General features: G+C 63.9%; 53 protein-coding genes and 1 tRNA gene (1 of these 54 only partly in view). 27 read left to right on the top strand and 27 right to left on the bottom strand.

Annotated elements, in window-relative coordinates:
- Window positions 1-137, bottom strand: partial view of an ABC transporter ATP-binding protein gene (locus tag FJT57_RS01475; protein ID WP_144901033.1) — the 5' portion only. The gene continues 613 nt to the left of window position 1, outside the view; 137 of the gene's 750 nt are visible here — the first part of the coding sequence; its start codon is at window positions 135-137; the stop codon falls past the left edge of the window.
- A 175-nt stretch (window positions 138-312) separates the two neighbouring features.
- On the opposite strand from FJT57_RS01475, the gene FJT57_RS01470 reads away from it, so the two are divergent.
- The 8 genes from FJT57_RS01470 to FJT57_RS01440 all read left to right on the top strand — a co-directional run bounded on the left by FJT57_RS01470 (window position 313) and on the right by FJT57_RS01440 (window position 7817).
- A complete protein-coding gene (locus FJT57_RS01470) occupies window positions 313-1725 on the top strand; it encodes a CoA-binding protein (protein ID WP_144901032.1) in 1413 nt (470 codons plus the stop codon).
- On the top strand, window positions 1718-2422 hold the full coding sequence (locus FJT57_RS01465; protein WP_144901031.1) for an acetate--CoA ligase family protein: 705 nt from the start codon (window positions 1718-1720) through the stop codon (window positions 2420-2422). The genes FJT57_RS01470 and FJT57_RS01465 overlap by 8 nt, the downstream gene beginning before the upstream one ends.
- Entirely contained in the window at window positions 2422-2823 is a 402-nt protein-coding gene (locus FJT57_RS01460) for an acyl-CoA thioesterase (RefSeq protein WP_144901030.1), read from the top strand. Before FJT57_RS01465 ends, FJT57_RS01460 begins: the two co-directional genes overlap by 1 nt.
- A 149-nt stretch (window positions 2824-2972) precedes the next feature.
- On the top strand, window positions 2973-3149 hold the full coding sequence (locus FJT57_RS16540) for a hypothetical protein (RefSeq protein WP_203229067.1): 177 nt from the start codon (window positions 2973-2975) through the stop codon (window positions 3147-3149).
- Between the two features lie 182 nt (window positions 3150-3331).
- Complete coding sequence (locus tag FJT57_RS01455; protein ID WP_238993876.1) at window positions 3332-4408, top strand: cupin domain-containing protein; 1077 nt, start codon at window positions 3332-3334, stop codon at window positions 4406-4408.
- A 133-nt stretch (window positions 4409-4541) separates the two neighbouring features.
- Window positions 4542-5879: an amino acid ABC transporter substrate-binding protein gene (locus tag FJT57_RS01450; RefSeq protein WP_144901029.1), complete on the top strand. Its 1338-nt coding sequence runs from the start codon at window positions 4542-4544 to the stop codon at window positions 5877-5879.
- A gap of 34 nt (window positions 5880-5913) precedes the next feature.
- Window positions 5914-6795, top strand: coding sequence for a branched-chain amino acid ABC transporter permease (locus tag FJT57_RS01445; protein ID WP_144901028.1), 882 nt, complete (start codon window positions 5914-5916; stop codon window positions 6793-6795).
- Window positions 6795-7817, top strand: a complete 1023-nt coding sequence (locus FJT57_RS01440; RefSeq protein WP_144901027.1) for a branched-chain amino acid ABC transporter permease — start codon at window positions 6795-6797, stop codon at window positions 7815-7817. The genes FJT57_RS01445 and FJT57_RS01440 overlap by 1 nt, the downstream gene beginning before the upstream one ends.
- Window positions 7818-8037: 220 nt before the next feature.
- On the opposite strand, the gene FJT57_RS01435 is transcribed toward FJT57_RS01440, so the two are convergent.
- From FJT57_RS01435 to FJT57_RS01420, 4 genes are all read right to left on the bottom strand, one after another.
- Entirely contained in the window at window positions 8038-8742 is a 705-nt protein-coding gene (locus FJT57_RS01435; RefSeq protein WP_203229066.1) for an ABC transporter ATP-binding protein, read from the bottom strand.
- A gap of 141 nt (window positions 8743-8883) precedes the next feature.
- Window positions 8884-9762 (bottom strand): fumarylacetoacetate hydrolase family protein, encoded by an 879-nt coding sequence (locus tag FJT57_RS01430; protein WP_144901026.1) that lies wholly within the window; start codon window positions 9760-9762, stop codon window positions 8884-8886.
- Window positions 9763-9921: 159 nt separating this feature from the next.
- Window positions 9922-10833 (bottom strand): SDR family oxidoreductase, encoded by a 912-nt coding sequence (locus FJT57_RS01425; RefSeq protein WP_144901025.1) that lies wholly within the window; start codon window positions 10831-10833, stop codon window positions 9922-9924.
- A gap of 4 nt (window positions 10834-10837) precedes the next feature.
- Window positions 10838-12337, bottom strand: coding sequence for an aldehyde dehydrogenase family protein (locus FJT57_RS01420; RefSeq protein ID WP_144901024.1), 1500 nt, complete (start codon window positions 12335-12337; stop codon window positions 10838-10840).
- A gap of 215 nt (window positions 12338-12552) precedes the next feature.
- Here FJT57_RS01420 and FJT57_RS01415 point away from each other — a divergent pair, with 215 nt between their 5' ends.
- Entirely contained in the window at window positions 12553-13746 is a 1194-nt protein-coding gene (locus FJT57_RS01415; RefSeq protein WP_144901023.1) for an MFS transporter, read from the top strand.
- A gap of 235 nt (window positions 13747-13981) precedes the next feature.
- Here the strand turns inward: FJT57_RS01415 and FJT57_RS01410 are convergent, their stop codons facing one another.
- Window positions 13982-17089 (bottom strand): FAD-binding and (Fe-S)-binding domain-containing protein, encoded by a 3108-nt coding sequence (locus tag FJT57_RS01410; protein ID WP_144901022.1) that lies wholly within the window; start codon window positions 17087-17089, stop codon window positions 13982-13984.
- 121 nt (window positions 17090-17210) lie between these two features.
- Between FJT57_RS01410 and FJT57_RS01405 the strand changes: the two genes are divergently transcribed.
- The gene (locus FJT57_RS01405; RefSeq protein WP_144901021.1) at window positions 17211-18716 is read left to right on the top strand and encodes a DUF3179 domain-containing (seleno)protein; all 1506 of its coding nucleotides are present in this window, start codon (window positions 17211-17213) and stop codon (window positions 18714-18716) included.
- 251 nt (window positions 18717-18967) lie between these two features.
- On the opposite strand, the gene FJT57_RS01400 is transcribed toward FJT57_RS01405, so the two are convergent.
- Window positions 18968-20146 carry a thiolase family protein gene (locus FJT57_RS01400; RefSeq protein WP_144901020.1) on the bottom strand — a complete coding sequence of 393 codons (1179 nt, stop codon included), beginning with the start codon at window positions 20144-20146 and terminating at the stop codon, window positions 18968-18970.
- A gap of 248 nt (window positions 20147-20394) precedes the next feature.
- Here FJT57_RS01400 and FJT57_RS01395 point away from each other — a divergent pair, with 248 nt between their 5' ends.
- A complete protein-coding gene (locus FJT57_RS01395; protein WP_144901019.1) occupies window positions 20395-20802 on the top strand; it encodes a DoxX family membrane protein in 408 nt (135 codons plus the stop codon).
- A gap of 73 nt (window positions 20803-20875) precedes the next feature.
- Here the strand turns inward: FJT57_RS01395 and FJT57_RS01390 are convergent, their stop codons facing one another.
- The 3 genes from FJT57_RS01390 to FJT57_RS01380 form a co-directional block, all read right to left on the bottom strand.
- The gene (locus FJT57_RS01390; protein ID WP_238993875.1) at window positions 20876-22183 is read right to left on the bottom strand and encodes a thiolase family protein; all 1308 of its coding nucleotides are present in this window, start codon (window positions 22181-22183) and stop codon (window positions 20876-20878) included.
- A 249-nt stretch (window positions 22184-22432) separates the two neighbouring features.
- Entirely contained in the window at window positions 22433-22705 is a 273-nt protein-coding gene (locus FJT57_RS01385) for a PhlB family protein (protein WP_144901018.1), read from the bottom strand.
- 135 nt (window positions 22706-22840) lie between these two features.
- Window positions 22841-23884 (bottom strand): WD40/YVTN/BNR-like repeat-containing protein, encoded by a 1044-nt coding sequence (locus tag FJT57_RS01380; protein WP_144901017.1) that lies wholly within the window; start codon window positions 23882-23884, stop codon window positions 22841-22843.
- A 156-nt stretch (window positions 23885-24040) separates the two neighbouring features.
- On the opposite strand from FJT57_RS01380, the gene FJT57_RS01375 reads away from it, so the two are divergent.
- Entirely contained in the window at window positions 24041-25042 is a 1002-nt protein-coding gene (locus FJT57_RS01375; RefSeq protein WP_144901016.1) for a TatD family hydrolase, read from the top strand.
- 87 nt (window positions 25043-25129) lie between these two features.
- On the opposite strand, the gene FJT57_RS01370 is transcribed toward FJT57_RS01375, so the two are convergent.
- The 3 genes from FJT57_RS01370 to FJT57_RS01360 all read right to left on the bottom strand — a co-directional run bounded on the left by FJT57_RS01370 (window position 25130) and on the right by FJT57_RS01360 (window position 28857).
- On the bottom strand, window positions 25130-26467 hold the full coding sequence (locus tag FJT57_RS01370; RefSeq protein WP_144901015.1) for an aminomethyltransferase family protein: 1338 nt from the start codon (window positions 26465-26467) through the stop codon (window positions 25130-25132).
- Window positions 26468-26551: 84 nt separating this feature from the next.
- Window positions 26552-27439: a fumarylacetoacetate hydrolase family protein gene (locus FJT57_RS01365; protein ID WP_144901014.1), complete on the bottom strand. Its 888-nt coding sequence runs from the start codon at window positions 27437-27439 to the stop codon at window positions 26552-26554.
- A 152-nt stretch (window positions 27440-27591) separates the two neighbouring features.
- On the bottom strand, window positions 27592-28857 hold the full coding sequence (locus FJT57_RS01360; protein ID WP_144901013.1) for a CaiB/BaiF CoA transferase family protein: 1266 nt from the start codon (window positions 28855-28857) through the stop codon (window positions 27592-27594).
- Window positions 28858-29126: 269 nt separating this feature from the next.
- On the opposite strand from FJT57_RS01360, the gene FJT57_RS01355 reads away from it, so the two are divergent.
- Window positions 29127-30482 (top strand): amidohydrolase family protein, encoded by a 1356-nt coding sequence (locus FJT57_RS01355; RefSeq protein WP_144901012.1) that lies wholly within the window; start codon window positions 29127-29129, stop codon window positions 30480-30482.
- Window positions 30483-31271: 789 nt separating this feature from the next.
- Window positions 31272-32039, top strand: coding sequence for an IclR family transcriptional regulator (locus FJT57_RS01350; RefSeq protein WP_144901011.1), 768 nt, complete (start codon window positions 31272-31274; stop codon window positions 32037-32039).
- Between the two features lie 150 nt (window positions 32040-32189).
- On the opposite strand, the gene FJT57_RS01345 is transcribed toward FJT57_RS01350, so the two are convergent.
- The gene (locus FJT57_RS01345) at window positions 32190-32963 is read right to left on the bottom strand and encodes an SDR family NAD(P)-dependent oxidoreductase (RefSeq protein ID WP_144901010.1); all 774 of its coding nucleotides are present in this window, start codon (window positions 32961-32963) and stop codon (window positions 32190-32192) included.
- Window positions 32964-33141: 178 nt separating this feature from the next.
- Here FJT57_RS01345 and FJT57_RS01340 point away from each other — a divergent pair, with 178 nt between their 5' ends.
- From FJT57_RS01340 to FJT57_RS01320, 5 genes are all read left to right on the top strand, one after another.
- Entirely contained in the window at window positions 33142-34065 is a 924-nt protein-coding gene (locus FJT57_RS01340; protein ID WP_144901009.1) for a sugar phosphate isomerase/epimerase family protein, read from the top strand.
- A gap of 231 nt (window positions 34066-34296) precedes the next feature.
- The gene (locus FJT57_RS01335) at window positions 34297-35622 is read left to right on the top strand and encodes an ABC transporter substrate-binding protein (RefSeq protein WP_144901008.1); all 1326 of its coding nucleotides are present in this window, start codon (window positions 34297-34299) and stop codon (window positions 35620-35622) included.
- 56 nt (window positions 35623-35678) lie between these two features.
- Entirely contained in the window at window positions 35679-37601 is a 1923-nt protein-coding gene (locus tag FJT57_RS01330) for an ABC transporter permease (protein ID WP_162524293.1), read from the top strand.
- Window positions 37602-37603: 2 nt separating this feature from the next.
- Window positions 37604-38350: an ABC transporter ATP-binding protein gene (locus tag FJT57_RS01325; protein ID WP_144901006.1), complete on the top strand. Its 747-nt coding sequence runs from the start codon at window positions 37604-37606 to the stop codon at window positions 38348-38350.
- Window position 38351: 1 nt separating this feature from the next.
- Window positions 38352-39092, top strand: coding sequence for an ABC transporter ATP-binding protein (locus tag FJT57_RS01320; RefSeq protein WP_144901005.1), 741 nt, complete (start codon window positions 38352-38354; stop codon window positions 39090-39092).
- Window positions 39093-39232: 140 nt separating this feature from the next.
- On the opposite strand, the gene FJT57_RS01315 is transcribed toward FJT57_RS01320, so the two are convergent.
- Complete coding sequence (locus FJT57_RS01315) at window positions 39233-40141, bottom strand: class 1 fructose-bisphosphatase (RefSeq protein WP_144901004.1); 909 nt, start codon at window positions 40139-40141, stop codon at window positions 39233-39235.
- A gap of 177 nt (window positions 40142-40318) precedes the next feature.
- A complete protein-coding gene (locus FJT57_RS01310; RefSeq protein WP_238993874.1) occupies window positions 40319-41278 on the bottom strand; it encodes a DUF7409 domain-containing protein in 960 nt (319 codons plus the stop codon).
- Between the two features lie 212 nt (window positions 41279-41490).
- Between FJT57_RS01310 and FJT57_RS01305 the strand changes: the two genes are divergently transcribed.
- The 4 genes from FJT57_RS01305 (at window position 41491) to FJT57_RS01290 (ending at window position 45818) form a co-directional block, all read left to right on the top strand.
- Window positions 41491-42468, top strand: a complete 978-nt coding sequence (locus FJT57_RS01305; protein ID WP_144901003.1) for an ABC transporter ATP-binding protein — start codon at window positions 41491-41493, stop codon at window positions 42466-42468.
- Window positions 42465-44276 (top strand): ABC transporter permease, encoded by a 1812-nt coding sequence (locus FJT57_RS01300; RefSeq protein WP_144901002.1) that lies wholly within the window; start codon window positions 42465-42467, stop codon window positions 44274-44276. Before FJT57_RS01305 ends, FJT57_RS01300 begins: the two co-directional genes overlap by 4 nt.
- Window positions 44269-45369: an ABC transporter permease gene (locus tag FJT57_RS01295; RefSeq protein ID WP_144901001.1), complete on the top strand. Its 1101-nt coding sequence runs from the start codon at window positions 44269-44271 to the stop codon at window positions 45367-45369. The genes FJT57_RS01300 and FJT57_RS01295 overlap by 8 nt, the downstream gene beginning before the upstream one ends.
- Window positions 45370-45497: 128 nt before the next feature.
- On the top strand, window positions 45498-45818 hold the full coding sequence (locus FJT57_RS01290; protein ID WP_144901000.1) for a DUF5798 family protein: 321 nt from the start codon (window positions 45498-45500) through the stop codon (window positions 45816-45818).
- Window positions 45819-45888: 70 nt separating this feature from the next.
- Here FJT57_RS01290 and FJT57_RS01285 read toward each other — a convergent pair whose 3' ends face one another.
- The 4 genes from FJT57_RS01285 to FJT57_RS01270 all read right to left on the bottom strand — a co-directional run bounded on the left by FJT57_RS01285 (window position 45889) and on the right by FJT57_RS01270 (window position 48517).
- Window positions 45889-46317: a CoA-binding protein gene (locus tag FJT57_RS01285; RefSeq protein WP_144900999.1), complete on the bottom strand. Its 429-nt coding sequence runs from the start codon at window positions 46315-46317 to the stop codon at window positions 45889-45891.
- Window positions 46318-46423: 106 nt separating this feature from the next.
- Complete coding sequence (locus FJT57_RS01280; RefSeq protein WP_144900998.1) at window positions 46424-46639, bottom strand: PLDc N-terminal domain-containing protein; 216 nt, start codon at window positions 46637-46639, stop codon at window positions 46424-46426.
- A 171-nt stretch (window positions 46640-46810) separates the two neighbouring features.
- Entirely contained in the window at window positions 46811-47422 is a 612-nt protein-coding gene (locus FJT57_RS01275; RefSeq protein WP_144900997.1) for an RAD55 family ATPase, read from the bottom strand.
- 207 nt (window positions 47423-47629) lie between these two features.
- Window positions 47630-48517, bottom strand: coding sequence for a geranylgeranylglycerol-phosphate geranylgeranyltransferase (locus FJT57_RS01270; RefSeq protein WP_144900996.1), 888 nt, complete (start codon window positions 48515-48517; stop codon window positions 47630-47632).
- 161 nt (window positions 48518-48678) lie between these two features.
- Between FJT57_RS01270 and FJT57_RS01265 the strand changes: the two genes are divergently transcribed.
- Window positions 48679-49164 carry a YccF domain-containing protein gene (locus FJT57_RS01265; protein WP_238993873.1) on the top strand — a complete coding sequence of 162 codons (486 nt, stop codon included), beginning with the start codon at window positions 48679-48681 and terminating at the stop codon, window positions 49162-49164.
- A 181-nt stretch (window positions 49165-49345) separates the two neighbouring features.
- Here FJT57_RS01265 and FJT57_RS01260 read toward each other — a convergent pair whose 3' ends face one another.
- Complete coding sequence (locus tag FJT57_RS01260; RefSeq protein ID WP_144900995.1) at window positions 49346-49759, bottom strand: winged helix-turn-helix domain-containing protein; 414 nt, start codon at window positions 49757-49759, stop codon at window positions 49346-49348.
- 97 nt (window positions 49760-49856) lie between these two features.
- Between FJT57_RS01260 and FJT57_RS01255 the strand changes: the two genes are divergently transcribed.
- Entirely contained in the window at window positions 49857-50477 is a 621-nt protein-coding gene (locus FJT57_RS01255) for a DUF7509 family protein (protein WP_144900994.1), read from the top strand.
- A 147-nt stretch (window positions 50478-50624) separates the two neighbouring features.
- Entirely contained in the window at window positions 50625-52040 is a 1416-nt protein-coding gene (locus FJT57_RS01250) for a PAS domain-containing sensor histidine kinase (protein ID WP_144900993.1), read from the top strand.
- 197 nt (window positions 52041-52237) lie between these two features.
- On the opposite strand, the gene FJT57_RS01245 is transcribed toward FJT57_RS01250, so the two are convergent.
- The 5 genes from FJT57_RS01245 to FJT57_RS01225 all read right to left on the bottom strand — a co-directional run bounded on the left by FJT57_RS01245 (window position 52238) and on the right by FJT57_RS01225 (window position 55447).
- Window positions 52238-52310 (bottom strand) — tRNA-Thr (locus FJT57_RS01245).
- 52 nt (window positions 52311-52362) lie between these two features.
- A complete protein-coding gene (locus FJT57_RS01240; RefSeq protein WP_144900992.1) occupies window positions 52363-53355 on the bottom strand; it encodes a class I SAM-dependent methyltransferase in 993 nt (330 codons plus the stop codon).
- 81 nt (window positions 53356-53436) lie between these two features.
- Window positions 53437-54291: a universal stress protein gene (locus FJT57_RS01235; RefSeq protein ID WP_144900991.1), complete on the bottom strand. Its 855-nt coding sequence runs from the start codon at window positions 54289-54291 to the stop codon at window positions 53437-53439.
- Window positions 54292-54364: 73 nt separating this feature from the next.
- A complete protein-coding gene (locus tag FJT57_RS17345) occupies window positions 54365-54589 on the bottom strand; it encodes a heavy metal translocating P-type ATPase metal-binding domain-containing protein (protein WP_144900990.1) in 225 nt (74 codons plus the stop codon).
- Between the two features lie 54 nt (window positions 54590-54643).
- Window positions 54644-55447, bottom strand: coding sequence for a sulfite exporter TauE/SafE family protein (locus tag FJT57_RS01225; protein ID WP_144902475.1), 804 nt, complete (start codon window positions 55445-55447; stop codon window positions 54644-54646).
- Between the two features lie 430 nt (window positions 55448-55877).
- Here FJT57_RS01225 and FJT57_RS01220 point away from each other — a divergent pair, with 430 nt between their 5' ends.
- The gene (locus FJT57_RS01220) at window positions 55878-56405 is read left to right on the top strand and encodes a halocyanin domain-containing protein (RefSeq protein WP_144900989.1); all 528 of its coding nucleotides are present in this window, start codon (window positions 55878-55880) and stop codon (window positions 56403-56405) included.
- A 195-nt stretch (window positions 56406-56600) separates the two neighbouring features.
- Here FJT57_RS01220 and FJT57_RS16825 read toward each other — a convergent pair.
- Window positions 56601-57056: transcription initiation factor IIB (locus FJT57_RS16825; protein ID WP_238993871.1), on the bottom strand; the 456-nt coding region annotated here is incomplete at its 5' end.

Raw genomic sequence — 57056 nt, 5'->3', positions numbered from 1 at the left:
AACAGCGTGCTCTTTCCGGCCCCGTTCGGACCGATGAGCCCGACGGCCTCGCCGCGATCGACGGTGAACGAGACGTCCTCGATGGCGACGACCCCACCGAACTTCTTCGTCAGCCCTCGACCTTCCAGTAACGTCATTATCGTTCGATATCCAAGCAACGATGATAAACTTACGGAATAGCCCGATGAGTGGGCGGCCGTTCGGCGCTGTGAACGGCGAGAGTCGGCGTCGATCCCCCGGGCGCTTGCAGGGGAACGGTCCGCGCGATCACAGGGGGAAAACGCTTTGAGGACGTTCGGCAAATGTCCGTGTGTGACTCTCAGACAGTTGTTCGACCCCTCGGCGATCGCCGTCATCGGCGCGTCGGCGACCGAGGGCAAGATCGGATACGAAGCGATGGCGAACGCCGCGATCTTCGACGGACCGGTGTATCCGGTGAACCCGTCGACGACGGGTGAGCTGTTCGGCGCGGAGTTCGTCTCGTCGGTGACCGAAATCGACGACGATGTCGATCTCGCGCTCTGCTGTGTGCCCGGCCCCGCGATGCCGGACGTGCTCGAAGAGTGCGGAGAGGCCGGAATCGGTGCGGCGGTCATCTACGCCAGCGGCTTCGCCGAAGCGGGCGGGAAAGGCGAAGAACTCCAGGACGCGCTCGTCGAGATCGCCGACGAGCACGGCATTTCGCTGCTCGGCCCGAACACCAGCGGCTTCCTCGTTCCCGGGATCGACCTCCGCTGTTCGTTCGCCAGCGGGGTCGAGGAGGTGCCGGAAGGCAACGTCGCGGTCGTCGCACAGAGCGGGGGCGTCGGGCTCGTCTTAGCGTTCCAATCCAGGCGGCAGGGTAGAGGCGTCTCCGCGCAGGTCGGCCTCGGCAACCGCGCGAACGTCGGTTTCGCCGAGGCGATCGAGTACTTCGACAGCGACGAGCGGACGGACGCGATCGTCCTGCACGTCGAGGGAACAGACGACGGCCGTCGGATGCTGGAAGCCTGCCGCGAGAGCGACACGCCGGTTATCGCCTACAAGGTGGGCCAGTCGGACGTCGGCGAATTCGCCGAATCACACACGGGGGCGCTCACGGGCGATCACGAACTGTACACCGCCGGATTCGCGCAGTACGGCGTCCCGACCGTCGACGCGACCGACGACCTCATGGACGCCGCCGCGGCGCTCGGGAACTCGCCGACGCCGGACGGACCGAACGTCGGCGTCGTCACCGCCCAGGCCGGGCCGGGGATCATCATCACCGACAGAATTCAGCGAGCGGGCGGTCGGCTCCCGGAACTCACGGCGGACACCCAAGAGCGCGTCGACGAGATCCTCCCCGGGATCACGTACGCCGACAACCCGGTCGACACCGGGCGACCGATGCCCGAGTTCGGCGAGATCGTGACCGCCGTCGCCGAGGACGAGCGAGTCGATATCGTGCTCGTCTACGAACTGTTCGAGGAGGCGATCGGATTCCCGGTCGCCGAGCTCGACGGCCTCGCGGCGCGCGTCGACAAGCCGGTGTTGTTCGCGACCGAGGGCATCGAAGAGGATCTCGCCGACCAGCGCGACCAACTCGCGGACGCAGGCGTCCCATTCTTCGAGACCCCCGAGCGCGCCGCGGACGCCGCTGGCGCACTCGCTCGGTACGCGCGCCTACACGCGGACAACGGCGTCGCTGACGGCGGCACAACACGTGTTGACGTCGCGGATTCGGAGGTGACCGCCGATGAGTGACGCCGTTCCCGAACCGATCGCGTCAGCGCGTGCGGACGGACGAGATACCCTCACTGAGGCGGAGGGGAAAGCCCTGCTCGCGTCGGTCGGTATCGACACGCCGTCGTTCGAGGTGTGCGAGAGCGTCGACGACGCCGTCGACGCGGCCGAAACCGTCGGCTACCCGGTCGTGGTGAAGGTATCCTCGCCCGCGGTCACCCACAAGAGCGACTGGGCCGACGGGATCGGCGTCGCGGTCGGCCTCGATTCGGAACCCGAGGTCCGCGAGGCCGCCGAGCGGATTTTCGAGGCGGCCGACGAGCGGGACATCGACGCCGACGTCCTCGTCGAGCAGGCGATGGATCTCGATCGCGGCACCGAAGTTATCGTCGGCGGAATCCGCGATCCGTCGTTCGGCCCCGTGGTACTCACCGGACTCGGGGGCGTGTTCACCGAGATCTTCGAGGACACCAGCCATCGGATCGCGCCGATCGACCGAGCGGAGGCCCGGTCGGCGATCGAGGAACTCCAGTCTGCACCCCTGCTTTCCGGCTACCGCGGGAGCGAGCCCGCGGATATCGACGCGCTCGCGGAGGTGATTTCGGCCGTCGGAGACCTGGTGACCGAACATCCGATCGCGGAACTCGACGTCAACCCCGTCCTCGCATCGATCGATGGAGTGATTGCACTCGACGCACTCGTCGTACTCGAACGCTAATGTTCGAACGCATCTGGACCGTCCGATTTTCGGACACGGACCCACACGGTATCGCCCACTACCCGCGCATCGTCGACGCGCTCCACGAGACGTCCGATATGTTTATGCAGGAGATCGGGTTCCCGTTCTGGGACATCGCGCAGAACCGCAACTTCGGCTTTCCGCTCGTGGACATGCAGTTCGAGTTCAAGGCACCGCTGCACGCGGGCGACGACGTCCGGATGACGCTGACGCCGGACCCGAGCACGCGCGCCGTCCGGTTCGAGTACGAGGCCTATAACGGCGACACGCTCGCCTTTTCGGGCTACGAACAGCGCGTCTGTGCGCAGACCGGCGGCGGCGGGGCGATCGAGATTCCCGACGAAATCCGCGAGAAGTTCGTCGAGTACGCCGAAGAGTAACTGGGCCAGACACCATTCGTTTCTACGGAGTCAGTATGCGAGCGGAGACGGCTGTTCGTTCGGTCGCTGAGCACGGTCCGGTTTCCCACCGAAACCGCACTAAGCCGACGGGCGATACGCTTTTAGCGGCGACGCGAGTACCCCGGAGTATGGCGGAGTTCGAGAACCCATACGCGACGGAGGATCCGTTCGTCGAGGCGCACTTCGACTGTCTCAACTGCGGCGGAAAGCTCTGGGAGTACGGGATCCAGCGCCGGATGGTGTGTGAGGACTGCCGGGCGCTGTTCCGAACCGAAGACGTGTTCGAGGCGCAGGCCTCCGCGTGACTGTCGGATTGACACGCCAGCCGAACGGCCGTTGAACCTCGACGCGGAACCTCGGCGGCGACAGTAGTCGGTCGAATCGGAAGCGAGTAATCGGCCGTTTTCGTCAGCGAGCGGCGCATATCCGGAATGGGGAGTGCGCACGTCCAACACACTTATTATCGCGTTACACTAAACGGTTGCGTATGGCAGAGCAAGAGCCAGAGGAACTCCTAGAGATGAGTTCCGAAACTCGGAATATTCTCGAGGAGCATCGCCTCCAGCCGCTCTGGGAAGTCGAAGACGAACTGGGCCACGCTCTCGACGACCCCGTGGCGGATATCTGGAAGTGGGAGGATATCAAAGAGTCCATCGACGCCATCGAGCAGGACGTCCCGATCGCCGACCTCCCGCCTGGATTCCAGCGCCGCGTCGCGGTCCCGATCAACGCCGCACACGCGATCTCGAACACGATCTACGTCGGGATTCAGACGGTTTCACCGGGCGAAACCGCGCCGTCGCACCGACACGGCGCAAACGCGCTGCGCTTTACGATCGACGGCCACGAAGATATGAAGACCGTCGTCGCGGGCGAGGAGTTCCCGATGAAGGACAACGACCTCGTCACCACCCCGCAGTGGGAGTGGCACGACCATGTCAACGAGAGCGACGAGACGGCCGCGTGGCTGGACGTGCTCGACCTCCCGCTCGTTCTCGATTCCCTGAACGCCAAGAACACGTTCGAGTACCACGAACTCGACCGTCAGCCGGTGACGAAGAGTCAGGGCTACTGGGCGTCTCAGTACGGTCGCGGGCGGCCGCAGGAGGAGGTAAAACAGAGCGGTATCCCCGGACCGTTCGAGGGCATCCACGACGCGACGCCGCCGTACCGGTTCGAGTGGGAGGAGATGGTCGAGTCGCTCCGGCAGCGCGCCGACAACGACGACCCCGACCCGAACGACGGCTACAGTCTCTCGTACGTCAACCCGGCCACCGGGAAGCCGCCGCTGTTCCCGACGATGTCGTTCCGCGCGCAGTTGCTCTTAGAGGAGACCGACCCGCACTTCCACAACGCCACGGAGGTGTTCTTCGTCATCGAGGGCGAGGGAGCGACCCACGTCGGCGACGAGGCGCTCGAGTGGAGCCAGTGGGACATCTTCGTGGTCCCGCCGGACGAGATCCACCACCACGAGCCCGACGGCGAGGCGAAACTGCTCGGCATCACCGACCGACCGGTGTTCGAGGCGTTCAACCTCTACGCCGAGGCCGAACCGTCCTCGTAGGCACGCTGCCGATCGCCGGGGGCGGTTCGTCGCTGATCGCTACCAACGGGGGCCACTACGCCCCGCAGGTCCCGATATCCGTTACTTGGAACCATATCCTTTTTATTGCATTATAATTATTGTGCCATACGGTATGGCCCGTGATGACACCTCAATTCGACGGCGAACGTATCTGAAAGGAGCCGGAGCGACCGGCACCATCGCAATCACCGGGCTCGCCGGGTGTACGCTCGGCGGGGGCGGCGACGACGGTGGCGACAGTGGGGGCGACAGCGGCGGCGATAGCGGCGACGGCGGATCCGACAGCAGCGGAGACAGCGGCGGCGACAGCGGTGGGGACGCGACGCCGCTCACCATCGCGGGAACGGTTCCGGACACGGGGTCTTTCTCCTCGCTCGGCGAAGACCTCCGTCGGGGCTACGAACTCGGCGTCGCTCGGATGAACGAGGAACTCGACCGCGAGGTCGAACTCATCCTCCGCGACGACGAGAGCGACGCGCAGACGCTACGCGAGCAGCTTCAGGCGATCGTGAGCAACAACGACGTCAACATGATCTGGGGGAGTTTCTCCAGCCTGCTCGTCACGGCCGGGAGCGCCTTCGCGGAGAATCAGGGACTCCCGTTCCTCGGCATCGCGTTCGCGTACGAGGCGCCGCACCGAAACGACAACTACGAGTGGACGTTCTCGCCGTTCCCGAAATCCCGGGACGTCGCCCGCTCGACGCTCGGCACGCTCGAACTCATCCCCGAGGAGGAGCGCCCGACCAACATCGGCATCTGGGAGCCGAACTCGGGATGGGGAGAGGAGCAGGCCCAATACTGGGAGGACGTCCTCGGCGAGGCTGGCTACGATATCGTGATGCGAGAGGTGTACGAGCTGGGCTCCTCGGACTTCTCGACGCTCATCAATCAGGCCGAGAGCAACGAGGTCGAAGTGCTGCTGTCGAACCCGACGCCGCCGGGCGGCATCACCGCCGTCAATCAGATGCGCGACAACAACTGGGCCCCGAAGATGCTGAAGTTCGTCCGCGGTGCCGACCCGTCCGCTTGGTGGTCCGCACTCGGCGAAGATGGCGCCTACGCGCTGATGTGTCCCGGGTGGGTTCCGGGTCTCACCGGCAACGGCAACGCGGAACTCCGAGAGTCGTTCTTCAACGAGTACGACACCGACGCCGAGTTCATGCCCGCGAACGTCGGCGGCTCGTACAACCTGACGCAGGTCGCCCAGCAGGCTGTCGAAGCCGCTGGATCGGTCGATCCGACCGCGGTCCGCGACGCGCTCCGCAGCGAGGAGTTCCAGACCGTAATCGGCACGTTCAGCTTCGAGGAGAACGGCCTGCCCGCGGAGGGCGAACTGACCGCCCCGACCGGCCAGTGGTGGGAGGGCGCACAGCGGCTCGCGTTCCCGGACACCGACTCCGAGCAGGCGATCGACTTCCAATACCCGATCCCGCCGTGGAGCGAGCGATGAGTAGCCAACGGACTGACAGCGCACACGCCTGAAAATGGTCCTTAGCGATCTCGCCACGCAAACGATCGTGAACGGGCTGTTGCTCGGGGGCATCTACGCCCTCGCAGCCCTGGGTCTCTCGCTCGTGTTCGGAATTATGGATATCGTGAACCTCGCGCACGGCCATATGCTGATGGTCGGCGCGTACATCGCGATCCTCCTGTTCGCCGCGACCGGTATCACGCCGCTCATCGGGATGCTGCTCGCGATGGTGCTGATGTTCGGACTCGGCGTCCTGCTGCAGAAGGTGCTCCTGAAGCACGTCGTCGACGAAGGGCTCGAACAGCCGATCATCGTCCTGTTCGGGCTGGCGTTGATCCTGCAGAACCTGGGCCGCGTTATCCTCGGCGGCGACGCCCGCACCGCGGACATCGGCATCCCGGGAAGCGGCATCGAGCTCGGGTTCGCGTATCTGTCCTTCCCGCGCACGGTGACGTTCGTCGTTGCCGTGCTGCTCATCGCCGCAACGTGGGCGTTCCTGCAGTACACGAAGACCGGACAGGCGATCCGCGCGACGGCGCAGAACCGCACAGCGGCGAAGTATATGGGGATCAACACCGATCGAATCTACGTCATCACGCTCGGAATCGGGACAGCGCTCGCCGGTGCGGCTGGCGCGCTGCTCTCGATGCTGTTCCCCATCGATCCGTACGTCGGGTGGTCCTACCTGCTGAAGACGTTCGCCGTGGTCGTTCTCGGCGGCGTCGGCAGCGTGCTGGGGACGCTCGTCGGCGGCCTCGTCCTCGGCGTCTCCGAGAACCTCGGAGCGCTGTATCTCGGCGGCGGTTACCGCAACGTGGTGAGCCTGCTCATCTTCCTCGGCGTGTTGCTGGTCAAGCCCGAGGGGCTGTTCGGCGGCTCCGGAGGTGGTGAGTAGTGGCCTTCCTCGAGAAAGCGCCCGGCGAGTCGCTCGCGACAGACCGGCGCGTGCTCGGTATCGCCGCGCTCGTCGTGCTGTGGCTCATCACCGTTCCGTTCACCACGACCGACTCGTTGACGGGTCTCATCCTCACGGGGCTCGTCTTCATAATGCTCGGTGTCTCCTGGAACCTGTTGGCCGGATACGCGGGACAGATCTCGCTCGGTCACGCCGCGTTCTTCGGAATGGGCGCGTTCGTCGCCGCGTGGTTGACGACGCCGACGGCCGGGGGCTTTCCCGAATCGATTCAGTTGCCCCTCGTTCCCGCGCTGTTGATCGGCGGGCTCGCATCGGCGCTCATCGCGCTCGTCATCGGACCGGTCATCTTCCGGCTCACCGGGCACTACTTCGCCATCGGGACGCTCGCACTCGCGGCCGTTATCGAGCTCATAATGCTTGACCGCCGCGATCTGACCGGCGGTGCAACCGGCTACTACATCCAGGCCGATCTCTCGCTCGGTGAGGTCGTCTCCCACGGCGATATGATGTTCTACCTGACCCTCGTCGCGACGATCGCGACTGTTGTCATCACCTATCTCATCGTCCGCGGCCCGACAGGGCTCGGGATGAAGGCGATCCACGACGACGAGGACGCCGCGAGTAGTCTCGGCGTCAACCCCTTGAAGTACAAGATGTACGCGTTCGTGGTTTCGTCGTTCTTCGCCGGGTTAGCTGGCGCGCTCTACGGTCACTACACGCTGTACATCAACCCGCAGTCGACGCTCGCCGTCACGTGGACGATCGACGCGCTCGTCATCGTCATCCTCGGCGGGATGGGGACGTTCGCGGGGCCGATCCTCGGCTCCGGGCTGTACCTGCTGTTGGACAACGGACTGTCTGCGATCGTCAGCGGCTACTCCGAAGCGGTCGAGGGGATCCTCATCATTATCTTCATTATCTACCTGCCAACGGGGCTCTACGGCCTCATCAAGCAGTACGTCGTCGAGGAGACGAGCGACACCGACGTCGCTCACGAGTGAGACACGCTGTCGCAGCTTTTTCACTCGTTCACTCAAACGAGTCGAAAAACGAGTGAGGCGGACCGCCGCCGTTTCAGATTTCGCGGCGAAAGTTCGAGAACGACTCTGACGCCGTGAGGTGCCGAACTTCAGTTCGTCTCTCAGGGCGTATTATTGTCGGACGGTAACGGCGTTGGAGAGTATCAGTATCAGCGTCGATCAGTACCTGCGACAGATCGTATCAAGCGCCGAGGTACGACTCTTCGACGCGCTTGTCCTGCGCGAGTTCTTCGGCCGTCCCCGACAGCGAGATTTCGCCGGTCTTGATGACGTACCCGCGGTCGGCGACGCGGAGCGCGTTGTAGATATCTTGCTCGACGAGGAGGACCGTCGTTCCCTCGTCGTTGATCCGCTGGATCGCCTCGAAGACGTCGTCGACGAGGACGGGTGCGAGCCCTAAGCTGGCCTCGTCGAGGAGTAGTAAGTCGGGCTCACTCATCAGACCGCGACCGATGGCGAGCATCTGTTGTTCGCCGCCGGAGAGCGTTCCGGCCTGCTGTTTGGCGCGCTCTTCGAGACGCGGGAAGATGTCGTAGACGCGTTCGAGGCGCTCGCTCATTCCGCTCCGGTCGAGGTACGCGCCGAGTTCGAGGTTCTCCTTGACCGTGCTCTCTGTGAACACCTCTCGACCCTCGGGGACGTGTGCGACGCCCTTCGCGACGACCTCCTCGTGTGGAAGGTCGCCGATCGATTCGCCCTTGTAGCGAACCTCGCCGTCCATCGGCGTGAGATCCCCACAAATCGTCTTCAGGGTCGTCGTCTTGCCCGCGCCGTTCGCGCCGAGTAACGCCACTGTCTCGCCTTTTTCGACTTCGAGGCTCACGTCCCAGAGGACCTGCACGTTGCCGTACGCGACGTCTATCGAATCTACTTCGAGCAGTGACATCGATTACCACGTGCTATGACGTCGCCTTTCTTAAGCCTACCTTTCGGCTGTGAGCGGCGTTCGGTGGCGACGCGGTTCGCGGGGTTACAGAACGATCAAAACGTGGAGTCACCGCTGGCGACGCGCCGAGCGCTGCCGTGGTTAGTCCTGTCCGCCCTTCTGCACGTCGGCGTCGGCGTAGGAGACGTCGCGGCCGGTGACGTCGACGGTCATCGAGCCGACGTCTTCGATCTCGGCGTCGATCGTGTCTCCGTCGTGGAGTTCGCTCACGCCCTCGGGCGTGCCGGTCGTGATGACGTCGCCGACTTCCAGCGTCGCGCCGAGCGACGCGTACTGGACGATGTCCGCGCACGTGTACACCATATCGCCGGTGTTCTCGTACTGGCGGCGGTCGCCGTTCAGTTGCAGTTCCATCTGGAGGTCCTGGGGATCGTCGATCTCGTCGGCGGTGACGACGCAGGGCCCGATGACGGTGAACGTGTCGTAGGACTTGCGGTTCGAGCGGTCCTGATCGCCGCGCAGCGAGATGTCTAAGAGGATCGTGTACCCGAAGATGTGATCCCACGCCTCGTCGGCGGAGACGTCCTTCGCCTCCTCGCCCATCACGAACGCGAGTTCGACCTCGTGATCGGTGCGGCGGTCGTTGAACGGGAGTTCGATCCCGTGGTCGGGGCCGACGACGCTGGAGGGGGCCTTCAGGAAGTAGCCCTTGTCCTTGATCGAGAACCACTCCTCTGTGGTGATGTCCTTGTCCGCGATGGCCTCCTCGATGTGGTTCTCGTAGTTCAGCGGCGCGGCGATTACTTTGCCCGGTCGGCCGACGGGCGAGCCGATCTCGACCTCGTCGACGTCGTAGTCGGGGTCTTCGTCCTCGTACCCGGTGGCGTCGTAGTCGCCCTCGATGTACTCGACGAGCGGTTCCTCGCCCTCGAGACCGAGGCGGTCCGTGAGGTCGATGACGCCGCTGCCGTCTTCCGTGAGCAGTCCGAGCTGGTTGTCGTCGTAGCGGACGAATCGCATACGCGTGACATCGTCGGAATCCCTGATAAAAGATGCCTTTCGGGCCCGCGGATAGGCGCTCGTATCGACGCGGACGGTCGGGGCACCCGCAGTGCCGTGGTTCGGAAACGCAGTGATGTGGTTCGGAATCTCACCGACGTGGACGGTCGGCCGCGACGCCTACAGGTAGCTCTCCGTCCGCGAGAGGTCGACGTCGCTCGCGACGTCATCGCGGAAGTGCCGCGAGAGCGACTCCAACGTCCAGCCGTCGGGGTTGACGCCGATCGCGTCCATCGCCGGATCGGAGAAGACGCCGACGCGGTCGCCACCCGCATAGAGCGTACAGCCGGTGACGCCTTCGGCCTCCTCGCTCGCGAGGTAGGCGACGAGCGGAGCCACCTTCTCGGGCGGCATCTCCTCGGCGGTGTACGGGCGGTGCTCCGCCGGGACGGTCTCGGTCATCCGCGTGTAGCCGTTCGGGACCAGCGCGTTGACCCGGACGTTCGAACGGACCAGTTCGTTCGAGACCGTTCGGACCATCCCGAGGATTCCCGCTTTCGCGGCGGCGTAGTTCGCCTGCCCGAGGCTCCCGCGCGCCGCTCCGGCGCTCACCGCCAGATAGGAGCGCTGGCGGTCGAAGCCTTCTTCGTCGCGTTCACCGTCGCCGCGCTCCTCGCTCGCCTCGCGCCAGTGCTTCGCAGCGGCTCGCAACGGCGCGAACTGGCCTGTGAGGTTGGTCTCGATGACCTCCCGCCAGTCTTCCTCCGTGAGCTTGTAGCTGATTCCGTCGCGGAGGATCCCCGCGAAGTTGCAGACGAAGTCCACGCGCCCGTACTCGTCGACGGTATCCGCGATGAGCGATTCGGCGTACGCGAAGTCGCTGACGTCGCCGTGGTGGACGATCGCCTCCCCGCCTCGCTCGCGGATCTCGCTGGCGACGTTCTCGGGGACGGACGCGTCGCTGCCGGTGCCGTCGACCTCGCAACCGAGGTCGTTCACCACGACGCGCGCGCCGTGGTCCGCGAGTTCGAGAGCCGCGGCCCGTCCGAGGCCGTTACCCCCGCCAGCGACGACGCAGACGGTCTCTTCCACGGTCTCAGAACGGGAACTCTCGCGGCTCGTGCTGCAGCGAGATCCACTTCTTCTCGGTCACTTCGTCGAGGAAGTCCGTGGAGTTGTAGCCGCCGAGGCCCGAAGCCTTCGTGCCGCTGAACGGAACGTGGGCCTCGTCGTTGATCCCCTGATCGTTGACGTGGACGTTACCGGTGTCCATCCGCTTGGCGATCTGGAGTCCGGTGCCGATGTCGCCAGCGTGGACCGAGCCGGTGAGCCCGTACTCTGTGTCGTTCGCCATCTCGATGGCCTCGTCGACGTCCGAGAACGGAATGACGGGGGCGATGGGGCCGAAGTGCTCGTTGCACGCCGCGGGCATATCGTTCGTCGCGCCCGAGATGACTGTGGGCCTGACGACAAGCGAGTCCTCGACGCCGTCGAGTTCGACGGTTTCGCCGCCCGTTTCGAGCGTCGCACCGTCCTCGATCGAGCGCTCGACGTAGTCGAGCATCTCGTCGCGCTGGGATTCGTTGATGATGGGGCCGAGGACGACCTCGTCGTGCGCGCTTCCGGCGGGAAGCGACTCGGCGCGCTCGGTCAATCGCTCGACGTACTCGTCGTAGATCGACTCGTGGACGAGGTGGCGGTTGATCGAGATGCAGACCTGTCCCTGATGGATGAACGAGCCGAACACCGCGGCGTTGATCGCCTCCTCGATGTCCGCCTCGGCGGTGACGATGTGGGCGTTGTTGCCGCCGAGTTCCATCGCGGGTACCGCCAGGTTCTCCGCCGCGAGACCGGCAACGTGCTGTCCGACCTCGGTCGATCCCGTGAACGCGACGACGTCGCTGTCGGGGTGGCTCGCGATGTGATCGCCGATTTCGGAGCCCTTCCCGGTGACGACGTTGACCACGCCGTCGGGGATTCCCGCCTCTTCGGCCAGACGGGCCCAGACGAGACCGCCGACGATCGGCGCGTCCGTCGCGGGCTTGAGCACGACCGAGTTACCGGCGGCGATAGCTGGCGCGAGCGCGCGGGCCGTGAGGTTCAGTGGGAAGTTCCACGGCGAGATGACCGTGACGACGCCCTTCGGTTCGCGGTAGACGATGTTCTCCTTCCCTGGGATGTTGGAGGCGGCCGTCTCGCCCTTCATCCGCCGGGGGAGGGTCGCCGCTTCGGCGAGGTGATCCTGCGTGATCTGGATCGACGTCTCGCCGACGCCGTGGATCCCGCCGATCTCGGTCGTGATCAGTTCGACGATCTCCTCTTGATGCTCGTCGATAGCTTGAATGAGACCCTGGACGGCCTCCTGCCGCGCGGCGGGCGGGTGTTCTCGCCACTCCGCTTGGGCTTCGACAGCCGCCTCGTAGGCGGCGTCGACGTCACCCTCGGTCCCGCGGGGGACCTCCGTGACGACTTCGCGCGTCGACGGGTCCTCGACGGGTGTCAGCTTCCCGCTCTCGGACTCCACCCACTCGCCGCCGATATAGAGCTTGCTCCAATCCGCGTCGATGCTGTATTTGGACTGACCTTCGAGTGCCATACTATAACGTTAACGTGAATCACTAATGAAAGTTTGGTCAGATCGCCAAATTTTTCGCCCGTAACCAAGTTACACCGGTGATATCACCACTCGGCGGGAACGCATTTCACCATCCGCAGTGAGAAAACTCTAAACGGAGGAAGAGACACGATACGGACGAACAGACCAGTCGGCGGAATCCCGTCTCTGCCGACGATTTCGTCGAGGTTCCCGCTATGATAGAAGACAAAGACGCCGCGCTCGACTCGCGAACCAGTTGGCTCATCTCCGTGCTCGGGTTGGTCCTGCTGACGCTCATCTGGGGAATGATCTTCACGTTCACCGTCTACTCGCAGGCCATCGAATCCGCCTTCGGGCTGTCGAGACTCCGCGTATCCACGATCTTCTCGATCACGACGGCAGCGTTTATGATCGCCGGGGGGCTGATCGGCATTCTCATCGCTCGGGCGCCGCTGCGTCCCGTCGTCGCCATCAGCGGCGTCGCGTTCGCGCTCGCGGTCGGCCTGGTTCAGTTTGCGGCCTCCTATCCGGTCCTGATGTTCGCTTTCGGCCTCTTGGGAACCGCGGGGGGAACGGTGTTCGTCATCGTCATCTCGCTGGTCCCGCAGTGGTTCGACGAGTACGAGGGCCGCGCGATGGGCATCACGTTCATCGGCAACGGGCTCGGTGTGTTAGTCCTGCCACCGGTCTGGGTCTTCCTGCTCGAACGGATGTCGATCTCGAGGGCACTCCTCGTCATCGGGTGGACGACCGCCGCGGTGATTCTGCTTTCGAGTACCGTCTATCGGCGCCCGCCGGGTGTCCGCGGGACGGCCGCGGCGTCTGTCGACGTCGCGTGGATCCGAGATCGGTTGGCGGACCGCGCGTTCGTCGTCTCGCTCGCCGGGTTCTCGCTGCTGTGGAGCTGGTACTTCGTACTCTCGGTGGATCTCGTCGCTATTCTGACCGCGGGCGGCATCGGCCGCACGGTGGCGGCGACGGCGTTCGGCATCGTCGGCGGGGTCAGCGTGATCACGCGAATCGCCGGCGGCGCGGTCGCCGACCGGGTCGGCATCCGTGTGACGCTCACGAGCGGCGTCGTGCTGGCTGCGATCGGAATGGGCGGGTTGCCGCTCGTCTCGACACCGCTCTCGATGTACGTCGTGCTCGTCCTCTTCGGCATCGGACTGGGGGTGGTCGCGCCGCTGTTCTCGCCAATTCTCCTGAATCGCTTCGGGGCGGCGAACGCGACGGCGCTCATCGGCATCTTCAACATCGGCGAGGCGGTGACGGCGATTTCGGTACCGATCCTCCTGAACGTCCTGACCGGTTTCTCCGGCGGGTACACGCTGCCGCTCGTACTCGTGTTTGTGATGACGCTCCTCGGAGGGTGGCTGTTCCACCGGGGCACAGCCCCGAAAACGGCGTGAATTGATTGGCGTCTCAGTGCATAGATTGGCGTCTCAGTGGGGGCTGACAGTCGGCACCGTTCGCGCTACCGACTGAGACGGCGAGCGCGACACGTCGATTGTTCCCACGCCGACGTGCCGAACACCCGCGAAGCGGCGTGGGACCGCGTTCAGCTCATAGGGGCGTTGGCCGCGGCTTCGCATATAAACGCTCGCGGGAAATGAGCCGGAAAAGCGATGGCCGATAGCGATGCGATCAGTTCTCTGCCAAGCCCGCTGCGAGCGCCTCGATCGGCGTCGGTGGGCCCTCGCGGTCCGGATCGGCCTCGGGGAGCAGCGACTGATCGATCCTCGCGCCGAGGTCGTTGAGCTGCGTGCGGCAGGACGCGCCGGGTGCGACGACGGACTCGGCCTCGCTGGCGTCGACCTGCCCTTTGAGCGTGTCGCCGATCGCCTGGCTCATCGCGCGGTGTTCGGCCTCGTATCCGAAGCTCCCGGCCATCCCGCAGCAGCCCGAATCGAGCGGGTCGACCGCGTAGCCCGCCCGGCGGAGGACGCCGACCGCGTGGTGGTCCTTCTTCGTCGCCTTCTGGTGGCAGTGGCCGTGGTAGGCCACCGAGCGCTCCGGCGCTTCGAAGTCGATTTCGTCGTCGAGCCGGAAGACGTCGAGGTACTCACAGACCCCGTAGCTGTTTGCTTGGACGGCCTCGACGTCGGATCCGGAGAGGAGGTCGCCGTAGTCGGACTGAAGCATCACCGCGTCGGAGGGTTCCGCGACGACGACGTCCCAGCCGTCTTCGATCCGTGGGGCGAGCGCTTCAACCGTGCTCTCGGCGGTGTCGCGCGCGACGTCGAGGAAGCCCTTCGAGAACGCCGGGCGGCCGCTGTCGGTCACGCTCGCGACGTCCACGTGGACCCCCGCGGCTTCGAGCACTTCCACGGCCGCCTTGCCGACGGCGGGGTGGCTGTAGTTCGTGTAGGTGTCGGGCAGCAGGATGGCTTGGCGCTCGGCCTCGCCGGGTGCGACGCGGGAGCCGCCGCGCGCGGAGAACCAGTCCTGCAACGTCTCGCGCTCGAACGTCGGGAGCGTACGGTCGGTGGCGATGCCGATCGTCTTTTCCAGCACGGTTCGCGCGCCAGGCACCTCCGCGGCCCAGTTCGAGACCGGCGCGAACGCGCTGCCGACCTTCGCCAGCGTGTCGACGTTCGCGAACAGTTTCGAGCGGATCGAAGAGCCGTGCTCCTCGTGGTAGGCGTGGGTCACCTCCGCCTTCAACTTCGCGAGGTCGACCTCGCTCGGGCAGTCGTTCGCGCAGCCCTTACAGCCGATACAGAGGTCCATCACCTCGGTGACGAACTCCTCGTCGGTGGGGTCGTCCGGGAGGTCGCCGCTCATCGCCTGTCGGAGCATGTTCGCCCGGCCGCGCGTGGCGGTGATCTCCTCGTCGGCCGCGCGGTAGGTGGGGCACATCACGCCGCCCTCGGTCTGTTGGGTGCGACAGCCGCCGCAGCCGTGACAGAGTTCGACCATCCCCTGCATCCCGTTCTCGTTGTCCCACACCAGGGCCGGGTCGAACCCGGCGTCGAACTGGTATTCGGGATCGAATCGGAGGTTCTCCGTGAGCGCGACGTCGCCGCAGACTTGTCCGGGGTTCAGCAGCCAGTCGGGATCGAAGGCGGTCTTGAGATCCTGGAACGCGAACCAGAGGTCGTCGCCGTAGAGCTTCCGGTTCCACTGCGTCCGGGCGCGTCCATCGCCGTGCTCGCCGGAGACGGAGCCGCCGAGTTCGACGACGAGGTCGGTCACGGCCTCCCCGATCGCTTCCATCGCATCGAGATCCGTCTGTGACTTCGTGTTCACCAGCGGGCGGACGTGCAGTACGCCCGGTCCGGCGTGCGCGTAGAAGGCCGCGAACGTGTCGTGTTCTTCTAAGACTGACTGGAACTCGGTGACGAACCGCGGAAGGTGTTCCGGCGGGACGGCGCAGTCTTCGAGGAAGCTGATATGCTTCGCGTCGCTCGTCCGTCCGAGCAGGATCGGGAGCCCGGATTTGCGGAGCTTCCAGAGCTCCTTTCTGTCCGCCTTGTCGTATGCCTCTAACGCGTCGAACGCGTAGCGCTCGGAACCCGTGTCTATGGACGCGTTGCCAGCGCTGTTTTTGCCTTCATCGTTCGCGCGACCCGGAACGCGGTCTTCGAGGAGCGTTCGCACCTTCTCGCGGCCGTCTTCCTCGCTTTCGGCGTAGAACTCCACGAGCAGGGCGGCCTCGGTCCGCTCGGGCAACTTCGCGGCGACGTCGGCGAACTCCGTCGTGTTAGACGCCAGTTCGATCAGCACGTCGTCGATCAGTTCGACCGCGGCCGGGTCGTGCTCGAGGACGTGGACGACGTCGCTGACGGTCTCGACGACGCTGTCGTACGTCAACAGCGCGACCGACTTCGTCTCGGGAAGCGGCTCTAAGGAGACGGTCGCCTCGGTGACGACCGCGAGCGTTCCCTCCGACCCCGCGAGCAGACGGCCGAGGTTGACGACGCCCGCCTCGCCGTACTCGCCCTCGGCCTCGGCGACGAGCCGATCGAGGTTGTAGCCGGAGACGTTCCGCTTCATCTCCGGGAAGCGCTCGTGGATCTCGTCGGTGTGCTCGTCGAGGACGGCGACGACGCCCGCGGCGACGCGCTCCTCGGCGTCCCCGTCCGGGTTGGCGCGTTCGCGCAGGTCGTCGACGGCGACCTCGCCGAACGTCGTCACGGTCCCGTCCGCGAGGACGACCTCGGCCTCCTCGACGTAGTGGTCGGTCTTCTCGTAGACGAGCGAGTGCGCGCCGGTGGAGTTGTTGCCGATCGCACCGCCGATGGCGCTGCGGTTGCCCGCCGCGGGGTCGGGCCCGAACGTCAGGCCGTACTCCGCCGCGCGGTCGTTCAGCGTCGCCAGCACTGTCCCGGCCTGTACGCGCGCCTCGCGTGCGTCGGGGTCGACGTCGTACACCTCGTCCATGTGGCGCGCGAAGTCGAGGACGACCGCTTCGTTGACCGTCTGTCCGGCGAGGCTCGTCCCGCCGCCGCGCGGGAGCACCGGAATCCCCTCCTCGGCGCAGTAGGTGACCACGCTCGCGACGTCCTCGGTCGACGTCGGGAAGACGACGCCGATCGGCGTCACCTCGTAGGCGCTGGCGTCGGTCGCGTACATCTGTCGGGTGTAGGTGTCGAACCGGACTTCGCCGTCGACGCGCGAATCGAGCGCGTCGACGAGGTCCGGCCGCTCGACCGACTCGGAGACGTACGAGTAATCCGACCGAGCGTCTCTCGCCGGTGTGGCGCGAGCCACGCCGCCGTCGGGAACGGCATCGCTGTCGCGGTTTGGCATATGCCTATGACTGTGTGAAACAAGCACTTATAGCCGCCGTTGTCGGCCATCGGAGTCAGGCCCGCCCCAGGCGCGGGGATGAGGAACGGTTTTTACGCTCGCTTGGGACAGAGATGGTACTGTGACACAACCCGATCAGACTCCCACGGAACGCCTTCAGTGGCTGACAGACCAGCTGCTCGTCCGCGACGCCGACGTGCACGCGACGGCGATCGACGCGCTCGCCGAGGAGGGCGACGACCGCGTCGTACCACACCTCGTCGAACTGCTGGTGATCGACAGCATCGCGAACGACTGGGAACAGTTCGGCTTTCCCGCCGCCCTTCGGAGCCACGACCCGCCGCGCTACCTCGAACTCCCGGAAGTCACCTGGCCGGGCGTGCGCGAGGCCCTCGCGGCGCTAGCGGAACCAGATTTTGACTCCGCGCACGCGTGGGTCGAGTGGGAGTCGTGGTACTCCCAGCAGGAGATCGAGCCCCTCGACGGCTTCGAGGAGTGGAAGCTCCGGCTCTTCCGCTCGTATCTCCCGCCCGTCGGCGGTCTGCTCGACTGCGAGCCGCGGGAGTTCGACCTCCAGGAGATCCGCTGGGGCAACTGCGACCGGTCGTTCCTCGCGGCGCTGAACGGGCCGCGGTTCGTTCCCGGCGAGGAGGTCGAGACGGGCGACGCTTCCGACGCGTCGCCGTCGGACTCGCCCGCGGCTGCGGACGCACCCGAACGCTATCTCGATGACGACCACGTCGTCTTCGGCTTCGAGATCGAGGGTGTCGCGTACGCCGTCCCGCGCTGGGTGCTGTTCCCCCACGAACTGCTGAACGCCGAACTGCAGGGCGTGCCGGTGAGCCTCACATACTGTACGCTCTGCAACGCGCCGATCCTCTACGATCGACGGGTTCCCTCGAAAGCCGCGGGTGAGGGCGCTGACGACGACGTCAGAACCTTCGGCAGCTCCGGGATGCTCGCCTCGGGGAACAAGGTGATGTACGACGAGGAAAGCGAGACGCTGTGGGACCAACACGCCGGGACTCCGATCGGCGGCGAGACGCTGGCGGAGGACCCGGATCTGTTCCTCGATCAACACGCGGTTACCCAGACCGAGTGGGGCGAATGGAAGGCCGAGTACCCGGACACGCTCGCGCTCGACATCGACACGGGATACGGCTACGACTACTCGTACTACGACGGCAACGTCGACTTCTTCGAGCACTACTGGAACCGCGAGGAAATCGTCCAACCGGGCGTTCGAAAGGCCGACGGGGCGCTTCCGGAGAAGGAGTCCGTCTACGGCATCGTCGTCGACGACCCCGACGAGGTGTGGATCGTCTCGATCGACGACCTCCGCGAGCGCGAGGATCCAGTCCTCGAAGGCGAGATCGTCGATCGCGACGTCGTCGCTCTGCTGGATGCGACCGACGATATCGCCGTCTACGAGGCTCCGCCGACGCCGGTCGAGCGGGTCGACGACGAGGACGGGCTCGCACTCGTCGACGCCGACGGAACCAGATGGACTGTCGCTCGAAACGAGCTCACCGCAACTGACGGAGAGACGCGAGAGCGGATCCCCGGTCGACACGGTCTCTGGTTCGCGTTCCGGACGCACTACGATTCGGTGCACATTTTAGAGTAGTCTCATCGTTAGATGATATAATTTTTTCTGATTGGTGTGTAGTAGTATATTTGTCTTAATAATATACAGATCTGGAATAAGCCTCAGATATGACGTGTACTGCCATTTCACGGCAGATAATCTACGAGATGTATATTGAGAATGTATATATCATAAGAGTACTGGAATAGATTTTTTAGGTATTTTATATAGTATTCCCCTTCATAGTCGAGACTCCGTGGAGGCGCCCGACGTTGGCTTAGATCGCTCCCTCAGCACCGCTTCCACAGGGACATCACGGACCCGCCGCCGCCGATACTCATTCCCGACATTCCGTACTCGAGGCCCTCGTCGTGGAGTTCGTACGCCAGCGACGCCATGATCATTCCGCCGGACGCACCTATCGGATGGCCGAATGCGACGGCACCGCCGCGGGGATTCATCTTCTCGCGGGGGATCGACAGGTGCTCCATCACGTAGACCTCCTGTGCGGAGAAGGCCTCGTTGACCCAGAAGGTGCCGATGTCTTCGACAGTGAGATCGTTCTCGACGAGTGTCCGCTCGACGACGTCGCCGACGGCCTCGTTGAACTCGTCGGGATCGCGGTAGACGTACCGGTAGTCGACCAGTTCGGCCATCGGCTCGACGCCTAACTCCTCGGCGGCCGATTCGGTGGCGAGCAGTACGACGCCCGCGCCGTCCGAGAGTTTCGAGGCGTTCGCCGCCGTCACGGTCCCGTCCTCGCGGAACGCGGTCGGCAGCGCGGCGAGGTCGTCCATCGTCGAATCCGGCCGCGGGCCCTCGTCGGTGTCGACGGTGCCGGTCGGCGCTTCGACGGGAACGATCTCGTCGTCGAAGAGTCCCGCTTCGATGGCCGCGGCCGCTCGCTGGTGGCTCCCGAGCGCGTATCGATCCTGCGCCTCCCGGGAAACGTCGTAGGTGTCGATGTGTCTGTCGACCAATTGCTCCGCAATCTCGCCCATGTGGCGGTCGAGGTTCACGTCCCACAGAGAGTCGAGAATCATCGAATCGCGTATCGTGACGTCGCCGTGTCGACGTCCCTTGCGATAGTCGGGCAGGATCCACGGCGCGTTCGTCATCGACTCGAACCCTCCGGCGATGGCGACGTCGGCACGCCCCGACGCGAGACGGTCGGCCGCGAGCGTGATCGCGCGCAATCCCGATCCGGAGGCCTCGTTGACCGTCGTCGTCGGCGTGTCGTTCGGGAGCGCCGATTCGACCACCGCCTGGCGTCCGGGGACCTGCCCGATACCGGCTTGGATCGCGTTCCCGAGTGCGACCCAGTCGATTTCCTCGCCGGACACGCCGGTCCGATCGAGGAGACCGTCGATCGCAGTGCGACCGAGTTCGATCCCCTCCACGTCCGATAGCGAGCCGAGTAGCGTTCCGTGGGGTGTCCTCGCGCCGTCGATAAGCACAATCCGCTCCATACCATCGGTACGGCTCCTCCGTTCTTTATTTCATCGGTCCCCTCGGAGAATTGCCTCAGAGAGCCGATTTCGAGAGTGACTCAGATACGAGGACTCTCCGTCGGCTCCACCGCGAGCGGAAACTCCACAGCGAGGGGAGCGCCTCTCAGCGAGCGAAGCACCTATACCGGATCGCGCGCATCTATCTGTCGAGATGCTTCGACAACAACGCGGCGACGGGAGAGACCGTACCAACGGGCGGGGTGCCGATGAGCGAGAGTGAGGAAGCCGGGGTGGATGCGGAAACGCGGGCACCGTCACGATTGGGTCGACTCCTCTTCGGCGGGACGCTCGTGTACATGAGCGTCGACGGGTTCAAGAATAATGAGAAGCGCGTCGAAATCGCCCGCGATAGCGGGGTTCCCGCTCCCGAACTACTGGTTCCCCTCGCGACGGGCCTGCTGCTCGTATCGAGCCTGCTGCTCGTCTTCTGGGCGTGGCCGCTATTCGCTGCCGCGGGAATCGTCGCGTTCTTCGTCTCGACGACGCCGTCGATTCACTCGTTCTGGGACTTCGAGGGCAAGGAACGCGCGAACCAGAAGATCCACTTCTCGAAGAACATCGCGCTCATCGGAGCCTCGATCGTCTTCCTCCGAGAAGCGCTGCGAAACAGATAGTCGCCCCCGATCCGGGCGAACTCCCGTTCGTGCGGTCAACGCCGGGCGACAGGTTCCCGCTTTTCTCGGCTGACTACGACCGTGAGAGTAACGTACAGACCGCGTTGTTCCCGAACCCCGCGAGGTTGAGCGCCAATGCGACGGACGGATTCGCAACGGCTCGTTCGGCGGGCACCTCGCCGCGGAGTTGCCAGACGGCTTCGACGATCTGGGACAGCCCGGTCGCGCCGATCGGATGCCCGCGGGCTTTGAGTCCGCCACCCGGGTTCACGGGGAGCGCCCCGTCGACGTCGTGCACTCCCTCGACGGTCGCTTCCCACGCGGAGCCGTGGTCGTGAAAGCCCAGCGCCTCCAGTTCGAGCCATTCGAGGATACTGAACGCGTCGTGGAGACACAGGAGATCGACGTCTCCGGGCGTGAGATCCGTCGACTCGAACGCGAGCATCCCGGCCCGTTCGACGCTCCCGAGCGAGAGCACGTCCGGCCGATCGCCGACGGCGTGGGTGTCGACCGCGCTTTCGACCCCCGCGACGCGGACGGCTGCGCTTCTGGGCGTGGGAATCGAGTCGTCGGGTGTAGCGGTAGCGTCGTCGGGTGTAGCGGTAGCGTCATCGGATGTAGTGGTCAGGTCGTTGGCACCGTCCGCTCGGTTGTCGATCCCGGTGGCTCCCGACTGCAGGACAACCGCCGCGGCTCCGTCGGTCGTCGGACAGCAGTCGTAGAGCCGAAGCGGCTCGGCGATGAGCGGCGAAGCGATCACGTCGTCGACGTCGATGCGCTTTCGGAAGTGTGCGACCTCGTTTTCGACCGCGTTCCGGTGGTTCTTCACCGGTACGCGAGCGAGTTCCTCCCGTCCGGCTCCGTATCGATCGAGATACGCGTCCGCCGCGAGCCCCGCGAGCCCGGGCAACGTGACGCCCTGTTCGCGCTCCCGCCGGTGGGTGATTCGACTGACGATCTCGGTCGAACGAGCGGTCGAGGCCGTGGACATCTTCTCGCCGCCGACGACCAACGCGTAGTCGGCCGCTCCCGACCGGAGCGCTCGAACGCCGCTTTCGAACGCGCTCGCGCCGCTGGCGCTGGTGCTTTCGACGCGTCGAGCGCTCGCCCCATACGCCCCGAGCGACCCCACGAGGATGTTGGCAAGTCCGGACTGCCGCGAGAACGCCTCGGCGGCCATATTCCCGACGACCACCAGATCGAGCTGTTCGGGACCGACCCCCGCGTCGTCTAGCGCCGCGAGCGACGCGTTTTCGAGCAGTTTATCGAGCGGCTCATCGTGTTCGCCGCTGAACGGAGTCATTCCGGCACCGGTGATCCACGGTTCCCGATCGCGGTCGGGAGATCGTTCATCGACCGCCATCGCGTCTCCGGTCGTCATCGGTGGAACCGAATCCTGTTCACCATCGCGGCACCTCGACGCCTGTCATCGCGGTTCTCACGTTCATTATCGCGATCCGTCGACGTCGATCTCGGCGTCGGCGTCGCCGCCGACCGCGTGAATCTTCGGCCCCGTCGTGACCGATCCGTCGCCCTCGAGACGCAGTTCGTGCGCTCCTGCGAGGACGACGGACTGCCCGCGGGAGATGGTCTCGTCTGCCAGCTGTCCGAGGACGTGACCTCCCTCGCGTTACGAAACGAGCCCGAGGTCGAGGGGTTGGGGAACGCCGTCGGGGGTGACGTGGACGGTAGTCCGTGCCACGACAGTTCCCTGCTCCGAAGGGGTTCGTTCGAACGAACGGCCGCGGCAGTTCGGGCAGACCGCTCTGTCGTAGTACCAGACGCGTTTGCAGTTCTCGCAGGTGACGAAATCGGCGGTCTCCGTGGATACGGGCGCATCGAGCGCCGCCTCGTCGAGGTGATCTGTCCGTGGACTGTTCTCGTCGGCTTGCTTCGAGTTCATCTGTCGTTGGTTGTCATCGCCGGATCGCGTGTGATCGGAGGTCGCTGCGGGGGTGTGTCTATCGAGGAATCCACCAATGCCGGGCCGACCGTGTTCACATCGGCCCGATTCGCGCTCACATCGGTCAGTCCGAGTTTACACCGGTTCGATGCGGCTCACGTTCGCGTCGAGCCGTCCGACCGTGTGATAGGTGCCGTCGTCGTCGCGACGCATAATGCGCCCTTCGACGTCGTCGCGCGCGTCGGGGACGTCGAAGAGGCCCGAGCCGCAGACGACGTCGCCGTCGTGGACCGCCCACGTTTCGATGACTTCGTGCGGTTCGCCGGGGTAGGACACCCGCTCGAAATCGCGGCCGAAATTCGTCGACTCGAACAGCGCCGACTCGTGCTCGTCGTTCACCCAGGCGGGGGGCGCCTCCTGTCCACCGCTGAAGATGACGGTCCCGTCGTGGATGAACACTCGTCGGATGTACGAGAAATCGTTCCCGACGTCGAGGCGCTCCCACGAGTCGCCGCCGTCGACCGTTCGGTGGAGCCCCCCGTCCGCGACCGCGTGTCCGAGCCCGAGGTTCTCCAAGTTGTGGTCGAGGTAGCCCGTCGCGGCGAGCCAGACGTCCTCGGTGATGGGGAGGACGTGATGGACGTCGTCGACGATGGTGTCCCGTCGGTCGAGCCACGTCTGGCCGCCGTCGCGACTGATGTGGATCCCTCCGGCCTCGACGCCCGCGATCAACTGCTCCGGACGGCCCGGAACGGATTCGAGAACGCGGAGGCGGGCGTAGTGAGGGTCGATCGGCGACTCCCAGTGCCCGCGGGAGGGAAGCTCTCGGAACCCCTTGAGTTCCGCCCACGTCTCCCCGTCGTCGACCGAGCGGAAAATGTAGGGATCGTTCGTTCCGACGTACAGCGCCTCCGGCGTGGCGAGGATCGACCACACCTCACTCGTCCCGGCGTGCCAGAACCGATCGCCCAGGGGAACCTCAAGATCCTCCCAGGTGTCCCCGCCGTCGCGGGATCGATAGGCCCCCGTCGTCGATGCGACGAAGACGCCTTCCGCGTGATCGAACGTCTGCACCGCCGTCACCACCTCGCAGTCGAGTACCTTTTCGACGTCGTCGCGCTCGAATGGAACGTCGTCCACTCGATACAGACCCGCGTCAGTACCGATCAGTAATGCCATACGCTAATAGATCAAATAATCCCTCATAAATGTATGGTACAGTGACGCACTCTGTCGCGATTGTTGTCGTTGGACACCGCACCGTTCGAGCCCCGAACCACCCGGCTCAGCGCCCATCTCCAAACACTCTTTGCGCCGCCAGCCGTCGATTCGGGTATGACCCCCGGATCACCCACGCATCGGCCGACCGATGCGGCGTACCCCGAAGCCGACGACGTCGACCTCCCGACGTCGCTCCTCAATCTCCCCTGGATCGATAGCCACAATCACGCTCACACGCTCTCGTGGAGCGACCGCGAGCGGTACGCACTCTCGGGCTGTCGTGCGATGGTGATGGTGGCGTCCGGCAACCACTGGACCCCGTACAAGCCCGTTCGTCCGGCGGACGTTCGGTTCCTGTGGGACGACGCGATCAACCGACACCGAATCATCGAGCGAAACCACTTCTACGAGGCGAAACTCGCTGTCGGTGTGCAAACCGGCGTCCGCGTCGAGGACGCCCGGAGCCTCGTCGACGCGATGAACGACTACTGCGCGCTGGAGGAGGTCGTCGCCGTGGGAGAGATCGGAATCAGACAGTCACAGCAGGTCAGCGCATGGGCGCTCGACGAGCAGATGGACGTTCTCGAAGCCCAGATGGACGTCGCCGCGAGACACGATCTGCCGGTCATCCTCCACACGCCGACCCGTCTGAATGACGACGAACACCGCCGTCCGGGGATCGGCCTCCACGGCTACGAGCGCAACTCGTCGCTGTCACAGGCCCCGGTGTACGAGGCAGAGAATCCCGAGCTCGAAGCGGTGAAGTACGACGTCGAGGCAGCGAACCGCGCGGGACTCCCCGAATCGCGGATCGTCGCCTCCCACGCCGATCCGAACAACGTCGAGTATCTGATGGAGCAAACCGACTGTTACGCCAGTTTCACGATCGGCGCGCCGTGGCTCACCGGCGTCTCGCCCTCTACGGTCGCCGCGGCGATTCGGGAGTACGGCCCCGATCGGATTATGATCGATACCGACTGCGCGAACGTGCTCCGCTCGGACCCGTTCGCCCTCAAGCGCGCGGTCTTCGAACTGTACCGCCTCGGCGTCGACGAGTCCGACATCGAAACCGTCGTCTTCGACACGCCGAAGCGGATGTTCGACCTCGATCTGTAACACGAGGCGTATGCAGCAGGTAGTTTCACCCCGAATAGAGCAGGGAGTTTCGCCGTGAGTTCGAGAGAAAGAGTGTGAACTACTTCGTTACGAGTTCGACAGGTCCGTTTTCCGGTGGTCTTCCTTGTATGGAGTAGGCGCGACCGTGGCCGTGATTTCCTTTTGCGCGTGGTCTTCGACGGTCGGGCTCTTCGGGTTCTTTCCCTCGCCCCAGAGGACGGTTACTTCGGTCCCCGGTTCGCTGTACTCGGGGTCAATCGTACACAGCGAGAGCATCTCTCGGAAGTAGTAGCTGTACCCGCGCATCGTCGCGACGCCGACGTCCTCACCGTCTTTCAGGACGCGGTCGGCGACCATCGCGCGCTTCTGCTGATGCGGCATATCCATGTACTTGAACGTGTCTCCGTCGGCGAACAGCGACATATACACCTCTCCGACGTCCTCGGGTTTCCACCGCAGCGTCACGAGCGTTCGCTCGGGGTCTTCCATCTCCGCCTCGATGGCTTCGCGGCCGACGAAGTCGTGATCGTCTTTGATGTACCGTCCCCACCCGAGTTCGACGGGGTTCCGATACCACCCGCTGATATCGTCGGCGTCGAAGCTCCCTTCGACGGGATGCGTGATGAGATCCCTCGTCGCAGTCTCCTTCAGGTACTCGCGGTATCCCTCGAGTTCGTCGGTGAAGATCGCCGAAACGTAGTCTCGTACCCGCGACGGGATCCCCGATTCGAGCTGGTTGATCGAGGACGTCTTGACACTGAGCCGCTGGAGCCCGTACTCCGCACCGGCCTCCCTGATCGCTTCCCAGACGTCCTCTTTGTGCTCGCCGGGACCGTGTAGCTCGAACCCGAGTTCGCCGGACATCCCGAAGCGAACGGCGCGGATCTCGACGCCCTCGATGGTGAGCCACCCGGACCGCATGAAGTCGACCGACCGGAGGTCGTGGTCCCCATCCAAGTCGTCGAGGACCTTCAGCGTGTTCGGGCCCTGCAGTCCGATGTTGAACGTGTCCCGGTACTCCATCGTGGCGTCGTAATCCCCGTTTTCGAGGTTGTACGCGGTCCAATACGCGGGAACGCCGTGAACGATGAACTCCTCTTCTCCGGATCGGACCAACACCCCTTCGGCCAGGACGTCACCGTTCTCGTTACACTGAACGACGTGCTTTCCCTGGCCCATCTCGTAGTTCTCCATCGAGTTGATGCTGAGATCCGCGAGGAGGTCGATCGCCTCGGGGCCCTCAAGTTTGAGGTTCGCGAGGAACGACCAGTCGCCGAGGTAGCACGACTCTTTCCAGGACATCTGCTCTTTGATCCAATGGGTGTACTCGAACCCCCGACGCCCGCCGTAGTCCTCTCGCCTGTTCGCCGCTCGCATCGCCGCTGCGACGGAAGATGGTTCTCGGTCAGGACTGTGGTTGTCCATAGCGAAGCTATCTCATAACCTATTATTAATTGTTGTGGAAGAAGCAACGAATCCGCGTCGAAACGTCCCGTCTCTCGGGCCGTCTCAGTTGAACTGACAGTGGTTCGTGAGTTCGCCGAGTCCGTCGACACTGACGGTCACTGTGTCGCCGTCCTCCAGCAGTACCGGTGGTTCGCGATAGACGCCGACGCCCGGCGGGGTTCCGGTAAAGAGCAGATCGCCGGGTTCGAGCGTGAACGCCCGACTACAGAACGAAATCAGTTCGTCGATGCCGAAGATCAGGTTCGCCGTCGTCGACTCTTGGAGTCGCTCGCCGTTGACTTCGGTCCAGATGTCGAGATCGTGAACGTCGTCGACCTCCTCCGGCGTCGCGATGTCGGGACCGATCGGGGCGAACGTATCGAGGCTCTTGCCGCGCACCCACTGGCCGTCGCCGTGCTGGAGATCCCGCGCGGAAACGTCGTTTCCGACGGTGTATCCCGCGACGTACTCGTGGGCCTCCTCGGGATCGACGTTGCGGGCCTCGCGCCCGATGACGACGACGAGTTCAGCCTCGTAGTCGACTTTCTGGGTTAGGTCGGGATCCCACGTGATCGCCCCGTTGGGACCGTTCACGCACGTAGGGAATTTCGAGAACAACACGGGCTCGTCCGGGATCGGGTTGTCCCCTTCCTCGGCGTGGTCGCGGTAGTTCAACCCGACGCAGACGACTTTGCTGGGCTCTGTGAGCGGGGCCGCGCGTGATACCGACCCGGCGTCAACGACACCGACGCCCGTCTCCGCCGCGTGTTCGACGGCGAGTTCGGCCTTTCGCCGCCACCCCCACTGTTCGAGCAGTGCCCGCGTTCGCGAGGGTATCTCGATGCCCGCCGCGTTCCCGGCGGTCGCGAGGTCGATTACGGTGCCGTCCGGACGTGCCACGCCGACCCAACTCTCGGAAGGGTCGTCGTCGTAAAACTGTCCTATGCGCATCGGTACCACGTTGTCGCTACCCGTATATAGTTCGACCGCTTCGATTAGTCGCTCGACTGCTTCGATCAGTCGCGTCGCGGCGCACCCGAGGACTTCCGCCTGGACCCAGGGGACGACTCTCCGTCCCTGGCGAACTGCGGGGTGAGAACCGGCTACTCGTGATCCGGAATCGCGCCCGTCGATCTCAACTCGTCGATCGCTTCCTCGTCGTATCCCAGCTCCCGGAGGATCGAATCGGTGTGCTCACCGAGCAGCGGTGGCGGTCGCGAGAACCCCGATTCCGCGTTGGTGTAGTTGAGCGGATGGTCGATCACCGACATCTCGCCCGCGGTGGGATGTTCGATCCGCTTTATGACATCACGCGCGCGCGTCTGTGGGTTGTCCAGCGCTTCCGACACCGAGTGTATCGGCCCCACGGGAAGGTCGCGTCCCTCGGCGAGTTCCTCGACCCACTCCTCGGTCGTCTGCGCCTCGAATACTTCCGTCAACTCCTCCTCCAACGCGTCCATATGCTTCACGCGGGCGCTGTTCGATTCGAACCGGGGATCGGCGAGGAGGTCCGGGCGGTCGAGGGCCTCACACAGTTCCTCGTAGATCTTCTGATTCCCGCACGCGACGTTGAGATAGCCGTCCGCCGTGGGATACGTCTGGTACGGAGCGAGGACGGGGTCGCGAGTACCCATCCGCGTCGGCCGTTCGCCAACGAACGCCTTTCCGGCCTGTTTCGTCAACCACGGGAGCGTCGCGTCGAGCATTCCCAGTTCGATCCGATCGCCTTCGCCGGTTCGCGCGCGTCGATAGAGAGCGCCGACGATTCCGAAACTCGCCCACATCCCGGTGATCAGATCGGTGAGCGGAATCCCCACTTTCACCGGCGGACCCGACTCCTCTCCGGTCACCTCCATAATCCCGCTCATCCCCTGGACGAGGAGGTCGTATCCGGGTCGATCGCTCCACGGCCCGGTCTCGCCGAACGCCGATATCGAACAGTAGATGAGTTCCTCGTTGTGCGGTTTGAGGTCCTCGTAACTCACGCCGAGTTTTTCGGCCGTCCCCGGTCGGTAGTTCTCGATGACGACGTCCGCTTCCGCAACGAGATCGTAGAGGACGGATCGACCCTCCTTCGATCGGAGGTTGATCTCGATGCTTCGCTTGTCGCTGTTCACCGTCCAGAAATACGGCGATTCGCCCTCTTCGGACGCGGTCCGCCCGTATTCGCTCTGGGCTTGTGACTCCACGAACGGCGGGCCCGAGTGCCGAAGGGTATCGCCCATCTCCGGACGCTCAACTTTGATGACTTCTGCGCCCTGATTTGCCAGCATCAGCGTAGAGAACCCCCCCGTGACGAACGTCGTGAGGTCCAGGACAGTCACGTCGTCTAGGATGGATCTGGCTGACGGGCCAGTATCGGCTGCCATAACCCCTGATATCAAACCATCCCATATAAATGTACGCTCCGGTTGGCAGTTCGCGCGGGAGTCGACCTGCCACCGGGCGAGTACGAAGGTGCAAACGCCACTCTCGGTGGGGAACGTTTCTGGGCCGTTACTCGGAATCGCGCCGCACTCGATACCACGGCTTCACAGAGAGAACGGGATGCCGTCTGAATGGCTGTATTCCCCGCTTCTTCCCCGTGACTACCGTTACCATAGAATATTTATCCTGTTGCTCGAATCATCGACGTGGAATGACAGAAAAGATCATTCGAAACGGGACGGTCGTCTCTTTGGATCCGGACGTCGGTACCCTGGAGGAAGCAGACGTACGGATCGACGGCGGCGAAATCGTCGAAATCGGCCACGGACTGACCGCGTCGAACGCCGAGGTGATCGACGCGAGCGATCAGATCGTGCTCCCCGGGTTCGTCGACTCCCACATTCACCTCGCACAGACCCAGGTCAGGGGCATCGCCGGGGACTGGTCGCTTATGGGCGAGTACTTCGACCACATGCTCGGCAACATCACCGGGCTCTACCGGCCCGAGGACATGTACCTCGGCGGTCTCTTCGGCGCGCTGGAGAAGCTCCATACGGGGACGACCACGGCCCTGGACTGGTCGTACCCCAACACGCTCGAACACGGCGAGCGGGCCCTCGATGCCCTGAAGGACGTCGGACTGCGTGCGGTGTACACCTACGGTCCGCCGGGTGACGACGCGGCGAAGTGGTGGTTCGAGAGCGACGTCGGCCTCCCCGAAGCGAACATCCGAGAGCTCCACGAGGAGAAGATCCGCGACGACGACCTGCTCAGTCTGGCGCTCGGGCTCCGGGGGCCGGACTTCTGTACCGACGAGACCGCCCGGCGGGACCTGGAACTGGCACGGGAGCTGGGGGCACTCTCGACGGTCCACATGGGTGCCGCGCTGTGGCCGTCGTCGGTCTACGGCGGGGGTTATCAGGGCTTCGGCGCCATCAAGGATATGCTCGGTCCCGACGTCAACGTCGCGCACGCGAACCACTTCGCGCAGGACGACGTCCAGCACGCCGTCGATCAGGGCGTCTCCTTCTCGTCCACCCCGGAAGTCGAGATGCAGATGGGTCACGGAATCCCCGTCACGAAGAAGGTCCTCGACGCCGGAGGGCGCGTCTCGTGGGGCGTCGACGTCTGTTCGAACATCAGCGGCGATATGGGCAGCCAGATGCGCATCGGGATGCAGGTCCAGCGGATGTTCGAGAACCAGGAGGTCCTCGAAAGCGACGAGGAGGTCACTGCCGTTCAGACGACGGCCCGAGACACGCTCGAATTCGCGACCATCGAAGGCGCGAAGGCGCTGAATATGGAAGACGAGATCGGCACCCTCACCCCGGGTAAACGCGCGGATATCATTCTGATCGACGCTAACGACTTCACAACGGCACCGTCTCACTCCCCCATTCAGACGGTCGTATTCCAGTCGGATCCGTCACACATCTCCACGGTGTTGGTCGACGGAGACGTTGTCAAGCGCGACGGTGAACTGCTGAATCCCGCCGTAAGAGAAGAGTTTGACCGGTTCGTCGACTCCGGACGGCGTTTGATCGACGAAGCGGGGATCGACCTGTAGAATCGCTCTCGAAGCCCAGTTGCGAAGTTTTCGACACCGTCTCGATTCTCGCACCGGTGGTGATGTCGTACAAACGCCACGGCTGAAAGGATTAACGACAATATTGTATTATATTTGATATTACAGCTCGGACCGTTGGGTGAGCCATTAATTCCGTATAACGGGAATTGCCATTCCCATCGATCTACTAGCACTGTAATTCACTTTCTAACCGGACTAATGCATCTAGTTCGGTGCTACCAAGGCGAACATTCTTCGATACGATCTCAGACGGTGGCGGGGTTCTATTTCCCGTTTCCGCGCTAACGGGTGATCTCTAAGCCGTTAGAGCTCACAGAGTACTCGAATCGGATCGGTACTCATATTGGTACACTTGATTTCCCGATATTCGGGATTGTGTTCCCCACGAGTGAGTTCCAGCGGATCACTCGATACCGCTACTGACTGGCCCGTTCTCGGGAACACCGTTTCGAAGCATCTCTCGGGGGGCCGAACGCGGCAGTTCGATATCTCTATCGAACCATAACGTTACAAACATACTCGTGTAATGTCTATCCACTGTCTCACGATTCGAACGGGCGCTATTCCGAAAATGAGCTCGAAAAACACGCCGTCACAGCCGGGTTCTCGGAACAGAAGGATCACAATTTCGATTTATGGGAGGATGATCGGTTGGACGGTACACGCTGATAGATATAAAATCGATAGACTGTACCTTTCTAGTAGTCTCTGACTAGGTTCTATTCCGTATATCGGGAAATTTATAATGTGTGGGGAGATAACTACGGTATGGCTCAGCACACCAATACCGGGGTGAAAACGACCCAAGCGTCCCTGTCCATCGTCGAGGAGTTACTGGAAGACGGACCCGCGACGATCGAGGAGTTGGAGGAGCGGTTCGACTTGGCGACCAGCACAGTCCACCGACACCTGACGACGTTGCGAGAAAACGGGTACGTGATCAGGGACGGGACAACCTATCGGCTGAGCTTCAAGTTTCTCACCGTCGGTGGCCAGCTTCGGCGACAGATCGAAGGCTACTCGATGATCAAACAGAAAATCGACGATCTCGCCCACCTCACCGACGAACGGGCGCAGTTCATCGTCAGAGAGGAAACCGATCGTGTGTACCTCTACACCGAAATCGGCGACAATCCCGTCCAGACAGGAGCCCACATCGGCCGCCGCGGCCCGATTCACGCGAGTGCCGCTGGCAAAGCGATTCTCGCTCACACCCCGAAATCGGTCCAGCGCGATATCCTCGAATCGATCTCGATGAACCAGACCGGACCGAACACTATCACCGATACAACGCGGTTAGAAGAGGAACTCGATGGGATTCGCGAGCAGGGCTACGCACTGAACCTCGAAGAATCGACGGCTGGAGTCCACGCCATCGGGGCCGCCGTGGTGACTAAGCGCCAGTCCGACCCGATCGGCGCGATCAGCGTCTCGGGCCCTGCGACGCGTCTGAAGCGAGAGCGCATCGAGGACGAACTCGTCGACCTCGTCCTAGCGGCGACGAACGAACTCGAACTACACATCGAACATAGCTGAGCGCCGCGGATCACGGATACCGGGCCGCGGAGTCGTCGAGTAGCGGTTCGCCGCCATACGCGCGAGGCCCAAACCGACCGTTACTCGAACACGAGAGGTAGTCGAATATCGGCGTTGCTCGAACGCGGACCGTCATTCTACCGTCGGCAGTCACTCGAAGCAGGCACCCGCGTCGACGTTGATGTCCTGTCCTGAGATGTATCGAGCCTCGTCGCTCGCGAGAAACGCGACGAGCGCCGCCGTGTCCTGCTGTTCGATCAGCGTGCCCAACGCCGCGCTGCCGGTGAACAGCCGTTCTTTCGCCTCCTCGAATGACACGCCCATATTTTCGGCCTGCTGTGAGATCGACCGTTCGATCCGCTCGCCGTCGGTGGCTCCGGGGCAGATGGCGTTGACCGTGACGTTATCCGCTCCGAGTTCCACGGCGAGTGACCGGCTCAACCCGATCACGGCGGATTTCGAGGTGTTGTAGGGGGATTTGCTCGGAACGACGTCTTTCGCCGCCGTCGACGAGATATTGATAATCCGTCCGGCATCGCTCTCTCGGAGGTGGGGCGCGGCGGCTCGTATCGTCCGCACTTGTCCGAGGAGGTTGATGTCCAGGACGTGTTCCCACTCGTCGATTCGGGTCTCGTCGATGGGGCTCGTCGGGCCGGGCACGCCCGCGTTGTTCACGAGCACGTCGAGCCCGCCGAAGGTCTCGACGGTCTCCTCGATGGCGTTTTCGACCATCCCGTCGTCGACTAAGTCCATCTGGATGGGGAGTACCCGATCGGGGTCGTCGATCAGATCCGCCGTCTCGTAGATCCCGTCGCTCCTGGCGGCCACCGCCACGTTTGCACCCCGATCGGCGAGCGTGCGAGCGATTTCCCGGCCGATATTTTGACTGGCACCAGTGATGAACGCTGTCTTGCCCGAAAGCATAGCTCGACAGACTCCTGTGGATCTAAAAAACATTTGCATAGCGTGAGGATTCGTGTTCGTTATCTGTACATCCGATCCCGAGCCACGGTTCCTGCTGCGGTTTCACTAGCGCGCGAATCGGTGCGATAGTCGTACACAACGGAGGTAGTTTTATTTAGATCCCCTCGACAGCCACCGTATGCATCTGAGTGTGCAGACGTTGCCGTTCGAGGAACCGCTAGACGAGACGTTGACGTTCCTCGGCGACCTCGGGGTCGAAAGCATCGATTGGCGGTGTGACCCCGAAGAGTATCTCGACGATGCGGAGGCGCAAGCCGAACTCCTGGAGACGTTCGACGCTCACGACATCGACCTCTCGATGCTGGGAGCGACCGGTCACAATATGCTCCATCCGATCGATGAACGGGCCGCCGAGGCCGACGAACTGCTCAGAGACACGATCCGACTGGCCGATCAACTCGGCGTGGACACGGTGTCGGCATTCTCGGGGCTCCCGGGGGGCGGACCGAACGACGAAACGCCGAACTGGATCGTCGCGCCGGTTCCGCCGGGAGACCAAGCCGATCACTATCGATACCAGTGGGAGGAGGTCGCGATCCCGTACTGGACCGAGCTGGGTGCGTTCGCCGATGACCACGACGTCGATGTCGCGATCGAAATCCACGTCAACATGCTGGTGAATAGCCCCCCGACCATAGTCCGGCTCATCGAGGAGACGAGCGATCGGATCGGTGCGTACGTCGATCCCGGACATCTCTGGATTCAGGACATCGACCCCGTCGCGTCGATCCGGTATCTGGCCGAGCACGACGCGATTATGCACTTCGAGACCTCCGACGTCGTCGAATATCCCGAACGGAAGCGACTGCAGGGCGTGTGGGACATGACGCCGCTCGATGCGAAACTCGATCGGTCGTGGGCCTTCTGCGCCGTCGGGTACGGACACGGTGAGTCGGAGTGGCGCGACATAATCTCGACGCTCGATCTCGTCGGGTACGACGGGCCCGTCAGCATTCAGCAGTTGAATACGCCGCAGCCGTTACACGAGGGAATCGAGAAATCTACGAAGTTCCTCTCCGATATCATGTTCACCGATTCGTAAAGGGGCGGGACGGCGCGCGTGCGATCTGATGAAGGCTGACACACTGTGCTACCGAGTGTGTGGACACAGCGGCTTCTCGAGTGTGTGGCCAACCGACTATCGAGTGTGCGAAAAGTCCCCTTCTTGAGTTCGAAGCCGATGCGCCGGGTTTCAGAGCCTATTGGTAATGGATTCTACACGAATCCGCATTTGAGGCAAAGGTTTATTATAGTTTAGTTGATCCCCCGTAGTATGCTAGGCGATAGCGACCTTAGCCGACGGGACGTGCTAAAATACACCGGGACGACCGCTGGAATCGCTGGTCTTGCCGGTTGCTCAAGTAACGGTAACGGTGGGGACAGCGGTGGAGGCGGCGACAGCGGTGGCGACAGTGACGGCGACAGCAGCGGCGATAGTGGCGGATCGGGCGGCGACTCGGGCGGTAGCGGGGAGGAGCTTCGCGTCGGATTCCTCCACCCGACCAGCGGTCCGTTCGCCGCGCTGGGTGAGGCACAGGAGAAAGGATCGCACGTTGCCGTCAACCACGTGAACGAGGATCTCGGCGGGATCCTGGGCCGAGAAGTCGTCCGATTCGTCGAAGACACTGAGGGCGATCCGAGCACGGGGCGCGAGATGGCGCGACGTCACGTCGAGACCAACGACGTCGACCTGCTCATCGGCGGTGTCTCCGGCGCGGTAAACCTCTCCGTGGCAGACTACGCGTACGACGTGGGGATTCCGTACTTCGCGTACGGTGGTCCCGAAGAGATAACCGGCGAGGAGTGCCTGCCCACGACGTTCCGATACCAGTACTCGGACTCCCAGATCGCGCGGTCCGGCGCGGAGTGGGCCCTGGAGAATCTCGGGTCGAACGTCTGGATCCACATCGCCGACTACGCGTTCGGCCAGTCGATCGCGCGCACCTGGAAGGACGCCTTCGAGGCATCGGGACTCGATTTCAACATCGTCGACGAGACGCAGACGCCGCTCGGTACGACCGACTTCTCTGCGGTCATCAGCGAGATCCAATCCTCGGACGCCGACTGGGTGCTCCAGGGATTCAGCGGTGCTGACGCCGTTAACTTCCTCAGTCAGACAGCGCAGTTCGAGCTCGAACAGGACATTATGAGCACGACCAACACCTACCTCCCGCTCCGTCAGGGTGCAGGGAGTTCGGCAGTCGGGACCTACACGACGATCCGGTACGAGCCGACGTACGAATCCGAGGCCAACGAGCTGCTGACCGACCGGTACACGGCGGAGTACGACGAACCGCCGACCGACTTCGCGCTCGTTATGTGGAGCAGCCTTCGGCTCTACGCCCAGGCCGCGGAAAACGCCGGAGGGATCGAAACGTCCGCGATTATCGACGAAATGGAAGGCCTCGAAAGCGACGAACCGATGGGAACGACGACGATGCGGGAGTGCGACCATCAGGCGCTCCGAGACGGCTTCGTCGGGCGGATCACTGAACCGGATCAGTACGATTGGCCCGGCCAAGAGATCGTCGCGACGCGACCGGCGGACGAGATCACCCGAACCTGTGAAGAAACCGGCTGTGAGTTGCCCTCCCTGTAGACGTCCGAATAGGCCTACCCAGTATGATACATCATATTTCACTTGCTGCGTTTGATGTGAGCACCACCCAGCTGGTGTTTTTGCTTTTGAACGGACTGGCACTGAGTATGCTCTACATCCTCATCGCGTCGGGCTTCGCCGTGATATTCGGCATCACCGACGTGCTCAACTTCGCCCACGGCATCTTCTATATGCTCGGTGCGTACCTCGCGTTCACGGTCGTCGACGCCACGGGGAGTTTCTTCGTCGCGCTCATCCTCGGTCCGCTCGTCGTTGCCGGGCTGGGCATCGCAGTCGAACGGCTCACCCTCCACCACATCTACGATCGATCGCCGCTGTATCACGTGTTGATCACCTTCGGCGTGCTCCTGATCGTCACCGACGTCGTCGAACTCATCTGGGGGACGGGGACGAAGTTCTTCCCGACGCCGGAGCTCCTCGGCGGCGCGATTGCTATCGGGCCGGTCATCTACCCGCGGTACCGAATCTTCACGATCGGTGCGGGCGCCCTGATCGCCTTCCTGACGTGGGCGCTCTTCCGGTACTCCGATTTCGGGCTGATCGTTCGCGCGGGTGCGCAGGACAAACAGACGGTCCGGCTGATGGGCGTCAACATCGGCCGCTACTACACGCTCATCTTCGGTCTGGGAACGTTCCTCGCGGCGATCGCGGGCGCGTTGGCAGCGCCGTTCCTGAGCGTCAACCCGGAGATGGGAAACGAGGCGCTCATCATCGCCTTCGTGGTCGTCGCTATCGGCGGGCTGGGTAGCTTCGGCGGCTCGATCGTCGCTGGCGTGATCGTCGGATTCGTCCAGACGTTCACCAACACGTTCGCTTCGGAACTGTCCGGGTTCGTCCTCTACGGGCTCCTCTTCGGTGTGTTAGTCCTCAAACCGGAGGGAATCCTCGGGACCTACGAAATCAGAGAGCAGGCCGCGAAGCTGTCCTACGACGAGACGATCAAGCCCGTGAATCTGACGGACCGACGGGTGATGGCCGTCGTAGGGTTGCTGTTGATCATCCCGTTCGTCTCACGGCTCCCATCGGTGAGCCAATACGGTGTGGGACTGATCGCGCTGATGTTCGTGTGGGGTATCTTCGCGCTCAGTCTCGACACCGTGATCGGTTACACGGGCCTGATCTCCTTCGGGCACGCGGCGTTCTACGGCATCGGAAGCTACGCCGTCGCGCTCCTCACCGTTAATTTCACGAACTCGTTCGTGATCGCGCTGGCCGTGGCGATACTCTTCGCCGCCGCAGTCGCGTGGTTGGTGGGCGCGATCTCCGCGCGCCTCTCCGGGCTCTACTTCGCGGTCGTCACGTTCGCCGTCGGGCAAATGCTGTATCAACTCGCGCTCTCGTGGTCGAGTTTCACCGGCGGGAGTAACGGGTTCGCGATCGATCACGTGATGCTGTTCGGCATAATCGACCTGTCCGAGACCTTCGCGTTCTATTACATCTCGTTGCTGCTGCTGGTGTCGCTCTATTACGTCACCAAGCGGATTATGGACTCGCCGTTCGGTCTCCAACTGCAGGCGATTCGCGAGAGCGAGCGCCGCGCGAAGTTCGTCGGGTACGACACCAACAAGGCCAAACGACGTATCTTCGCCATTTCGGGAGCTATCGGTGGTGTCGCCGGTGCGTTGGTGACGACTCGGCAGACGTTCACCAGCCCGGATTCGCTGTACTGGATCGTCTCGGGCGACGCGCTGTTCGCCGTCATCCTCGGCGGCGTCGGAACGCTCTTCGGACCGATCATCGGCGGCGCGGTCCTGATCGGTCTCGATCAGCTCCTGACGATTTACTTCGATCAGTGGCGGATGATTCTGGGCTTCGTCCTCATCGTGATCGTCCTCTTCGCGCCCCGGGGGCTCGTCAGCTTCTACTACATCCTCGAGGATGCACTCGGTAACGACCGCGATGCCGATCCGACCGCAAGCGCGGGGAGTGACGCCGATTCGATCAACGGAGACAAGTGAATATGCTCGAAACGAAACATCTCACCAAGAAATTCGGCGAACTCCAGGCCGTCAGCGACGTCAACCTCTCGATCAGTCGCGATGGCATTCACTCCATCATCGGACCGAACGGAGCCGGGAAGTCGACGCTGTTTCACCTGTTGACCGGGTATCTCAAACCCACCGAGGGCGAAATCCGGTACAATGAGGAAGACATCACCGGTCTGGCGCCGCGGAAGATCGTTCGGAAGGGGATTAGCCGCTCGTTCCAGATCGCCGACCTGTTCGAGGGACTGACAGTCAAGGAGAACCTCCAGATCGCGACGCAGGCGTTAGACGAGAAGCGAAACGCCATTTGGATGAGTTCGGACGCGCTCACGACGACGCTTGAGAAAACGGACCAATTGATGGCCGATCTCGAGTTATCGGAACTGTCCGACGTCCGCGCCGACGCGCTCAGCCACGGCGACCAACGCAAGTTAGAGATGGGGCTGGCGCTCGCCGTGGAGCCGGATCTCATCCTTCTCGACGAACCGACGGCCGGGATGGGAAAACAGGAGTCAGTACAGATGATGAACCTCATTCAGAGAATTGTCAACGATAGAGATATAAAATTAATCTTGATCGAACACGATATCGAGATGGTGATGCAGATCTCCGATCGGATTACCGTTCTCAACCGAGGGGAGATCCTCGCGGAGGGGGATCCGAAAGAGATTCAGGCGAACGAACGGGTGCAGGAGGCCTACATCGGCACGGAGGGCGAGTGAGATGGAACGAGACCCCATCCTCTCTGTCGACAGGATATCCTCGTCGTACGGATCGGGACTCGTCTTAGAGGACGTCTCACTCTCCGTGAAGGAAGGCGAAGTCGTCGGACTACTCGGTCGAAACGGTGCCGGAAAGACGACCACGTTGCGGTCGATCACCGGCGTCATCAAACCGCTCGCGGGTACGATCGAGTTCGACGGACGGGACATCACCGACCTGCCCGATTACGAGATCAGCAATCTCGGGATCAGCTACGTCGTCGAGGAGCGGGCGGTCTTCCCCGATCTGACTGTCGAGGAAAACCTCCGGATGGGCGGCATCAAGCAGTCTGACGGGATTATGACCATAGAGGAGATCCTCGAATGGATGCCTCGGCTAGAGGAGCGGAAATCGCTGAAGGCGTCGAAGCTGAGCGGTGGCGAACAGCAGATGCTCGCCATCGGGAGGGCGCTGCGGAGCAAGACCGAACTGTTGTTATTGGACGAGCCGACGGAGGGGCTCGCACCGCAGATCGTCCAGGACGTCATCGAGACGATCAGGAGGATACGCGATCAGGATATCCCGATCCTGCTCGTCGAACAGAACCTCAACACGGTCTTGGAAGTCGCAGACCGCGTCTACATCCTCGAACAGGGGAGGAACGTCTACGAGGGGAGCGTCACCGACCTCCGAAACGACGACGCGACCCAGCAGGAGTTCCTCGGAGTCGGAACCGAACTGACCGATAAGATCACCGACTAGTTCGGTGACCTATCTGTTCTCAGTTAATTTACCGAAGCCCGTACTGACGCCAGCAACTGCTGATTGGCTCACGGACAGGTGGACCGCAATTCAGTACGGGCGGCACCGTACGAGGTCGGTCGCGTGGGAATTCAGCGGGATCAGTCTCGGTCGGCGAAGACCGATTCGAGTTCGTCGATCAGCTCCTGGTTGCCGACGTACACCGGCGTCCGCGCGTGGAGGTCGTCCTTCTCGACGTCGAGCAGTGATTGCTGGCCGTCCGAGGAGGCTCCGCCAGCGGTTTCGATGATGTAGCCGACGGGGTAGCCTTCGAACTGGACGCGGAGTTTGCTCTCCGGCGCGTTCGTGAGCGTCGGGTAGCCGAAGATACCGCCGTAGGTGAGCACCTGGTTCACGTCGCCGATCATCGCGCCGCCGTACCGGAGCTTCATCTCCGGGTTCGACTCGATTTCCTCGACGTACGTTTTGAACTCGTCGACCCAGAAGGGGACCCGTCCGCCGAAACCGTACACCGACGGGTTCTCCGGGATCGTCATCTCACCCTGGACGATCTGGTAGTTCCCGTCGGGGTGGATGACGTACTCGGCCACCGTATCTTTGTCCTCCAGCGCGACGATCATCGTCGTCGTCGCGCCGTAGAGGACGTAGGCGGCGGCGACGATGTCGTGACCGCTCGCGGGCAGCGGCGCGTCGTAGATGGCGACGATCGTCCCCATCGCGGCGTTGGGCTCGAGGTTCGAAGAACCGTCGAGCGGGTCGACGCAGACCGAGAGTCCCGAACCGACGTCGACGACGGATTCGCGCTCCTCGCTGGCGTATTCGCCGACGTTCGGTATCTCGCCGATCCGCTCACAGAGCAGTTCGTCCGCGTAGACGTCCGCCGCCTTCTGTGACTCTCCGGACGGGTTTTCGCCCTCGATCGCGACGCGTCGACCGGGAAGCCCGTTGCGGATGTCGGGTGCGGAGCGCGCGACGGTGTCGAGAACGGCGTTCACTGTCGCGTTGGTCGGTGCGGGGTCGGTCGGCGAGGAATTTTTGTTCGTGGCCATCGGATCACTCGTCCCACTGCGGGCGGTGTGGTCAGTTCAATATGCGGCAACAGGCGGCATAAAATCTTTGCTACCGACGGATCGGCGACCCGTCAGTTGTTCGGCAGTATTCGTGCGAATGAGAGCCTCAAACCAGCGAACAGGATCTGGTAAAAATTCACTCAACAGATAATGAATTTATAAACCTGCCGTGTCATCCGCACTGGCATCGTGCTCGCGAGCGAGGCGACACCACGATTCGACCCGGTCGCGGTCCACCTCGAGGGCGTCGGCGACGCTCTCGGGATCCGCGGTGGCGAGCCGTCGAATCGATCCGATGCCAGCCTTGCGAAGCGTGTCCGCCGTTTCGGCGTCGATTCCGTCGAGCGCCGTCACCGACGTCGGGGCGCTCCGCCGACGCCACGCGGTCTCGGCGTCCATCGTCGACGGTTCTGACTGCTTCTCGCCCGTCTGTCGGTCGCGCCACGCCGCCTCCGCTGCCTGGGCGTCACCCGACCCGTCGGTCTCGGTCGCCGCCGTATCGTCGGTAGACCACCCCGACGAGGCAGCGATCCACGCGCGTTCCTCGTCGTCGAGTCCGCGGACTTGTGCGGACCGGCGATCCAGGTCCGTCCCGCCGCCGTCGAGCGACCACGACAGCGAGTGCTCGCGTCTGATCTTCGCCGCGACGCCGGGATTGACGCCCGCGTCCGTCAGATCGCGGTACGCGACGTGCTTGTTTACGAACCCCGAGAGTGTGATCTCCGACTCCCGGAGCGCGGCCGCGCTCTTCGGACCCACGAAACGGATGTCCTCGAACTGTGCCGGTGGCCCGTCGGTTTCGTCGCCCTCGGTCGAGTTCCCCCCGGCTGCGACGTCCTCAGCGGGGCCTTCTACCGCGTCTTTTGCAGCGTCTTCTGCGGGGTATCCGTCCGAACCCTTTCGCTCGTCTGCGTCTCTGTCCGCGTTCTCAGATTCGGTAGCCGCAGCGTTGTCATCGCTGGAGACGTTCCACGGGAGCGGAATATCGAGATCGACGTAGTCGTCGCTCGTGGCTCTCACCGGACCGTCGATCTCGCTGGCCGTCGGGCCGCGATCGGTGCGATCGCCGGTGCCTTCGCCGTCTCTCCCCCGCTCGGAATCGCCGTCCTCGGTCACGCTTTCCCCCTTCGATTGCACCTCAACGGTGAGCAACTTGATACTGTCGCCTGAGACGTGTCAACAAATGTCTCATTTTTTCCGTCTCAGACTTCACGCTGATCGCCCCGATTCACCTTGCCTATTCCGGTCACCCCCGTCCGGGATCGTATCAGATTCGATACCCGGCGGTCAGGTTTTATCTCGGGTGAATCCGTGGCGAGCGGTAGTAGATGATACGCGCCGAGGGACTCCGGAAGACGTACGGTGAGTTTCCCGCGGTCGTCGGAAGCGATTTCTCCGTCGACCGCGGTGAGATCTTCGGCATCGTCGGCCCCAACGGCGCGGGCAAGACGACGACGCTCAAGATGCTCGCCGGGTTGGTCGAACCGACGGGCGGGTCCGCCGAGGTCGCGGGCGACGACGCGGGCGATCCGGCGATGCGTCGGAACCTGGGCTTTCTGCCCGAGGAATCGCCGTTGTACGAGGATATGACGCCGCGGTCGTACTTGCGGTTCTTCGCGGACCTCTACGACGTTTCTCGGAAAGACGCGAGGGAACGGACGGAGCGGACGCTCGACCGCCTCGAACTGGAGCACAGAGAGCGGCGCCTCGGAGATATGTCGAAAGGGATGAAACGGAAGGTCGCGATCGCTCGTTCGCTGGTCAACGATCCCGACCTGCTGATCTACGACGAACCCGCGTCCGGACTCGATCCGCTCACGACGAACTACGTCCTCGAATTCACCCGCGAACTCGCCGACCGCGGCAAGACGGTACTCTTCAGCGCGCACAACCTCTATCACGTCGAGAGCGTCTGCGATCGGATCGTGATTATGAACCGCGGCGAGATCATCGCCCGCGGGACCGTTCCCGAGATCCGCGACGAACACGGCGAGACCAGCTACCACGTCTTCACCGACGTCCTGGTCGACGGCGCTGAGCGGGACGAGCGCGCGCGTGGCGGCGACCGCTACCGGAGCGTGGTCCCGACGATGGACGCCGTAGAACACGTCCGCGAGCGCGCCGAGCAGGCGGGCGGTGAGGTCGTCGACATCCGGACGCGCGAGCAGAGCCTCGAGGACATCTTCCTCGAACTCGCGCGTGAGACGCCGCCCGCAGCGGCGCAGGGTGGTGGGCGGGGGCCGATCGAACCCGCAGAGACGGCTGCGACGCCGCCATCTGACACCGACGGAGGCGGCGACCGGTGAAACGGTCGCCCCGCGAGCACCTCTCCGCGATCGGTCGGATCGCTCGCTGGGAGGTGTCGCGCTCGGCGGGCATCGTCGACCGTCGGACGGCGATACTGGGAGCGTTCGCCCTCCTGCTGGTCGGTGCGGTCCTCGGGGGCGGTTTGCTCGCTGGCGGCGTCGCACTCGACCGCGACATCTACCGCGTCGGCGTCGACGCCGAGAGCCCGTACCACGAACCGGTCGAACGAAGCGTCGCGCTCGACGCGCGAGAGCCGAGTCCCGACGCCCTCCGCGACGGCGACGTCGACGTGCTGCTCGTCGATGGCGAGCTGTTCGTCGCCGACACCCCCAAGGGTCGAGCGGCGCTCTCGGAGTTCCGCTCGTCGGTCCGCGCCTTCAACTTCGAGCGGATGAGCGCGGAGGAAAACGGCTCCGCGGCGTTCCCCGTGGTGACCGTCCTCCAGTACGTACCGCGCTCGGCGTCGCTTCCAGATGACGCGTTCGCCGAGGGGGACGGCGAAGGTGGATCCGGTACCGGAGACGGCGGTGACAGCGGAGGCGGTTCCGACGGCGAGGCCGCAGGGGACGACGACGGCGGATCCGCCTCCGCCGGGTCGTCCGGCGGCCCGCTCGGCGTGCCAGCGCTGTCGGGGATCAACCCGTTGAGTAGCGGCGGATCGGGTTCGCCAGCGGACATTCAACCGCCGTTCCCGTTCGGTTCGCTCGTCCTCGCGTTCGCTTTCCTGGTGCCGATGAACTTCGTCGTGCAGGCGTACGGCAGCACGATGCTCAACGAGCGGATCAACCGCCGGGGCGAACTGCTCTTAGTCGCGCCCGTCTCGCCGGGCGACATCGTCGCCGGAAAGACGCTACCGTACCTCGCGACGATGGTCGGCGTGACGGCGCTGATCGCCCTCGGAGTCGGCGGGAGCCTCGTCTCGATCGCGGCCGTGCTCCCGATCGCGCTGCTGTTTCTGGCGGCGACCTTCGCCGGGGCGATGTTCGCGCGCTCGTTCAAGGAACTCACCTTCGTCACGGTCACGGTGTCGGTGTTCCTGACCGCCTACACGTTCGTTCCGGCTATCTTCGCGAACGTGACGCCGATCGCGCTCATCTCGCCGCTGACGCTCGTCGTTCGCGACCTCCAGCCGCTCGAATCGGTCTCGCCCGGCGCGTTCGTCTTCGCCACCGCGCCCTTCGCCCTCTGTGCGGGCGTCCTGTTCCTGCTCGGGACCGGGATCTACCGCGAGGAGGACCTGTTCACGCAGCGGGCGGTGCCGCTGAAACTCCTCGATGCGCTCGACGCGCGGGTGTCGCGGCCCCGGGACGTCGCGGTCCTCTCTGGGCTATCGATCCCGTTCGTCTTCGTCGCGGAGTTGCTCGCGATCGCGGTGCTCTTCGCGCTCCCCGTCTCGCTGACGATCCCGTTGTTGCTCTTCGTCGTCGCGCTCGTCGAGGAGGTCGCCAAGAGCCTGCACGTGTACGCCGCGTTCGAGAGCGGAACGTTCCGGCGCGTACCGCGCGTCGCGCTCGTCCTCGGGGCGCTCTCGGGACTCGGCTTCTTCGTCGGCGAGAAGTTCACCGCCGTCGCGCAGGTCGTCGGGCTCCCCGAGTTGGCGCTCGGCCAGGCCGCGTTCGCGCCGTCGGGAATCGGCGTGTTCTCGGCCGCCGGGCTGCTGTTCGCCCCGCTGGCCCTCCACGTCGTCACGGCGGGGCTGACCGCGCTGGGCGCGATGCGCGATCTGCGGTGGTACGCCGGGGCGTTCGCGGTCAGCGTCCTCGTTCACACGGCCTACAACCTCGCGGTGGTGACCTACCTTGGGTGATAGCGGCAAACCGCCGCGACAGCCGCCTCGGGAGGGGCCTGACCCCCGATGGACGATCGCTCGCCGGGAGTTCGGCAGCCTCCGGAAGGAGAAGACGATCCTGCTCGCGCTCGCGTTGCAACTGTTCATCGCGGCGTTCTCGTCGTTCCTCGTGGTCGGACTCGTGTCCCTCTACGATCCGGGGCAGGTGGAGGGTTACGAGGTCGACGTCGCCGTCACGGGCGACGCCGCAGGCGACCTGATCCGCGCCTCGCGGGAGGTCCGCGGCGTCGACGCGCAGTTCTACCGCTCCGAGGAGACGGCGCTGCGCGCGTTCCACGAGTACGACGCGACCGGGATCGACGCGGTGTTGGTGGCGGAGACGCGCGACGAGCGGGTGTTCGTGCGGGCCGTCGCGCCCGACTCGAACGTCCAGACGACGGTCGTCGTCGTCCAGTTGCGCGACGTCGTGCGCTCCTTCGAGCGCGCGGAGCGAGCCGACCGGGCGGCGTACCTCGACGACCAGCCGCTGGAGTTGCCGCCCGAGGCGTCTTCGAGCCCGTACTTCGCCTTCACGTACACGGTTTTGCTCCCGCTCCTGCTGTTCTTACCCGTCTTCATCTCGGGCTCCGTCGCGGTCGACTCGCTCACCGAGGAGATCGATCGCGGAACGCTCGAACTCCTGCGGGTCGCACCGCTCTCGCTGACGGACGTCGTCGACGGCAAGCTCTTGGCGGCGGCCGGGCTCGCGCCCGTGCAGGCCGCTCTGTGGATCGGGCTGCTGGAACTCAACGGCACGAGCGTCTCGAACGTTCCGGCGCTGCTCGCGCTGGTCGCGGCGATGGCGCTCCTGATCTGCGGGGTCGGCGCGGCGCTCGCGCTGCTCGCCCCGGAGCGCCGCGCGGCGCAGTTCCTCTACTCCGTGGGCGTCCTGCTGGTCTTCGGCGGAACGGCGCTGCTTCCCAACGGGCCGGTCACCGCCGCCGCCCGACTGGCGATCGACAGCGCCGGATGTGCCGACTACGCCGCCGTCGTCGCGCTCGTCGTCACGGCCGTCGTCGCGTACGGGGGGGTCCGCCGCCTCGTGAACGGACTCGACGCGGACGATCTGTAGATGGACGACCCTTAGATGCGGTGGTGACTGTAACGATGGTACGGTGGTGGCAGTTGCGAGGCGTCTTTCCCGTCCGCCGGGCACTCCAAGCCGGAACGCACACAAACCCCGGCGTCCGAACGGGAGGTATGGGACTCGGAGGCACCGCGAAGAAGCTCCAGAAAGTGACCGAAATGGCCGAGGACGTCTACACGCGACTCAACGACCTGCGCGATCAGGTCGTCGAAATGCGTGAGACGACCCAGGAGACCAGCGACCGCGTCGACCGCCTCGAACGCGAGACCGCCGAGATGCGCGCGCTGCTCGAAGCCGTCGCCGAAAACGAGGGGATCGACGTCGAGAGCGTCACCGCCGACGCCCACATCGTCGAAGCGGAGCGAGACGGCGAACAGGCGAACGACGAGGCTTCGACTGACGCCTCATCGACCGCGAACGACGGCGAAGAGTAATCGATATCGGGTGTTCGGTTGCGAGCGCTCGGCGTGCGGGTGAGAGGCTCGACCAACGGGTACCCGAATCCTATTCGGCCAGCCGCGCGTGCTCGACTTTCATACACTTGTCCTGGACGAAATCGAGTCCGGCCTCGGCGGCGCGTTCACCGGCTTCGTCGTCGGTGATCCCGAGTTGGAGCCACACCGCTCGGACGTCGCCGACGGTCTCGTGACGTTCGATCGCGGCGTCGACGATGCCTCCCGCCTCCTCGCTCGGCCGGAACACGTCGACGAGGTCGATTTCGACGTCCTCGGGGACCTCGGCCAGCGAGTCGTACGCGGTTTCGCCGAGGATCTCGTCGGCGAACGGGTTCACCGGCACGATCCGGTAGCCGTTTCGCTGGAGGTACGCGGGGATGTCGTGTGCCGCTTTTCCCGCCGTGGTCGAGCAGCCGACTACCGCGACCGTTTCGGCGTCCAGGACGGCTCGGAGCCCCTCGTCGTCGGTGACGTTCATACTCGAACCGAAGGACGGCCGACGTAAAATTCTGCCGCGGCAGTGAGAGCGGTACGCACTCGGCGAACGGCGGTGTCCGACACCGGTCGGCAGTCGGTTTGACGGGCTACCGAGCGCTTCGACCGAGGAGGACGTAGAGGAGGATCCCCAAAATCGGGGCGAAAAAGACGACGAGCGCCCAGAGGAACGCCGGGTGAGCGCTGTTCTTCTTCGCGTCGGTGTACGTCCAGACGACCATCGCGATCCCGACGGCCAAGAAGAGGAGTCCAATCAACACGCCGACCGTACCAACGGCACCTTGGAGTAGTATGCTGGAGGGCATACCGAGTCGAATGAAACTGCGCAAAAAGTACTTTCTGGTTCCGATCACCTCGCTCTCGTCGCGAGTCTCGGTGCCGTAAACCGTTCCGAAATCGAACTGCGTTGGGCCGATGCGACCGTCAAACGGCACGTGTCGGAAGTGATGCGGGTGCCGACCGACGTATCGGCGGTCTCAGTCGCTCGCGAGGCGAACGGACGGTTCGCCATCCTCCTGCGTGGTCACGATGCCGTCGAACAGCTGTTTCAGCGTGTTCATGGTCTGGTCGTCGTGGGCGCTGGCGTCGATGGCGAACACGCCGAGCCCGCCGACGCTCTGAATCCGGCCGGTGAACACGTGGAGGAAGCGGAAGACCGTCTGCAGGTCGGCGTACATCAGAAGCGTCGACAGCGAGTGCAGCATCACGCGGTTGCGCTCGATGCCCTGGTCCTGGTAATACGTCTGCAGGATCTCGGAGAGTTTGATCCCGATTCCCGTCATATCGACCGGCGAGGAGGCATACTTGACCCGGTCGTCGTCGCGGACGTCGCCAACGCCCTGCTGGCGGGTGACACAGTCGATGACGGCCACCGGACGGTCCTCAAAGGACACGCGCTTTCCGAAGTCGTCGAGCACGCGATCGGCCCCGTCTTTCGTGGTGACGACGATCGCGCCCTCGCCCTTCTCGGTCCCCGATGCGAGAATGTCCAGGCAGAGCGACCGCTTCCCGGTCAACGGCGGACCGCTCACCAGAATGTTCGTACCGGGGGGGACCTCCGCGTCGAGGTCCGGGCCGAGGTCATACATCAGGGGTCCTCGGCGTCGAGCCAGCTACAAGAGAGGGTGTGGTCGTTCGGTGGATCGACTCGCCGGGAGTCATTAGACGAGTTAACCATAACAGGTGCAGATAATATTCTTTTTGATTGCTTCGGTGGATTTCGACTGACGGCAACGATGCAATAACAGTCACCTCGTTGTCGAGCTCCCGGGTTTCAAAGGCGGACTGACGACCACTCACAGCACGCCGAGGACGTCGATACCGACGACGTCGACAGCGCGACCGGTGACGAACGCGCCGGTCGCGAGGAACATCCCCCGTTTCAGTCGGCGCTGCGCGTTCGAGGGGTCCGAAAACGACTGTCGAACCGCCGCGAGCATCAGCACGTCGGCGGGCACGACGAGCGCGAGGTAGACGATTCCGAAGGTCCCCAACAGATAGGGTGCCGCACTCGCCGCCACGGCGACGGCCAGCACCACTGCACCGAGTCGCAGGGCAGTCCCCTCGCCGACGACGATCGGAAGCGTACTGAGACCCTCCGCGCGGTCCCCCGCGAGGTCTTCGACGTCCTTGACGATCTCGCGGGTCAGCGTCGCCAGCGCCGCGAGCGCGAACAGCACGAGCGCGGCGGAGTCGGTGAGCCGTCCGACCGCCGCCGCGCCGAAGAGGAACGTCGAACCGGTCAGATACGCCACGACGATGTTGCCGACGCCCGGGAGTCCCTTGAAAAGCTCCGTGTAGGCGACGAGCGCGAGGAGGTTCACCACGGCGATAGCGATCGCCGGGAGAGGTAGCGCGAGCGCGGCGACCACCGCGCCGAGAAACAGCGCGACGCTGAACGCGAGCGCGCCGCGGGCGCTGACCGCTCCGCGCGGAATCGGTCGGTCCGGTCGGTTGATCCGGTCGATATCGCGATCGAAGTAGTCGTTGACCGCGTTGCCCGCGCCGGTCGCGAAAATCGTCGCCGCTACGCTGGCGACGACGGCGACGGCGCTCGAATCGACTCCCGCGGCGACGAACGCCCCCGTGAACGTGAGTACGCCCGCGGCGACCGTGTTTCCGGGCCGCGTGAGATCCAACAGGCCGCGGAGCGTTTCGGCGGTCGCCGGTCCGTCTGCGTTCATTCGTCTATCCCTGTCCGTGGCTCCGAAATAAAGGGCGCGGAGTCGACGCATCGAGACGCTCGGGGACGGGATCGAATCGCCGCGTGCGACGACAGAGAACGCAGTTCCCTCCGTTCTATGCCGCAGCCTTAACCGCGCTCGGCGACAACGAGATCGCAGAGATGAGCGACCCGACCACAACGCAGAACGGATCTGGCGCGCCAGATGGTCGCGAGGGCGTCAACGTGTCCGTCGAGCAGCGCGATAACTCACCCAGCATCGTGGTTCGCGCCGCGTACTTCCTCTTGATCGGGTGGTGGGCGAGCGGGATCTGGCTGAGCGTCGCGTGGTTCCTCGTCGTCACGGTCATCGGGATGCCGATCGGGATCAAGATGATCAATCTCGTGCCGAAAATCGTCTCGCTGAAAGAGCGGCGGATCGAGACGACCTTCACCAAGAGCGCCACCGGTGACGTCACGATTACCGAGTCCGGGAGCGAGCAGCACTCGCTCGTCGTTCGCGCGGTGTACTTTCTCTTCGTCGGCTGGTGGCTCAGCGGGATCTGGATGTCACTCGCGTGGGTCGCGAGCGTCACGATCGTCGGCCTGCCGGTCGCCGTCTGGATGTACGACCGCCTGCCGTACGTCGTCTCCCTGTACAAGTACTGACACTGGTCTGTGGACGCTCACTTGTGGACGCTCGACTCTCGGGCGACCCTCGCGCGCCTTGTGAAATTTCACCCGAATGCGTCGAGGGATAATCGAGAGCGGGGGGCCGATGTCTTTCCGTACCGTTCCAGGCAGTTTCACTCCTCACGAAGCAGCATCTGTTGGCGACGCCGGAGCGTGATCAGCGGTCGGTCGAACTGTCGTACATCGCCGCGAAGTCTCGTTCGCCCCGGATCAACGCGCTGACGCCCTCGGTGAGCGTCACTTCGCCGAACACCGTCGCTCGGTAGTACGTGTGCAGGCCGTCCTGCCCGCGTTCGGTCCGCTGGCGCTTTTCGATGAGGCCCACGTCGACGAGTTTGTTGAGATGATAGTGGAGCGTGCTGTCGTCGATCTCGATCGCCTCTTCCAACTCCGTGGGGCTCATCTCCCCGTTGTAGATGAGGCGATAGACGATCTCATAGCGGGTCCGGTGTCCCACGGCGGCCTGCATCGCGAGGTACTCATCGAGCGTGAGGACGCTCCGGTCCGGGAGGAGGTCCGCCGGGTCCTCGGGGAACTCCCCGCCGACGACCTGCGTGTCGTTCGTCGCCATCCTATGCTTCCATAGACGTATGCAGTGCTTAAGGTTTCTCAAGCCGAGACTTCTCAAAAACCCGTTTTTTTATATACTACTGGGCGGATAATCGCCTATGACGGTCGAGATAACGCGCGACCTGATCGTCGAACGATTGGGCCGCGTGCCGTACGATCGGTTTCTCTTCTATCTGATGGGACCGTACAAATCGTTCAATCTCAACTACGTTCTCAGCGAATCGGAGCGGCGCGACATCGACGTGGACGATCTGCCGGGCCCGTTACGGCGACTCTTTCAGAGCAAAGACCAAATCGATGCATCACAGGCGCTCTTACGACGGGTGCAGGGTGAGCTCCGAGTCACGCCGGGAATCAACGCGTTCCTGGCCCTCGACGTCGATGTTGATATCGATACCATCGATGCGGCCACCCAAAGCGTGGAGTTCACGCGGTGCAGCAACGCGACGGCGTTCGTGGTGCCGTTTCTCGGACACAATTTCGGCATCGGCGAAGAGGCCGGAAGCATCCTCGAAGCGCTTGCGGAGACGCACAGCGATCGACTGATTTTCGTCCACGAAGACAACGTCACGAGTGCGATGATCCGATCCGCACGGGTGCGGTGGGACGTGCGACTCGCCACCTACGAAACCGAGGCGGAGCTCGTCTCGAAACTTCGGATGTTCGCCGGGGACGTGATGCACCGGGAACGGCGCGGTGACTTGGAAGTGCGATCGTGATGGACGCACACCACGGTAAATACGATGTAGGTATGCTGACGAATGTTTATATGGCGTCGAAATTATAGTGCAGAGGAAATTTCCACTTGGTAACACGCGCGGTCCCCTCCCAGTCCCCAAGAACCAATCGTATCCACAACACCCACAATGGTCGACGAAGAGAACGGAGAGGCGAGTAACTATCGGCGGTTGATCAGCGCGTCGCCCGCGCCGATAAACCTCTTCGACGAGTCCGGAACGATCATCTGGGGAAACGACGCAGTTGTCGAACTCTTGGGGCTCGAGTCCAGAGAGCAACTGATCGGCCGCTCCATCTTCGAGTTCATCATCTCGGACGATCACTACACGGCAAAACAGGAGCTCGTCGACGTAGTCGAGAATGAGACCTCGTCGGGCCCGACTCCGATGCAGTTACAGCGTGATGACGGTGAGACGCGGCGTATTCAGGTCTCCACCGCTCCCGGCCGCTATCGCGGGAGAAATATCGGGCAGGCGGTGGTCGTCGACGTCACGGAACTGCAGAACACGTACGAGGAACTCGAAAAGCAGCGCCAGTTTGTCGATGACGCACTGAATACGCTCCCGGACGTCTTCTACTACATCACTCCCGGCGGAGAGCTGAACCGGTGGAACGACTCGCTTCTCGAAGTCTCGGGATACGACGAGGAGGAGGTCCGGACGATGGATATCGAGGACTTCTTCGTCGAGTCGCACACCGATCGGATCTCGGACTCGATCGCGACGGCGCTGGCCGAAGGCGGAGACTCCGTCGAAGCGACTGTCGTCACGAAACGGGGGACCGAGATCCCGTTCGAGTTCCGCAAGCGACGACTCCTGGAGGATGGGGAGGTAGTCGGACTGGTCGGGATCGGGCGCGACATCTCCGAGCGGAAGGCTCGCGAGCAACACCTGCGCGCGGTGGACTATCTCCTGAAACACAACTTTCGGAACCAGTTGAACATCATTCACGGCACAGTAGAGATGGTCAACGACTCCATTTCAGCGCAGGACCCGTCCGCGGTGGGACGTATCGAGACTGCCATCGATCGGCTGCTCTCCATCTTCGACAATCACCATCTGATAGTCGATCAACTGACCACACCACAGTCTACGGAGGCCGTCGACGTGGTAGCCATCCTCGAATCCATCGTTCGAGAGCACAGCGACGCGTATCCTGCAGCGACGATCACGTCCGACCTCCCCGAGCGCGTGACCGTGTCGGCAATGCCCGCACTCAAACTTGCGCTCCGGGAACTAGTCGAGAACGCGATCGAACACAACGACAGGCGGGAGCCGCGAGTCGATATCGCCGTCCAGGCCACCGAATCGAGGGTGACTATTCAGATCAGCGATGACGGCCCGCTAATTCCGGAGATGGAGTACCGGTCGTTCTCGAACGACCGCCTCGTCCATTCGACGTACCACTCGACAGGGTTCGGGCTCTGGTTCGTCCACCTCGTCGTGATGCAGTCCGGTGGGTTGTTGCACTTCGATCACGGAGAAACCCGAGGTAACGTCGTCACGGTGGAGCTGCCACCGCAGCCGACGACCTGGGCGAACTGACGGCGGAGCTTCCGGATCGATTCAGGCCATCATAAGTACTAACAGAGATAGACTCAGTTGGCTTCGGTGCAGCGCCTCGAAGGCCAGGGTTCGGCAGGTAGCCTGTTTACGGGATTTGAACCGCGGTCGCTCACTTCTCGCTTGCTTAGTCAAATCCCTCTACGAAGCTCTTCAGCCTCACTTTGTTCGGCAGAAAGAGCCGGTGGAGGGATTTGAACCCTCGGCCTATTCCTTACGAAGGAATCGCTCTGCCAGCTGAGCTACACCGGCGCCGTTGTGACGCACTCGTCCGTACTGCGATGAATAAGAAAAGGCTTCCGAATCAACGCGCAGTGAGGCGGACGTCGAGACAGACGTTGTACTCGTGCGGGGCGTACGAGCGGACGAGTCGTTCGGTTTCGACGCGCACCTCGTAGTCGACGTCGCTCTCGGCGACGGCCCCGCGAATCGCGCGCTCGCCCGGACCGAACGGGTCGTCCTCGTGCTGGATGTCGTAGTAGTGGACGACGCACTCCTCGCTCGCGAGTTCGACGGCCGTCTCGAGGAACTCACCGGCGCTGTGCGGGAGGTTCATCACCAACCGATCCGCCCACCCCGCGTAGTCGTCGGCGAGGTCGCGGACGTCGCCTTGAATCGCGGTCACTCGCTCTTCGACGCCGTTTCGCCGGGCGTTTTCGCGGAGGTACTCGATCGCCGCGGGGTTGAGGTCGCAGCCGACGACCGCCGCGCCGCGCCCGGCCATCGGGACCGCAAAGGGCCCGACGCCCGCGAACATATCGACGACGCGTTCGCCCGCGTCGACTTGCGAGATCACGCGGTGGCGCTCGGTGGCGAGACGCGGCGAGAAGTACACCTCCGCGATGTCGAGCGCGAACTCGTAGCCGTATTCCCGATGCACGGTCTCCGTCGAATCGCCCACGAGGACGTCCCACTCGCGGACGCGGAGTTCGCCTTTCACTTTCGAGGCGCGGTTGACCACCGTCCGCGCGCGGAGGTCCGACTCGACGATCGCGTCGGCGATTCGGCGCGCTCTCTCCGGATCGTCCTCGTCGAGGATGACGACGTCGCCGAGGCGTTCGTAGGAGGGCTCGAACCCGAGGATCTCCGCGGGCGTCGTCTGCGTCGTCCGGGCGGGGGCGTCGCGCTCGACGACGTCGTACGCGGTGGGAACTGCGGTCCGGTCGGTCACGGGAATGTACAGCGTTCCCGACTCGACCGTGATCTCGTGCGTCTGGTCGAGGAGGTCGCGCTCGGCCAGCGCCGTGCGTGTCTCCTCCCCCTCGCTGGTCGGCACGCGGACGCAGGGAACGGTCATATCTGCTCCTCGCAAGCGACGCGAGTAAGCGTGACGTTTCGGCGTCGCGCGCCGCGTCCTCACGCGTTCATATCGGGGCGATCACTCCGACGGCACGACGAGCACCGGCGTCTCCGAGAGGCGAACGACCTTCTCGGCGACGCTCCCGAGGACGAAGCGCTCGACGCCCGTTCGACCGTGCGTGCCGAGCACGACGAGATCCGCGTCGGTGTCTTTGCAGCGGTCGACGATCACGCGGTGGGGGACGCCGTACTCGATCGTTTCCGAGACGTCGACGGCGAACGAAGCGCCGCGCGCCGCGACGCGGTCGAGCGCCGCCCGGGCCATCTCCTCGTAGGCGTCGACGGTTTCACTCGATCGAACGGGGCCCTCGGGGACGACCGAGAGCGCGTGGAGTTCCGCCCCGAACTCCTCGGCCAGGTCGACGCCCCAGCGCTCGGCGGGCGCTGCGGCGTCGCTCCCGTCAGTCGGTATGACGATGTCGCGGTAGGGCCGTTGACCCGTCGCTTCCGTCCGCACGGTGAGCACCGGAACCGGCGAGAGGCGGACGACCTTCTCGGCGACGCTGCCGAGAACGAACCGCCCGAGCCCCCGCCGTCCGTGCGTTCCCATCGCGATCAGATCGACCGCGTGGTCCTCGACCACGTGGAGAATCTCCTCGTGCGGGAACCCCGCCTCGACGGCGGTACTGACGTCGACGCCCGCGTCCTGCACGCGCGCCGCCGCGTCGGTGACCAGGTCTTCGAGCTCTGCTTCGACTTCTTTGCGCTCCGTGACGGTCGAGAGGCCGTAGGGATCGACGACGGCGAGGAGCAGAATCTCTGCATCAGTCGCCGCCGCGATCGAAATCGCGTGATCGAGCGCGGCGGACGCGCCGTCGCTGCCGTCGATCGGAACCAGGACTCGGTCGAGGTCGACGCCGGGGGGGTTGGTCATATCGAAGCGTTCGCGGGGGAACGAGAAAAAATCCGTACCCGAATCTCACTCGCCCGCGTCAACTCAATTCAGGTCACTCCGACGCGGAGTGCGTGTCGAAGTCGGCAGACCCGAGCGCGCGGGCGACCGCCAGACAGCCCCGACAACAGTACGAGCCGTCGATGCCTTCATCCGTGACTGGCGGCGTCGGCGTCGGCAGTCCGCAGTGCGCACAACTGTCGCGATCGATCGACCCATCGCGTTCGACGTGCTCGTCGCGATCAGTACCTTCGTCCCGATCGTCGCGAGGGGCGTTCATTCGATCATCGTTTCGCTGCACTCGGTTGGTTGGCTGTGCTGGTTCGCGCCGACGCTACCCGAGCGGTTGGTAGATCGGAACCGCCGGATGCGGGAGATGGACGCCGAGAAGCATCAGTCCGTGCGCGAGCGGGAGATATCCGAGGAGCAGAAAGGCGGCACCCAGAACCCGATGAACGGCTCGTCGGCGGCCGATCGACAGCGATCCGAGCGCCAGACCGTAAACGAACAGCGTCGGAATCGTGCCGATGCCGAGCAGCGAGAGCAACACCGCCGCGCGGAGCGGGTCGGCGATCGCGAACGCGTACAGATAGGCCGGAAACGTGATCGGACACGGCAGGAACGCGTGACCGACTCCCAGTCCGACGATTCGACTGTCGCCGACGAGGGCGTCGACGCGACTCGTCAGTGCGGTGCTGATTCGGGTGAATATCCCCGAGAACTGTCTCGGGAGCCTGAACGGCCCGCCCGTTCCCCGGCCCAGATACGACGCTCCGGTGAGGATGATGAGGGTGCCGATCAAGACTCCGATCGTCCCTCTGACCCCGTTGCCGACCGTGACGACGGTGTCGACGGTCCCAAGAGTCAACGCGCCCAAGAGGGCGAGTGCGGCTCCGACGACCGCGTAGCCGCCAGCGCGTCCGAGGTTGAACAGCGCGTGCTGTCTGATCTGCCGAACCGACACGCCATCGGAGCGGTCGTCCGTGGCTTCGAGCCGGTCGGCGTAGACGCTCACGAGCGGACCGCACATCCCGAGACAGTGGGCCCCGCCGAGCGCCCCGATCACGAGAAAGACGCCGAACTCGACGTTCGACGCCGCTATCGAACCGATCGCGGCAAGCGGGTCCGTCCCACCGATCGACGGGAGCGTCACGGTCGTATGACATTCGGTCGTCCCGTCGGTGACAACCACATCGGTTCAGGGCGGTTACTCATATGATGCGTCATCGATCGATGCTTCGAGCGTTCGCATCGCCTCCGTTTTCGCCTCGGCGTAGACCGGGCAGGTCCGATCCTCCCGCACTTCCCGTAGCACCGACTGTCGAAACTCGTGAGTGCACGACGCCGTGAACGTGTTTCGGTGCGGACACGTGGCGCAACACGCTGGAAAGGGAAGATCGAGATCGGCCATTTGGTGTTGAATGGTACCACGACACAATATGTAAGGGTTACGCCCCGGGCATCGGTATCGACCCCGGAGAGCGGTGAGATGCCGAACTCGTTCCGGCTATTTTCGAGAACTGGGAACGACTGTGACATCCTTACGTGCGCAGGCCGTAGTGCGAGTGATGTCACAGACAAAGCTAACGCGACGGCGCGTTCTCGCGGGCACCGTAGCACTCACGGCGAGCGTCGCAGGCTGCGCAGGCGGGTCGAACGGCGACACCGGAGGTGACGGGGAATCCGATAGCGGCGGGACCAGCGAAAACGGTGACGGCGGCACCGACGGGTCTAGCGGTGACTCTCCGCCTTCGTTCGACGGCTACCTCGACGGCACCTCGAACTACGACGGTGTCGTCGATCAGACCGACAGCGACGAGGTCACGATCACCGTCGGCGCGGAAGCCAACGGCGGCAACTTCGGATACGGACCAGCCGCCGTACGCGTGACCCTGGGAACGACGGTCGTTTGGGAGTGGAACGGCCGCGGCAGCTTCCACAACGTCGTCGCCGAGGACGGCTCCTTCGAGTCCGAACAGGTCCAGGAGGCCGGACACACCTTTTCGCAGACGTTCGAGGAGCCGGGGACAATCAAATACTACTGCACGCCGCACGAAACGATCGGAATGAAGGGCGTCGTGGTCGTCGAGGAGTAGAGCCCGGACATCGGCGTCGAGGGGGAGAGCCCGGACATCGGCGTTGAGAAGTGGAGCGAATCCGCGTGAAAGTGGTAGAATGCCGGAGAAGTAGGCCGAGTCGGCGTCAGCGCTCGACGGTGACTTCGGAAGGCACTGCTAGAAGACGATCTCGGGTTTTCGTTTCGCAGAACGTCGAGAAGCGGTTGCCCCCGTTCAGGCTTCTGCAGCCCGCTTTCGGCCGCCGCGCGGCGTGTCCCACGCCTCCAGTAGTTCCTGATACCGGTTCCGGATGGTGACCTCGGAGATGTCCGTCACATCGCTCACCTCCGCCTGCGTCAGCTCTACGTTGGTCAACTGCGCCGAGGCGTAGAGCGCGGCGGCGGCGAGGCCGACGGGCGACTTCCCGGAGTGGACGTTCTTGCGCTTGGCGTTCTCGAGGAGTTCCCGCGCCGTTCGTTCGGTCTCCTTGGGTATCTCGAGATCGGACGCGAACCGGGGAACGTACTCGGCGGGGTCCGCGGGCTGGATCTCGAGCGAGAGCTCGCGGACCACGTAGCGGTAGGCCCGCTCGAACTCGTCCTCGTCGACGCGGGAGACGCGCGCGACCTCGTCGATGCTCCGCGGCACCTGCGCCATTCGAGCGGCCGCGTGCAGCGACGCGGTCGCGAT

The organism is Halobellus captivus (assembly GCF_007655485.1).
In the GTDB taxonomy this organism is placed as follows: Archaea; Halobacteriota; Halobacteria; order Halobacteriales; family Haloferacaceae; genus Haloquadratum; species Haloquadratum captivum.
Note: the sequence above shows the minus strand (reverse complement) of the source record. Positions and strands in the feature narration are given on the sequence as shown.

What these genes read in the sequence shown, in the direction of transcription:
- FJT57_RS01465 (WP_144901031.1), top strand. Translation starts at nt 1,718, where the DNA reads ATGAGTGACGCCGTTCCCGAACCGATCGCGTCAGCGCGTGCGGACGGA.
- FJT57_RS01460 (WP_144901030.1), top strand. Translation starts at nt 2,422, where the DNA reads ATGTTCGAACGCATCTGGACCGTCCGATTTTCGGACACGGACCCACAC.
- FJT57_RS16540 (WP_203229067.1), top strand. Translation starts at nt 2,973, where the DNA reads ATGGCGGAGTTCGAGAACCCATACGCGACGGAGGATCCGTTCGTCGAG.
- FJT57_RS01455 (WP_238993876.1), top strand. Translation starts at nt 3,332, where the DNA reads ATGGCAGAGCAAGAGCCAGAGGAACTCCTAGAGATGAGTTCCGAAACT.
- FJT57_RS01450 (WP_144901029.1), top strand. Translation starts at nt 4,542, where the DNA reads ATGGCCCGTGATGACACCTCAATTCGACGGCGAACGTATCTGAAAGGA.
- FJT57_RS01445 (WP_144901028.1), top strand. Translation starts at nt 5,914, where the DNA reads ATGGTCCTTAGCGATCTCGCCACGCAAACGATCGTGAACGGGCTGTTG.
- FJT57_RS01435 (WP_203229066.1), bottom strand. Translation starts at nt 8,742, where the DNA reads ATGTCACTGCTCGAAGTAGATTCGATAGACGTCGCGTACGGCAACGTG.
- FJT57_RS01430 (WP_144901026.1), bottom strand. Translation starts at nt 9,762, where the DNA reads ATGCGATTCGTCCGCTACGACGACAACCAGCTCGGACTGCTCACGGAA.
- FJT57_RS01420 (WP_144901024.1), bottom strand. Translation starts at nt 12,337, where the DNA reads ATGGCACTCGAAGGTCAGTCCAAATACAGCATCGACGCGGATTGGAGC.
- FJT57_RS01415 (WP_144901023.1), top strand. Translation starts at nt 12,553, where the DNA reads ATGATAGAAGACAAAGACGCCGCGCTCGACTCGCGAACCAGTTGGCTC.
- FJT57_RS01410 (WP_144901022.1), bottom strand. Translation starts at nt 17,089, where the DNA reads ATGCCAAACCGCGACAGCGATGCCGTTCCCGACGGCGGCGTGGCTCGC.
- FJT57_RS01400 (WP_144901020.1), bottom strand. Translation starts at nt 20,146, where the DNA reads ATGGAGCGGATTGTGCTTATCGACGGCGCGAGGACACCCCACGGAACG.
- FJT57_RS01395 (WP_144901019.1), top strand. Translation starts at nt 20,395, where the DNA reads ATGAGCGAGAGTGAGGAAGCCGGGGTGGATGCGGAAACGCGGGCACCG.
- FJT57_RS01390 (WP_238993875.1), bottom strand. Translation starts at nt 22,183, where the DNA reads ATGACGACCGGAGACGCGATGGCGGTCGATGAACGATCTCCCGACCGC.
- FJT57_RS01385 (WP_144901018.1), bottom strand. Translation starts at nt 22,705, where the DNA reads ATGAACTCGAAGCAAGCCGACGAGAACAGTCCACGGACAGATCACCTC.
- FJT57_RS01380 (WP_144901017.1), bottom strand. Translation starts at nt 23,884, where the DNA reads ATGGCATTACTGATCGGTACTGACGCGGGTCTGTATCGAGTGGACGAC.
- FJT57_RS01375 (WP_144901016.1), top strand. Translation starts at nt 24,041, where the DNA reads ATGACCCCCGGATCACCCACGCATCGGCCGACCGATGCGGCGTACCCC.
- FJT57_RS01370 (WP_144901015.1), bottom strand. Translation starts at nt 26,467, where the DNA reads ATGGACAACCACAGTCCTGACCGAGAACCATCTTCCGTCGCAGCGGCG.
- FJT57_RS01365 (WP_144901014.1), bottom strand. Translation starts at nt 27,439, where the DNA reads ATGCGCATAGGACAGTTTTACGACGACGACCCTTCCGAGAGTTGGGTC.
- FJT57_RS01360 (WP_144901013.1), bottom strand. Translation starts at nt 28,857, where the DNA reads ATGGCAGCCGATACTGGCCCGTCAGCCAGATCCATCCTAGACGACGTG.
- FJT57_RS01355 (WP_144901012.1), top strand. Translation starts at nt 29,127, where the DNA reads ATGACAGAAAAGATCATTCGAAACGGGACGGTCGTCTCTTTGGATCCG.
- FJT57_RS01350 (WP_144901011.1), top strand. Translation starts at nt 31,272, where the DNA reads ATGGCTCAGCACACCAATACCGGGGTGAAAACGACCCAAGCGTCCCTG.
- FJT57_RS01345 (WP_144901010.1), bottom strand. Translation starts at nt 32,963, where the DNA reads ATGCTTTCGGGCAAGACAGCGTTCATCACTGGTGCCAGTCAAAATATC.
- FJT57_RS01340 (WP_144901009.1), top strand. Translation starts at nt 33,142, where the DNA reads ATGCATCTGAGTGTGCAGACGTTGCCGTTCGAGGAACCGCTAGACGAG.
- FJT57_RS01335 (WP_144901008.1), top strand. Translation starts at nt 34,297, where the DNA reads ATGCTAGGCGATAGCGACCTTAGCCGACGGGACGTGCTAAAATACACC.
- FJT57_RS01325 (WP_144901006.1), top strand. Translation starts at nt 37,604, where the DNA reads ATGCTCGAAACGAAACATCTCACCAAGAAATTCGGCGAACTCCAGGCC.
- FJT57_RS01320 (WP_144901005.1), top strand. Translation starts at nt 38,352, where the DNA reads ATGGAACGAGACCCCATCCTCTCTGTCGACAGGATATCCTCGTCGTAC.
- FJT57_RS01315 (WP_144901004.1), bottom strand. Translation starts at nt 40,141, where the DNA reads ATGGCCACGAACAAAAATTCCTCGCCGACCGACCCCGCACCGACCAAC.
- FJT57_RS01305 (WP_144901003.1), top strand. Translation starts at nt 41,491, where the DNA reads ATGATACGCGCCGAGGGACTCCGGAAGACGTACGGTGAGTTTCCCGCG.
- FJT57_RS01290 (WP_144901000.1), top strand. Translation starts at nt 45,498, where the DNA reads ATGGGACTCGGAGGCACCGCGAAGAAGCTCCAGAAAGTGACCGAAATG.
- FJT57_RS01285 (WP_144900999.1), bottom strand. Translation starts at nt 46,317, where the DNA reads ATGAACGTCACCGACGACGAGGGGCTCCGAGCCGTCCTGGACGCCGAA.
- FJT57_RS01280 (WP_144900998.1), bottom strand. Translation starts at nt 46,639, where the DNA reads ATGCCCTCCAGCATACTACTCCAAGGTGCCGTTGGTACGGTCGGCGTG.
- FJT57_RS01275 (WP_144900997.1), bottom strand. Translation starts at nt 47,422, where the DNA reads ATGTATGACCTCGGCCCGGACCTCGACGCGGAGGTCCCCCCCGGTACG.
- FJT57_RS01270 (WP_144900996.1), bottom strand. Translation starts at nt 48,517, where the DNA reads ATGAACGCAGACGGACCGGCGACCGCCGAAACGCTCCGCGGCCTGTTG.
- FJT57_RS01265 (WP_238993873.1), top strand. Translation starts at nt 48,679, where the DNA reads ATGAGCGACCCGACCACAACGCAGAACGGATCTGGCGCGCCAGATGGT.
- FJT57_RS01260 (WP_144900995.1), bottom strand. Translation starts at nt 49,759, where the DNA reads ATGGCGACGAACGACACGCAGGTCGTCGGCGGGGAGTTCCCCGAGGAC.
- FJT57_RS01255 (WP_144900994.1), top strand. Translation starts at nt 49,857, where the DNA reads ATGACGGTCGAGATAACGCGCGACCTGATCGTCGAACGATTGGGCCGC.
- FJT57_RS01250 (WP_144900993.1), top strand. Translation starts at nt 50,625, where the DNA reads ATGGTCGACGAAGAGAACGGAGAGGCGAGTAACTATCGGCGGTTGATC.
- FJT57_RS01240 (WP_144900992.1), bottom strand. Translation starts at nt 53,355, where the DNA reads ATGACCGTTCCCTGCGTCCGCGTGCCGACCAGCGAGGGGGAGGAGACA.
- FJT57_RS01235 (WP_144900991.1), bottom strand. Translation starts at nt 54,291, where the DNA reads ATGACCAACCCCCCCGGCGTCGACCTCGACCGAGTCCTGGTTCCGATC.
- FJT57_RS17345 (WP_144900990.1), bottom strand. Translation starts at nt 54,589, where the DNA reads ATGAACGCCCCTCGCGACGATCGGGACGAAGGTACTGATCGCGACGAG.
- FJT57_RS01220 (WP_144900989.1), top strand. Translation starts at nt 55,878, where the DNA reads ATGTCACAGACAAAGCTAACGCGACGGCGCGTTCTCGCGGGCACCGTA.